This window comes from Rhodococcus sp. NPDC057529 (genome assembly GCF_042802055.1).
Classification (GTDB): Bacteria; Actinomycetota; Actinomycetes; order Mycobacteriales; family Mycobacteriaceae; genus Rhodococcus_F.
Genome location: NZ_JBHVEY010000004.1, coordinates 138,692 through 195,659 on the forward strand (window position 1 = coordinate 138,692; position 56,968 = coordinate 195,659).

Genomic DNA, 56,968 nt, shown 5'->3' on the forward strand with positions numbered 1-56,968 from the left:
GGGTTTTTGTTTTTTTTTCTTTTTTTGTTGTTTTTTGCGTGGTACGGGGGAGGCCTGGTTTTTTTTTCCTCCCCCCCCCCCCCACGTCCGCGCCGAGGATCAGCGCGGACGGGGTGGCGGGTTCGCTTCCGTTGCCGCCGAGTTCGAGCCGGAGGGGGCTGCCCCTGTGGAACAGCCAGATCTCGGCGCTGCGCACGCTGTGCCATGCCGACTGTTGTCCGGGCATGAGCAGGAACAGGATTGCGGTGCCCGCCGACCGCGGACCCGGATAGTCGTCCGGCAGGCTCCCTTCCGGGATGGTGACGTCACTGCGCCACGTCTCGCGGTACCAGCCGCCTTCGGGGTGCGGGGCGAGGTCGAGGGTGCGGGCCCACTCCGGTAATTCCGTCATGGCCGCCATTGTGCCGCCCGGCGCGGCGTCCGGGGGTGGGGTTGCACCACCCCTGAGGTGTCTTATCTCGACGGCCCGGAGCCGCGATAGTCGTAGGTGTTCAGGAAGCGGGGGCACGACATCCCGTACACCATCGACGACAGGAGACAACATGCTCGGAATCATGCTCGGATTGGGCGGAGCCGCAATCGGACTCGGAATCGGCGTCATGGCCCTCGGGGTCGGCCTGCTCCTCAGTGACGCGACGATCAAACACGATGTCGGCGAACTCCCGGACTGACTCCGTGTGGGTCGACACCCGGCGGGGGCGGGTGCGGGCGCGAACAGCGGCCCGTACCCGCCACCCGTTGGCGTGGTTTCACTCCGTTCTGACCCGCAAGCGCGGGGTTGCCGTCCAGGCGCCGCCTGCCAGTGCGAGCGAGGTGCTCGACCGCCTCGCCGAGATGCCGGTCAGCGTCTGGACCTACGGTTTCGATCACGAGTCGGTGCGGCACCTGGGCCCGATGGCGCAGGATTTCGCCACCGCATTCGGGCTCGGTTCCAACGACCGTCGCATCGCGATGGTGGACGCGAACGGGGTGTGCATGGCGAGCATCCAGGCCCTGTACCGGCGGGTCATCGCGCTCGAAGCGGAAGTGGAGCGCCTGCGGGCGTAGCCGCCCCGCCCCCGTCCCCGCCGGCCGCCGCCGCGCGGCGTCCGCCCGGCCGCCACCAGTTGGCGTCGCCCAGCAGGTACATCGTGGCGGGCACCAGCACCATCCGCACGATCGTCGCGTCGATGAGGACTGCGGTCGCGAGGCCGACGCCCATCATCTTCACGGTGACGTCGCCGTCGAGCGCGAACCCGGCGAACACCGCGACCATGATCGCCGCCGCGCTCGTGATGACCCGGCCCGTCGACGCCAGTCCCTCGACGACGCTGCGGTGCGAGTCGCCCGTGGCGAGCCAGCGTTCACGGACCCGGGAGAGCAGGAACACCTCGTAGTCCATCGACAGTCCGAACAGGATGGTGAACATGAGGATCGGCACCCAACTCGACACCGGAAGAGCATGGGGGAGGCCGAGCAGCTGTGCACCCCAACCCCATTGGAACACCATCACCATGACGCCGTAGGCCGCGGCCACCGACAGCAGGTTCATGGCGGCCGCCTTCACCGCGACAACCGGCGCGCGGAACACGAACGTGAGCAGCACCACCGACAGCGCGACGACGAACGCGATCACCAGCCACAGCCGTTCTGCGAGGCGGGCCGAGATGTCGGCGAACACCGCGGTGAGTCCGGTGACGTGGACGCCGTCGGCGGCGTCGGACCGGATCCTATCGAGCAGTTCGGTGCTGCGGGGATCGCTGGGACCGGTGGTCGGCTGCACCGAGACGAGTGCAGCCGTCGAATCGGCGTTCGTCAGGACGGGTGTCACGGACGCCACCCCGGGTTCGGCCGCGAGGTCACGCACGATCGACGGAAGCTCGGCTGCCGGAACCTTGTTCAGGTCGACCGCCACCATCAGAGGGCCGTTGGCGCCGGGCCCGAACTCGGAGTCGATCAGGTCGTAGGCCTGACGGATCGTGTTGGCGGCCGGTGCGCTGCCCGCGTCCTGCGGCCACGTCCGCATGCCCAGCACCGGCGCGGCCAGGAGCAGCAGCACGCCGAGCGCGGTCAGCGCCCACAGCCACGGGCGGCGGCTCACCCGGATCGCCCACCGTTCGGTCAGCGGCGACGTCGTGCGACGTTCGGCCCGGGCACGGGACCGCGTGCCGAGGACCCGCGTGCCCGCCAGCCCGCACAGTGCGGGCACCAGCGTGACCGAGGTGAGCATCACGACGCCGACCATCGCGAACGTGGCGTAGCCGAACGACGCGTACATCGGCAGCCCGGACAGCCGCAACCCGAACAGGGAGACGAGGACGGTGGTCCCGGCGAAGATCACCGACGTCCCGGCCGTGGAGTTGGCGGCCGCGACGGCGTCCCGGACCGGCATCCCGGACCGCAGGCCCTCGGTGTACCGGGTGACGAGCAGCAGCGCGTAGTCGATTCCGACGCCGATGCCGACCATCGTCGCGATGGTCGGTGCGATGGTGCTGATGCCGGTGAATCCGGCCATGATCGTGATGAGGCCGGACCCGATGCCCACGCCGACGAGCGCGACGGCCAGGGGCAGTCCCGCGGCCACCACGGAGCCGAACGCGAACACCAGGATGATCAGTGCCAGGATCATGCCCACCGCCTCGGCGGTGCCCGACGGCTTGGAGATGTTCTCGGGCACCTGCCCGCCCAGTTCCACCTCCAGTCCCTGCGCCCGGGTGCCTGCGACCGCGGCGTCGAGGGCGTCGACGCCCTCGCTGCCCTGGAAGTCGGTGACCGGGATGCGGTAGTTGAGGCTGATCACCGCCGTGTCGGAATCCGGGGACAGGCGGGGCGGCGACACGGCACTCACGCCGTTCACGTCCGCCAGCCTGCTGCCGAGATCGGTGAGGACGCCGGGGGCGAGCGGGCCGGTGTCGGAGTGCACGACCACCCGGGCGTCCGCCCCCGACATCTCCGGGAACCGTTCGCTCAGCAGATTCGTCCCCTGCTGCGACGGCAGACCGGGCACGTTGTAGTCGTCGTGGTTGGTACCGCCGAACGCGGACGCGGCGGCGAACACCAGGACGAGCAGCGTCAGCCACGCGGCGATCACCCGCCAGGGACGGGTCGCGGCGGCCGCGCCGAGACGGGCGAGCAGGGCACTCATGGGGGCCTCCAGGAAAGCCGGATGGTTCGGTCACCTCCGACTGTGCGCCCGGCCGCTAGTGACCCACTTGGAACTCGCTTGGGTGGGTGGTCACCCGGGTGCGGGCGGCGTCGATCCAGGCCGGGCAGCCGCAGCGTTCGGCCAGTGCGAGAGCGGCGGCGTAGTGCGTGCGCGCCGACTCGGGCCTGCCGAGCAGCATCTCGAGGTCGCCGAGGACGGTGTCGACGGGCCCGACCGCGAACGCCGCGGTGTCGCCGCCCCCGATCTGCCCGCTGTACGGGCTCAGTTCCGCGTGAACGGACGCCGCCTCGTCCCGCTCACCCAGCCCGGCGACGACGATGCCGCGCAGCGACATCATGAGGGAATGGAAGAAGTCGTGGCGGACGGGCCGGAGGTGTCGCCGCACCTGACGCGCCTGCTCCGGTTTGCCGTTGCCGAGAAGGGCGAGGGCGTGCAGATCGGCGAGCACGTCCGTCGCGGCACTGTCGACCGTCGCGATCACGGCCTCGAATTCGCCGGCCCGGCCCTCGGTGAGCCGCAGCGTGAACACCGCGAGGGCGAAGACGCTGTCCGCGTCGAGGCCGGCCCGGACCATCAACTCGTGGCCGCGCTCGTAGTGGCGTTCCGCCGCGGCCAGGTCGCCGGTGAGGTGCGCGACCATGCCGCGATTCATCTGCCGGGTCGCCTGCGCCTGCTGGAACCGGTACCGGTCGGCCAGTTCCGACTGCAGGCCCATGTGATGTTCGATCGCCGGAATGTCGCCGTTGCCGGACGCGATCTCGGCCAGCAGGTGATGGCCGAGCATGGTGAACACCGGTAGCTGCGTCCGGTCGCCGATCCGGAGCAGTTCGTCGCCGATGACCTGGTCGCCGAGTGTGCTGGTCGGCGAGCCGGTGCCGGCGTGGACGGCGCAGAGCACCAGCCCGAGAAGCACCGGATCGTCCAGGTCGCGGGCGAGGACCTCGGCCTCCCGGACCGCGGACCCGGTGCGCTCGTGATCCTCCGCCCCGATCTCGTGGACCAGCGTGACCAGCAGCCTGCAGCGCACCGCCGGCTCCGGGTCCTCGTCCCGCAGCAGCGTCTCGATCAGGTCCACGACGGCCGTGTCCACTTCGCCGTAGCGCCGGTTGATCCACGGCGTCGGGGTGTCGACGAACGCGAGCACCCGGATCGCCAGATCGGTGCGGCCCGCGTTCCGGGCCAGTTCGAGGGCCCGCGTCCGCGAGCGGGCACCGTCCAGTCCGATGCCGGCGGCGAGTTGGGTGCGGCTGAGCTCGGTGAGGATGTCGACGCGCTCGTCCACGGACGCGGCGGCGTCGGGCGGCAACCGGTCGGCCGCGCGGAGGGCGTCGTTCAGGAAGCCGATCTCCGCGTCGTGGGCGTAGCGGTCGGCCGCCTGCGCCGCGGCCGCGACGTTGTGGTCGAGGGCCTGCCGTGCGGTCGCGGCGGACAGCGCCTCGGTGAAATGGTGCGCGAGCGCCGCGACGTCGTGCGGTCGCAACTCCTCGAGCGCCGACCCGACCCGGGCGTGCCAGCGGCTCCTGCGCAGGCGGGTGAGGTCGGAGTAGAGCGTGTCGCGGACGAGGGCGTGCGTGAAGCGGACGGTCCCCGCGCGCGGCTCGCCGAGCAGTCCGGCGATCACGCCCGATTCGAGTGCGTCGAACACGGCGTCCTCGCCGACTTCGGCGGCCCGGGTGAGGACGTCGACGTCGGATTCGCGGCCCACCACCGCGGCCAGTCGCAGGACGGACACGGTCAGTTCGGGGAGGCGGGCGATCCGCCTGCGGAGTACGTCCCGGACCCCCTCGGGCACCTCGGACGTGGCCACCAGTTCGCCTTCACTGTCCAGGAGCCGGGCGCTCTCCTGCAGGTAGAACGGGTTTCCGCCGGTCCGGTCGGCGAGCGCGCGGAGGATGTCGGGGTCGGGGTCGCGGCCCGAGACGTGCCGGATCAGCTCCGCCGACTCCTCGGGTCCGAGTCCGCCGAGGCGGATGCGCGTGGGTTGCAACGATGCGAGGTCGGCGAAGCAGTTCTCCAGGTTCGCGTCGACCTCGTCCGGGCGGAACGCGAGGATCAGCAGGATCGGCGACCGCTGCTGGGCGAGCCGCACGAGGATCGACAGGGTGTCCTCGTCGGCGCGGTGGACGTCGTCGAGGACGACGGCGAGCGGGCCGCGATCGCGGACGGTCGCGAGGTAGTCGGCGACGGCACGGTGCAGCAGGAACCGTCCGCTCGGGTCGTCCGGCCGCGCCGCGTGCGAACGATCGTCGGCGAGCAGGGGCGCCAGCGCGTCCGCCTCGGCACCGGGGTCGACCGACTCGCGCAGCGCCCGCAGGATTTCCACCCACGCCCAGGCGGGCGGGGCGCCGTCCACCTCGGGGCAGCGGCCCACGGCCACCTGCCACCCCGCGGCGTGCAGGGTGCGACGGAACCGGCGCAGCAGGGACGACTTTCCCGATCCGGCGTCGCCGCCGAGGAGGACCACGGGAGTGCCGGGATCGCTCATCAGGTCGGTCAGGGTCGCCAATTCCGCGGCGCGGCCGAGGAACCAGGGGTCCGGGGCGGTGTCGACGGGCACGGGGGTGCGAGCGGGTGCAGGTGCGGACGGGACGGTGCCCGTGAGGATCCGGCGTTCGAGTTCGGTCAGACCGGGACCGGGGTCGAGGCCGAGTTCGCTCGCCAGCCTGCCTCGGGCCTCCCGCAACGCGGCCAGAGCGTCGGCCTGTCGTCCGCTGCGGTGCAACGCCAGGGCGAGCAACCGCCACCCCTCTTCCCGGAGCGGATGGTCCCGGGTGAGGGACTGCGCGTCGAGTACCGCGCCCGCGGCATCTCCGGACTCGACTGCGGCGGCCACCACCCGTTCGCGCGCCACCACCCGCAGTTCCTCGAGCCGGGCGGTCTCGGCGAGCGCCCAGTGCTCACCGGCCACCTCGGCGAACGCCGGCCCCCGCCACAGGCTCAGCGCCCGCTCCAGGTCGGCCCGGCCGGTGCCCGCGGCGGAGCGGACCAGGTTCTCGAACTCCCACGCGTCAACCGCGGACGAGGGCAGGGTGAGCGCGTAACCGGGGGCGCGGCTCACCAGGACAGTGGAGTCCGCGCGCGGCGCGCGGTGCGGCTCCAGCGCCCGCCGCAGATTCGAGATGTATGCCTGAAGTGCACCGACGGCCCGCGCCGGGGGAGCCCCGTGCCAGAGGTCGTCGATCAGCCGATCCACCGGAACCACCTCGCCGCGCGCGACGAGCAGCAGGGCGAGCACGGCACGCTGGCGGGGGCCGCCGAGGTCCACCGCCCCCGATTCGTCCTCCGCCTCGAGCGTCCCGAGTACTCGAATCCGCACCATCGTGCCCAGCGTAAGCACTAGTGGCCTCCAAGTGCTCTCCAAGACGCCGAACCGACCCTTGATCGCATGACGACTCCGACTGCTCACACGACCCGCCCCGACACCCGCGAGATGGTGGTGGTCCACAACTGCTTCCGCCGCCAGTTCGCCGCGCTGCCCGCGCTCGTCCGCCGGGTTCCCGCCGGCGACACCGCCCGGGCCGCGGAGGTGGTGGCGTTCTTCGAGGAACTCGCCACCGCCCTCCACCACCATCATTCGAGTGAGGACGACCTGCTGTGGCCGAAGCTGCTCGACCGCGCGCCCACCGACGCGGCGCTGGTGCTGCGGATGGAGGAGCAGCACGAACGCATCTCCGAACTGCTGTCGCGGGCGCAGTCGCAGGGCGCCGCGTTCACGGCGGATGCGACGGACGGCGAACCGCTGGCGAAGACGCTGACCGCGCTGTCCGCGGCGCTGGGCGAGCACCTCGGTGAGGAGGAGCGGCACATCCTCCCGATGGCGGAGCAGTTCATGACGCTCGCCGAGTGGCAGGAGATGGGTGACCGCGGCCGCGCGTCGATCCCCAAGGACCGGCTGCTGGTGTTCCTCGGTTTCATCCTTCAGGGGGCGACACCCGAGGAGCGTCGAATGTTCCTGTCGGAAATGCCTTTCGCCGCCAGGATGGCATGGTCGATCCTGGGGCGGCGGGCGTTCCGCAAGGACTACCGGCGCATCTACCGCACCGAACCGGCCGCCTTCTGACGCCGGATCACCCTGCGCCGCAACCGGCCCCGGCTGGTCCGTTCCCACAAGCTCGGCGGGGTGCGCTCGGGATCCATCAGTTCGTTCTCGGCCAGCGGGCTGTCCTCGTCCTCGACCGTGTCCGGCTCGAACTTCTCCAGGGTCCGGCCGCCGCCGCGCAGCGCCTCGACTGTGCCCAGGAGCGACGACGTCTCGGTCAGCGTGTCCTCGAACAGCCCGGCCGGGACACCCAGGTGCTCGCAGACGAGCTGACGGCGGATGCCGAGGATGGTCTCCCGCAGTTCGTCCCCGTTCGCCGTGTCCGCGGTGACCTCGACCGCCAGATCGCATTCGGAGTCGAAACCCATCGACCGGTTGTTGAGGTTCGACGAACCCACCCGCAGGAGACGGTCGTCCATCACCAGCACCTTGGCGTGGACGTAGATCGGTTCACCGCCCGCCGTGACGGGGTAGTAGACGCCCAGCCGGTTCCCGGTGTCGGCCCGCCAGAGCAGGTGCAGCAACCGGCGGCGGGCGCCGTCCATCGCCTTCTGCTCGAGCCAGCCGTCGGCGTTGCGCGGCAGCACCAGCACGATCTCCGGCCCGTCCGGTTCGCGTAGTCGCGCGGCGATCGCCTCGGCGAGGGTGCGCGACGCCAGATACTGACTCTCGATGTACAGCGACCGCTCGGCGCCGGCGATCGCGGCCAGATACAGGGCCTCGATCTCCCGGACCTCGTCCCGGTCGTCGAGCTCCGGCAGGGTGCGTGCGACGCCCACGTCGACGGAACGCATCGTCGGCTCCAGCCCCTCCGGCCACGGCGTCCGTCCCGCGACCTCGTCGACCGCCGCCAGATCCTGCCCCGTGGCCGCCTTCCACCGGGTGCGGGCCAGTTCGCCGATGGCCTTCGCCGCGTCCCCGTCGACGGCGGTCGTCGCGTCGTGCCACGGCCCGTACCGCTTGCCGTTCGGCTGCGTCCGGTAATGGTTGCGGTCCCGATGTTCGGGGGTGTCCCACCGGTCGACGGTCATGTCGATGCCACCGCAGAACGCGAGCGCGTCGTCGATGACGACGATCTTCTGGTGGTGCGCCGAACCGATCGGGTGTGCGGCGTCGAGTTCGAAGTGCAGGCGGCGGTCCGTCACCCAGTTGACCACGAAGATCGGGGTCATCCCGCGTCCGATCGCGGTGAAGGCGCCGATATTCCACTTGAGCAGGTAGATGTCGAGATCCGGACGTTCGCGCGTCAGCCAGGCCAGGAACCGGCCGAGCTGGTTGGGCCCGTCGAGCGTCTTCTCGTCCGGTTCGAATTCGATCCTCGTGTCGAAGTCCCAGCCGATGAGGATGATGCGCCTGCGCGCCTGCAGCATCGCGGACTTGGCGTGACGGAAGTAGTCCGCCGCGTCGACGATGCACGCGAGACGATCGGCGCGGGCAACCTGCCAGCAAGTGTCGCCGGGAGTCAGGATCGTGCTGTCGTCGCTCATGTCGCTTCTGCTCTCCCGCCCTCGTGCGTCCCACTTTCCCGCGAGTGGACGATTCAGAGTACTGCGCCACCCCCGCGCAGCTACCGTTGAGTGGTGCGGAGATGGTGGCGCATCGTGGCGTTGCTCGCACTGGTCAGCGTGCTGTGGGCACCCACTGTCGGTGCGGATCCCCTGCGGGCCCGATCGAGTCCCGGCACCGTCGTCGCCTCGTCCGAGCTGCCTGCCGAACTCTGGCTCCGCGGAACCGGAAGTGCATACCGGATGACGTACCTGACCACCGACCGTCACGGCATCACCCCCTGCACCGGGATGGTGTTCGTGCCGCCCGGGACGCCGCCCGCCGGGGGATGGCCCGTCATCGCGTGGGCACACGGAACCGTGGGGGACTCCGACGCCGACGCACCCTCGGTGACGGGCGTCGACCCGCAATCCTCGGACTACGTGAGCAGCTGGCTGCAACTCGGCTACGCCGTGGCCGCCACCGACTACGTGGGCCTGGGCACCCCCGGGGTGCCGCCCTACCTCGACGGGAAGGTCGCAGGACGCAGCGTCGTCGACTCCGTGCGCGCCGCCAGGGAGATCGACACAGACCTCTCCTCCACGTGGATGGCCGTCGGACTGTCCCAGGGCGGTCAGGCCGCGGTGTTCGCCGCGCACGTGGCCACGTCGTACGGGCCGGAACTCGACTACCGCGGTGCCGTCGCCAACGGGGTGCCGTCGAACATCGAGACGGTGGCGAACTGGAGCGGTCCCGCGTTTCCGCCGCAGGGCCTCGCCGGTCTCACCGTGTACATGTCGTACCTGATCGCCGGGGTCCGGGACGCGTACCCGGAACTGGACGTCGACAGCTATCTGACCCCGGTCGGGAAGCAATTCGTGGACGCGGCCCCCGAAGTGCCGTTCCGGCAGTTCGCGGCCATGACCGGGAACGTGTCCGTGGCGCAGATGCTGTCGCGGGCGCTCGACGTGCCCGCGCTGCAGGACGCGTTGCGCGAATACCTCGAGGTCCCGGTCGCGGGGTACGACCGTCCGCTGCTGCTCGTGCAGGGGGTCACCGACGCGTCGGTGCCGCTCCCGCTGACGGAGAAACTGGTGTCCGAGATGCGCACGGCCGGTACGGTTCTCGACTACCGGGTGTACTCGGGTGGTCACTTCGGCAGCATGTACCAGGCGGGACCCGACCAGGCCTCGTTCGTCGCCTCGCTGATCAGGTAGGGGCGGGCAACCCGAGGTGGCGGGTGAGTTCGCGGGCCGCGGCCTGCCCGGCCCGGTTCGCGCCGATCGTGGACGACGACGGACCGTAGCCCACGAGATGGATCCGCGGATCCGACGCCACCTGGGTGGCCAGGCGTCCCGTCATCGTGATGCCGCCGCCCGGACCGCGCAGCCGCAGGGGTGCGAGGTGATCGAGCGAACTGCGGAAACCGGTGCACCACAGGATCACATCGACCTTCGCCTCGTGGCCGTCGGCCCAGCGGACACCGTCCTCGGTGATCTCGCTGAACATCGGCTGCCGCGTCAGCACCCCGCGTTCGCGGGCGGCACGGATCGCGGGCGTCACGGGCAGCCCCGTCACCGACACGACCGAGCCCGGCGGCAGCCCGCGGCGAACCCGGTCCTCGACCAGAGCGACTGCGGCGCGGCCGATCTCTTGTGTGAACGGCTCGTCCCGGAACTCCGGCGGACGGCGCGTCACCCACGTCGTGGTGGTGACCCGGGAGATCTCGTCCAGCAACTGCACCGCAGAGATGCCGCCGCCGACGACGAGAACGTGCTGTCCCGCGAAGTCCTGCGCCGAGGAGTAGTCCCTGGTGTGCACCTGGATGCCGGTGAACGACTCCGCGCCGGGGTAGCGGGGAATGAAGGGGCGTTCCCACGTTCCCGTCGCGTTGATCAGACCGCGGGCCGACACCACGCCGCTGTCGGTCTCGATCCGCAGACGCTCGCCGCGGGCGCACACCACCCGGGTGTGCACGGGACGGTGCACCGGTAACTCGAACTGCTTCTCGTACGTCGCGAAGTACTGGGGAACCGCGCTCGACGCGTGCACCAGCGCGGCCTCGGGGTCGTTCGGGTCCACGCCGACCGTCTCGGCGAAGCCGAGCCCGGGCAGGTCATGGACACCGTTGACGGTGCTCAGCGTCAGGGACGGCCACCGGAACTGCCACGCGCCACCGGGCCCCGGCGCGTGATCGAGCACGACGAATCCGGACTCCGGTTCCACCCCGAACCTGCGCAGATAGTAGGCGGCAGACAGTCCCGCCTGTCCCGCGCCGATCACGGCGACGTCCACTTCACTGTCCATATCGGTTCACCTCCACCCTCACAACTACCGGAGAGGCTCGTGTGTTCCGGCCGATTCGACTGTGGTTGGGTGACGGATGTCCAGTCGGGTGGGCAGGGGAGAATTCGGAAGTGGACAGCAATCACGAAGAAAGCGAGTGGACATGATCGGGACGAGTCGTGACGGCGACGTCTTCACCCTCGAACTGCAACGACCCGACCGTCGCAATGCGTTGAACACCGAGATCTGCGAACTGCTGCGCGAGGAGACGGAGAAGTCCGTCACCGACGGCGCGCGGGTGATCGTCCTCACTGGGCAGGGCAGCGCGTTCTGCGCGGGCGCCGACCTGTCGGGCGACGTGTACGCCGACGGGTTCACCGACACCCTGCTCGAGATGCTGCACACCATCGACTCGGTCCCCGTCCCCGTCATCGCCGCGATCAACGGCCCCGCGATCGGCGCGGGCAGTCAGCTGGCGCTCGCCGCGGACCTGCGCGTGGTCGCCCCCGAGGCGCGCTTCGCCATCCCCGCCGCCAAGCTCGGGATCTCCGTGGACCGGTGGACCGTGCACCGGCTGGCCGCCCTGATCGGCGGCGGACCGGCACGAACGATCCTGCTCGGCGCGGAAGAGGTCGGGGCGGACGAGGCACTGGCGCACGGCCTCGCCAACAAGCGCGGCGACCTCGCCGTCGCGCAGCAGTGGGCGCACTCGATCGCGCGCCTGGCGCCGCTATCGCTCCAACACCTCAAGATGGTGCTCAACGACGACGGCACCCAGAGTCCGCCGCCGCCCGAGCAGCTCGCGGCGTTGCATGCGGCGTGGAAGAGCTACGACGCGCAGGAGGCGAGGGCCGCCCGGGCTGAGAAGCGTCCCCCGGTGTTCCGCGGTCAGTAGCCGTCGGCCGCACCTTTCCCGCACGCGTGGTTACAGTTGTCGGGGTGAAAGCGAAGAACGCCGTGACGACTGTTCTGGCCACCGCCGCCCTCGGGTGGCTGACACGCGCCGCGTGGGGCCTTCCGTCCCAGATCGGCGCGTCGCGCGCGAAGGTGCGCCCGTACGCCGCGACGTCGCCGCGGTACCGCGACCGTCAGTTCCACAACACCGATCCGAGCAGCATGATGCTGCCCGGTTCCGAGACCGGGATCCTCAAGGCGCTGATCACGCGGGGCAAGGCGGGACGCCCGCGCAGGCCGATCCCGCTCGCGACGCCCCTCGCGCCCGTCGAGGCCGCCGACGTCGCCGTCACCTGGTACGGCCATTCGAGTGTGCTCGTCGAGGTCGACGGCTACCGGGTGCTGGCCGATCCGGTGTGGAGCCGGCGGGTGTCGCCGTCCGCGCTTCTCGGTCCGTCCCGCATGCACCCGACCCCGGTGCCGCTGGCCGACCTGCCCGTCCTCGACGCCATCGTCGTCTCGCACGACCACTACGACCACCTCGACATGGCCACCGTGCAGCAACTCGCCGCCACCCAGAAGGCGCCGTTCGTCGTACCGGTCGGGCTCGGTGCGCACCTGCGTCAGTGGCGGGTGCCGGAGGAGCGGATCGTGGAACTCGACTGGGACGAGTCGACGACACTCGGCGAACTCACCCTCACGTGCACCGAGGCCCGGCACTTCTCCGGCCGGGGCCTCGTGCGCAACACCACCCAGTGGGCGTCGTGGGTGCTCGCAGGCCCGAGCCGGAAGGTGTTCTTCGGCGGCGACAGCGGATACACGACGCGGTTCGCCGACCTGGGCCGCCGCTACGGACCGTTCGACCTCACACTGCTGCCCGTCGGCGCCTACGACACCAGGTGGGCGGACATCCACATGAACCCCGAGGAGGCGGTGCAGACCCACGCCGACCTCAACGCCGGCGACGCGACCCGTGGACTGCTGGTGCCCGTGCACTGGGCCACGTTCAACCTCGCGTTCCACACATGGTCCGAGCCGATCGTCCGACTGCTCGCGGCCGCGCAGGAGGCGGGCACCCCGGTGGCCGTCCCGATGCCCGGGCAGCGGGTCGACGCACTGAAGCCGACCGCCCAGACCCCGTGGTGGACGGCACTCGGCTGAACCCGGCGCGCATCCCCTCGGAGCCGAGCCTCGTTGCGTAGCCTTTGACCATGGCATACGACGAAACGGGCACCGACAGCGTTGCAGTCGTCGCAGTGGAGGGGCTGACGGCCGCCCAGGTGGCGGAGCGGGTGGCGGCGGGCAAGACCAACGACGTCCCGGATCGGGCCGGCCGGTCGGTACGCGACATCGTGCGCGCCAACGTGTTCACCCGGATCAACGCGATCCTCGGGGTGCTGCTGATCATCGTGCTGGCCACCGGTTCGATCGTCGACGGCATGTTCGGCCTGCTGATCATCGCCAACAGCGGGATCGGCATCATCCAGGAAGTGCGGGCCAAGCGGACCCTCGACAAACTGGCGATCGTCAGCCAGAGCAAACCGGTGGTTCGCCGCGACGGCGTGGCTGTCGCGATGGCACCGCGGGAGGTCGTGCTCGACGACATCATCGAACTCGGCGCGGGCGACCAGATCGTCGTCGACGGGGTCGTGGTGGAGGCGGCGAGCCTCGACATCGACGAGTCCCTCCTCACCGGTGAGGCCGACCCCGTGCACAAGGACGTCGGCCGGCAGGTGCTGTCGGGGAGTTTCGTCGCGTCGGGCAGCGGCTGTTACCGGGCCACGAAGGTCGGAAGCGACGCGTACGCCGCGAAACTCGCGGACGAGGCCAGCAAGTTCACGCTCGTGCACTCGGAGTTGCGCAGCGGCATCGACAAGATCCTGAAATTCATCACGTACCTGATGATTCCGGCGGGTCTGCTGATCATCTACAACCAGTTGTTCTCGAGCGGCGAGTCGATCCGGCCGGCGCTGAGCGGGATGGTGGCCGCGCTGGTGCCGATGGTGCCCGAGGGCCTGGTGCTGATGACGTCGATCGCGTTCGCGGTCGGGGTGGTCCGGCTCGGTCAGCGGCAGTGCCTCGTGCAGGAGTTGCCCGCCATCGAAGGCCTGGCCCGCGTCGACGTGGTGTGCGCCGACAAGACCGGCACCCTCACCGAGAACGGCATGCGGCTGTCCGAACTGCACTGCGCCGACCCGTCCGACGCCGAACCGTCCCGCGCGGCACTGGCTGCGATGGCGGCGTCCGACCCACGGCCGAACGCCAGTGTTCTCGCCATCGCGGAAGCATTTCCCGACGCCCCCGGCTGGGGCGACGCCACCGCGGAGGCCCCGTTCTCCTCGGCCAGGAAGTGGAGCGGCCAGTCGTACGGGTCCCACGGCAACTGGGTCCTCGGCGCACCCGACGTGCTGCTCGACCCCGGCAGCGACATGGCCCGGCAGGCCGAGGAAATCGGCTCCGCGGGACTGCGGGTGCTCCTGCTCGGCAGCTGTGACGTCCCGGTCGACCATCCCGCGGCGCCGGGTGCGATCACGCCGCGCGCGCTGGTGATCCTGGAACAGCGGGTGCGTCCCGACGCCCGCGCCACGCTCGAGTACTTCGCGAGCCAGAACGTCACCGTGAAGGTCATCTCCGGTGACAACGCCGTGTCGGTCGGCGCGGTGGCCGGGGCGCTCGGACTGCCCGGCGGCGACCGTCCCGTCGACGCCCGCGAACTGCCCGCCGACCGGGACGCCCTCGCCGACACTCTGGAATCGGCGACGACGTTCGGCCGGGTCCGCCCAGACCAGAAGCGGGAGATGGTGGGGGCGTTGCAGTCTCGCGGTCACACCGTCGCGATGACCGGTGACGGTGTCAACGACGTGCTGGCCCTCAAAGATGCCGACATCGGCGTGTCGATGGGCTCGGGCAGCCCCGCCACCCGCGCGGTCGCGCAGATCGTGTTGCTGGACAACAAGTTCGCCACCCTGCCGTACGTGGTGGGCGAGGGCCGCCGGGTGATCGGCAACATCGAGCGCGTCTCGAACCTGTTCCTCACCAAGACCGTGTACTCGGTGCTGCTGGCGTTCCTCATCGGACTGACCGGTGTGCTGTCGCAGATCTTCCACTTCGAGCCGGTGCCGTATCCGTTCCTGCCGCGGCACGTCACGATCGCCGCCTGGTTCACCATCGGCATTCCCGCGTTCATCCTGTCGCTGGCCCCGAACAACGAACGGGCGCGCTCCGGGTTCGTGCCGCGTGTGATGCGTCTCGCCGTGCCGTCGGGTGTGATCATCGGTGTCACGACATTCATTTCGTATCTTCTCGTGTACGCGGGCCCGGATCAGACGGAGACGCAGAAGATTCAGGCAGGCACGTCGGCGCTCATCACCCTCATCATGATCGCCCTGTGGGTGCTGGCCGTGGTCGCCCGGCCGTACGTGTGGTGGAAACTGGTGCTGATCTTCGGATCCGTGGCGGGATACCTCATCCTGTTCGCGTTGCCGTTCACGCGGGAGTTCTTCAAACTCGATCCGACCAACGTCGGCGCCACCACCTCCGCTCTCGCGTGCGGGCTCGTGGGAGTGGTTCTCGTCGAGATCGGATGGTGGGTCACCGGCCGGCTGCACGGTGAGCACCGCCGCCTGTTCGCGGCGCCGGAAGACCTTCCGGGCGTGCACTGACCGGACTACCGCTCGCGGCGATCCGAACGGTTGGCGTCGCCGAGTCAATGCTGTGAGACTGGGTGCACGGCGGGTGATCGAACTCGCGCGGACACTGCGTGCGCATGCACCGGAGGAGGAAGAACGATGAGTTTCGTCGACACACTGAAGGGCCTGCTGGGCAAGGGGAGGGAAGCCGCTTCGCAGAACGCGGACAAGGTTCACGGCGCCATCGACAAGGCCGCCGGCGTCGCGGACAGCAAGACCGGGGGCAAGTACAGCGACAAGATCGACAAGGCCGCCGACGCGGCGAAGAAGGCTGTTCCTCCGAAGGAGTGAACTCTTCGTGCACAGGCGCGCGTGGGCCCCGTTTCCGGACCGGGGCCCACGCGCGTCTTCGGAGATGACCCGCGCATCGCGGGCGGGCGCGGCAGAATCGGTGTCGTGAACGGCGTCCTCGTGCTCCTCGTCATCATCGTGGCCATCGCCGTGACGAGTTTCGCGAAGCGCCGCGATCTGCAGGCGCCGCTCGTCCTCGTCACGATCGGGTCGGTGGCGTCGTTCATCCCCGGGATGCCGCGCCTCGAACTGGACCCCGATGCCATCCTCGGGGTGGTGCTGCCGCCGCTGCTGTACTCCGCGGCCCTCAAGTTCTCGGTGGCCACGTTCCGGCGCCACCTCGCACCGATACTGCGGCTGGGGATCTTCACCGTCCTGGCGACCGCGGTGGGGGTGGCGTTCTTCGCCAACTGGCTGGTTCCCGAATTCACGCTCGGCGCGGCCCTCGTCCTCGGCGCCGTCGTCGCGCCGACGGACGCGGTCAGCGCCGTCGCGGTCGGCCGCAGGCTGGGTTTGCCGAACCGGGTGATCGCGATCCTCACCGGTGAGGGACTCGTCAACGACGCGACCGCGCTGACCCTGTTCGCCGTCGCCGTGTCCGCCGTCGTCGGGGCGGAGATCCCCGTCCCGCCCGTGGTGTTCTTCGCCTACGAGGTGGTCGCCGGGGTGCTGATCGGCCTGGTGCTCGCGAAGATCGTCGAGTGGGTGCGGCACCGCATGTACGACTCGCCGCTGGAAACGGTGCTGGGGCTGATGCTCCCGTTCGCCGCGTACCTCGCGGCCGAGGAGATCCACGCGTCGGGTGTGCTGTCCGTCGTCGCCGCGGGGTTCCTGATGGGGCACAAGGCCACCGACGCCTCCGTGGCCACCCGAATCCAGGAGCGGTCGCTGTGGGAGAGCCTCGACCTCCTGCTCGAGATGTTCGTGTTCGCCTACATGGGGCTGCAACTGAGGTTCGTCATCGACGACGTCCGCGACCAGGGCCTGCCGGTGCACCACATCTTCTTCTACGGTTTCGCGGTCCTCGCCGTGGTCATGGCGATCCGCCCGGCGTGGATCCTGCTGCACTGGCTCCGCCGCCGCCTCGGGCTGGCGATCAGGGCGCCCGGCGGATCGGTGGAACTGGGGTGGCGGGAGAGCGTCGTCGTGTCCTGGGCGGGAATGCGCGGGGTCGTCACGCTCGCCGCCGCGTCCGGTGTGCCCGTGGTGATCGCGAGCGGGCAGCCGTTCCCGGGGCGCGAGGTGATCCAGGCGATCGCGTTCGTCGTGGCCGTCGGCACGCTGCTGATCCAGGGCGCCACCATGCCGCTGCTGATCCGGGCCCTCGACCTGGCGGATCCCGACGAACGCAGGCGCGAGGAGGAACAGGTGACGCTGGCCCGCGCGATCTCACGTGACGCGGGCGAACGGGCGCTCGTCGAATTCGCGGCGAACCCGCCCGCGGGAGTCGACCGCGGGGCGGTCACCGACATCCTCGACCGGGTGCGGCGGTCGATGCGGGCCCGCCTGCAGGCAGAGGAGGCGGAGGACGCCGCCGAGAAGCAACGGGCAGGCGCGCTGTTCGACCACTACCGCCGCGCCGCCCTGCGCGCGCAGCGGGAGGCGCTCATCGCCGCGCGCGATGCGGGCACGCTCGACGACGAAGTGATGCGTAGCGTATTGGAAGGTCTCGATGTGGAGGAGGCCGCAGCCGAGGAGCGGGTGCGGAGACGTCGCGAATGAGGTGCGAGGTGGGTGTGCGTCCGGTGCGAACCGCCGTGGTCGCGCTGGCCGGTGCCCTGGCGCTGACCGTTCCCCTGGCGCTGACCGCCTGCACCACGGACGCGACCTCCCCGGCACCGCCTCCCACGACGTCGGTGGCCGCACCTGCTTCTCCGTCGGGTTCCCAGGCGCCGGTGGGTGATCAGCGGGGTGCGCTGATCAGCCGGGAGCCGGTGCCCGGAATCGATGCGGCGATCACCGCCCTCGGTGCCACGGCCACCCGCGTCGTGTACCGGTCGACGTCCGGCGTCGACGCAGGTGGCGCCGAAGTGGTGGGCACGGTCTTCACTCCCGGCGGTCCCGCACCGGACGGCGGCAGGCCCGTCGTGACGGTCGGGCACGGCACCACGGGCGTCACCGACGAGTGCGCCCCCTCGTCCTCGCCGACCCTGCTGGGCACGACGAACCTCGTCCGCCCGCTGCTGCAGCGCGGCTACGTCGTGACCGTCACCGACTACCAGGGGCTCGGCACCGACGGCCCGCACCCCTACCTCGAACCGGACACCGCGGCCTACGACCTGATCGACGCGGTCCGGGCGGCGCGCCACGTGGTGCCGGACGCGTCGACGCGCTGGGCGGCGATCGGGGTCTCGCAGGGCGGTCAGGCGTCGTGGTCCGCGGCCGAGCACGCCGGCGACTACGGGGACGGCCTCGACTTCGTCGGCGCGGCGAACCTGTCACCGGCGGCCGACCTGTCGGGGATCGTCGCCGACGGGACCGTCGAACCACTGTCGTTGCCGCAGAAAATGTTCCTGCCGTACCTCCTCGAGGGACTGAAGGTGATCCACCCCGAGCTGAACCCGGACGACTATATGCGCGGCGCCCTCGCCGCCGCCCCCGACGTCACGCTGTCCTGCGTCACCGCGAAACTCCAGGAGAAGTGGACGGTGGCAACCCAGCTCACCCCGGCCGACACGGGACCGCGGACGGCGGCCGACGCCGAGCGCATGCGCGGGTGGCTGCAGGACATCGCGCTGCCGAAGACCGGTGCGGGCGGACCGATGCTCGTCGTGGTGGGGGATCGGGACAACCTCATTCTGCCGCAATGGACTTCGCGGGCCGTCGACAACGCGTGCGCGCTCGGCGACGTCGTCGAGTTCGACACCCGGCCCGGGGAGGGCCACGCGGACGGGCGGTCCGTCCCCGGGGCGGTGCAATGGATCGCCGACCGCTTCGCCGGCGTGCCCGCGCCGGACACGTGCGCCGAGGGAGGATCGCCGTGAAGAACGCGGACCTCGAACGGCTGCGGGCGCTGTGCCTCGCACTGCCCGACGCGACGGAGCGGGTCAGTCACGGCGAACCGGCGTGGTTCGTCCGCAAGGCGCCGCAGTTCGCGACCCTCGCCGACCGGCACCACGACGACCGGGTGTCGTTCTGGGCGGCGGCCCCGCCAGGCGCGCAACAGGATTGGGTGCACCGCGACCCCGGCCGGTTCTTCGTCCCGCCGTACGTCGGGGGCCGCGGGTGGATCGGGGTGTACCTCGACGTGCCGCAGGACTGGGACGACGTCGCCGACATCGTCGAGGACGCGTACCGCGCCGTCGCCCCGAAAACCCTGATCGCCCGCCTGGACACCGGCGAATGACGGGATCCGTCGTCGCCGTGGTGGCGTTGCTCGTCCTCGTTCCTCTCGTCACGTTCACCGCCGTGTGGCTGCGTGCCCGGCGCGAGTTGACGACCCCCACCGAGCGGGCCGTCCACACGACCCTCCACACCGCGTCGCTGGCGGCGCGGCCACTGCGGCGGGGGCTCGACGGGACGTCGGCGGAGGAGGCCGCCCCGCATCTGCGTCAGCTGACCGGGGCGCAGGCCCTGGGCGTCTTCGACGCCGCCGGCGACCTGCTCGCGTGGAGCGGACCGCACGAGGCGATGACCGAACAACTACGCGACGCGGCGGCCCGCGCGGTCGACGGGGAACGCCGGGTGCTCGTCGCCTACGGCGGCCTCGTCCGGGGCACCGGCGACGGCGCGGTCCGGGCGCTGATCGCCCAGCCGCTGCTCATCGAGGCCACCGGGGTGGTCGGCGTGCTCGGCATCGTCACCACCGAAGACCCCGGACCGGGCATGCTCGGCGCCGTCACCGAGGTCGCCCGGTATGCGTGCAGCCAGATCGAACTCGCCGACCTCGACGCGTCCCGCGCCCGCCTCGACCGCGCCGAGGTGCGGGCGCTGCGCGCGCAGATCAGCCCCCATTTCATCTACAACGCGCTGAACACGGTGGCGTCGTTCGTCCGCACCGACCCCGACCGCGCCCGGGAACTGATCCTCGAATTCGCCGACTTCACCCGGTACTCGTTCCGGTCGGCGGGGGAGTACACGCTGCTGGCCGACGAACTGCGCAACATCGACCGGTACCTCACGCTCGAGCGCGCCCGGTTCGGTGACGCCCTCGCCGTGAAACTGCAGGTGGCGCCCGAGGTGCTGCACGTGGTGCTGCCGTTCCTCGCCCTGCAGCCGCTGGTCGAGAACGCGGTGCGGCACGGCATCGCCGCCAAACCGGACGGCGGCACCGTCAGCATCGTCGCCGCCGACGAGGGCACCGACTGCGTGATCAGCGTCGAGGACGACGGCGTCGGCATGGACCCGGAACTGCTGCGGTCGGGGTCGCTGGACGCGGTGGCCGAGTCGTCCGGGGTCAAGGAGGCGGCGCACGTCGGGCTCGCCAACGTCGACGACCGCCTGCGCGCCGCGTTCGGCAACGACTACGGACTGGTGGTGGAGACCGCGCCCGGCGCGGGGACGAAGGTGAGCATGCGCGTCCCGAAGTTCCGGCGGGGGATCTCGACGTGAACGGGAACCGTCCGTGCGACGATTGCTGTCGTTGTGAACCACACTGACGACAGGTCTCCGGACGCACCCCTCACCGTGCTGGCCGTCGACGACGAGAAACCCGCCCTCGACGAGCTGGCGTTCCTGCTGCGCGCCCAGGACGCCGTCGGCGACATCCGGACCGCCGGCGACGCCACCACGGCGCTGCGCATCCTCCGGGACGGCGACATCGACGCCGTCTTCCTCGACATCAACATGCCCGGACTCGACGGTCTCGAGCTGGCCGGGATCCTCGCGAACTTCGCGTCCCCGCCGCAGGTGGTGTTCGTGACCGCGCACGACGACCGCGCCGTCGCCGCGTTCGACCTCGGCGCCGTGGACTACCTCCTCAAACCGCTGCGCGAGGAGCGGCTGGCGGAGTCCGTGCGCCGCATCGTCGAGGGGCGTCGCCGGCGCGTCGACGCCGGGCCCGCCTCCTCCACCGACGAGGTGATCCCGGTCGAACTCGGCGGCATCACCACCCTCGTGCACCGGTCCTCCGTCGAGTGGGTCGAAGCGGACGGCGACTACGCGCGCCTGCATACCGCGGACGGCTCCCACCTCGTCCGCATCCCCATCTCGGCGCTCGAGACGCGGTGGGCGGACGCCGGGTTCCTGCGGGTGCACCGCTCGTACCTCGTCGCGCTGCCGCGGGTCACCGGGATCCGGACCGTCGGGACCGGACTGGTCGTGTGCCTCCGTGCGCACGGCGACCACCCGCCGGTCGAACTGCCGGTCAGCCGCAGACACACCCGGATGCTCAAGGACCGGCTGGTGCGGGCGCCGAAACAGACGTGGACGGCGCGATGAGTTCACCCGAACGGGTCCGCGTCGTCCTCGCCCAGCGCCGCGGCGCGCGCATCGTCCGCACCCGCGTCGAAGTGCAGGAACAGACCGCGGTCGGGGACGCGATGATCCGCGGGCTCGTCCGCACCCAGCTCGTGCTCGCGATCCGGCTGGCGCTGCTCGCGGCGTGCCTGCTGTGCGCCGTGCCGCTCGTGATGTTCCTGTTCCCGGCGCTGTCGAACGTGGCGGTGCTCGGAATCCGGCTGCCGTGGGTGGTGCTCGGCGCGCTGGTGTACCCGGTGTTGCTCACCACCGGCTGGATCTACGTGCGCCAGGCCGAGCGCAACGAGCAGGAATTCACCGACCTGGTCGACGACTGAGCGTCCCGTGCCCACCGACCAATCCATTCCCTGGCTGACCCTGGCAGGTCTCGCGGCCGCCGCGGTCGCGACGGTGGCCATCGGCATCTACGGAGTGCGGTTGGCGCGCACCACCTCCGACTTCCTCGTCGCGTCCCGCAGCGTCGGACCGCGGTGGAACGCCGCCGCCATCTCCGGCGAGTACCTCTCCGCCGCATCCTTTCTCGGTGTCGCGGGCCTGATCGCGAAATACGGCGCCGACGCCCTCTGGTATCCGATCGGGTTCACCGCCGGCTACCTCGGGCTGCTGCTGTTCGTCGCCGCACCGCTGCGACGGTCCGGCGCCTACACGGTGCCCGACTTCGCCGAATTCCGGCTCGGGTCCCGCCGGCTCCGCACCCTCTCGATGCTCGTCGTCGCCGCCGTCTGCGCCCTGTACCTCGTCCCGCAACTCCAGGGTGCCGGACTGACGCTGAACATCCTGCTCGGCGTGCCCAGCTGGGTCGGCGCCGTCGTCGTCGGGCTCATCGTCATCGCCAACGTCGTCGGCGGCGGCATGCGGTCCATCACGTTCGTCCAGGCGTTCCAGTACTGGCTGAAACTCACCGCGGTCGCGATCCCGGCGCTGACGCTGTCGGTGTACTTCTTCGCCGACCACCACGAACTGGGCGCCGCCGCACCGCCCACCGTCAGCGAACAGACCACCGTCGACATCACCACCGACGTCGTCGTGCAGGTGTCGGAACCGGTGACCGTCGGCGGGTCGGGAACGATCGACGGCGTCGCGGCGACCGGCGACATCCGGCTCGAACCGGGCGAACACCACCTCGGTGAGGGCACCACGATGACCCTCGAAGCCGGGGCACCCGTTCCCGTCGTCGCGGGCGCACCCGCCGACAACTCCGACTGGATCGCCCCCGGCTGGGGATTCGGCGGCGACCACCCCATGTACCAGGTGTACTCGCTGATCCTCGCCACCTTCCTCGGCACCCTCGGGCTGCCGCACGTGCTGGTCCGGTTCTACACCAACCCCGACGGCCGGGCCGCCCGGCTGACGTCGCTGGCCGTGGTCGGGCTGTTGGGGGTGTTCTACCTGTTCCCGACCCTGCTCGGGGTGTTCGCGCGGCTGTACGTGCCGCAACTGCTCATCACCGGCACGTCCGACGCCGCGGTCCTGCTGCTCCCCGGCTCCGTCTTCTCCGGCTGGGCCGGGCAACTCCTCGCAGCGCTGGTTGCGTCCGGAGCGATCGCCGCGTTCCTGTCCACGTCGTCCGGCCTGCTCGTCAGCATCGCCGGGGTGCTCAGCACCGACGTCCTGCGCGGCCGGATCCGGGACTTCCGGATCGCCGCCGTCCTCGCCGGGGCGGTGCCGCTGGCGCTGTCGCTGGCAGTGACGTCGCTGGACCTGTCGCGCACGGTGGGGCTGGTGTTCGCGGTCGCGGCGTCGACCCTGTGCCCGCTGCTCGTCCTCGGCATCTGGTGGCGTGGCCTCACCGCAGCCGGGGCGGGGGCCGGGATGGTGACCGGCGGGCTCGTCGCCGGATGCGCGGCCGGGGTGTCCGTGTTCGGCGGCCTCACCGTCGACGTCTGGAACGGCTGGCCCGCCGCGATGGTCGCCTACCCGGCGGCGGTCAGCGTCCCGCTGGCCTTCGTCACGATGGTGCTGGTCAGCAAGGCGACGAAGCGTCAGATCCCCGCCGACCTCAGCCGGATCTTCACCCGCATGCACGCCCCCGAGCGGCTCGATGTGGGCTCCGACCGCGAGAGGGAGCTCCGCTCCCCGTGAGTGCTTGACGAGTCCCTGCACTCCTCGAGCACGCACGGGTGGCGGAGCCGCTTGTCGCGGTCGGGTGACCGTTCGCCGCACAGTCCGGCAGCTCGCCGTGTGACAGCCGCCACAGCCTGTTTCTGTGACTCACCTCTCACTAACGTCGGCACTCAGTTCACTTCACACGACCAAGGAGTCTGCAGTGACCACAGCCGACCTCAGTGAGGGCGCACCGCAACGGCGCACCCCTGATGCGCAAGCCTTCGTAGACATGCAGGCGAGCCCGGAGTTCCAGGAGCTGCGACACCGCCTGCGCAGTTTCGTCTTCCCGATGACGGCGTTCTTCCTCGCCTGGTACGCGGCGTACGTCCTGCTGGCCACGTACGCCCCCGAGTTCATGGCCACCAAGGTGATCGGCAACGTCAACCTGGGCATCGTCCTCGGTCTCGGCCAGTTCGTGACCACGTTCGTGATCACCGCGCTGTACGTCAAGTTCGCCAACCGGGAACTCGATCCCCGCTCCGCCGCGATCCGCGAAGAGCTGGAAGGACCCCTCCAGTGACCACCACACTCGCCGCAGCCACCGACGTCGGCAACCCGCTCCTCAACATCGCCATCTTCGTGGCGTTCGTCGTGATCACGATGACCATCGTGATCCGCGCGAGCCGCACCACCAAGAAGGCCTCGGACTTCTACACCGGCGGCGGCCAGTTCTCCGGCCCGCAGAACGGTTTCGCCATCGCAGGCGACTACCTGTCGGCGGCGTCGTTCCTCGGCATCGCCGGCGCCATCGCGGTGTACGGCTACGACGGCTTCCTGTACTCGGTCGGCTTCCTCGTCGCATGGCTGGTGGCCCTGCTGCTGGTCGCGGAACTCCTCCGCAACACCGGACGGTTCACGATGGCCGACGTGCTGAGTTTCCGGCTCAAGCAGCGTCCCGTGCGGATGGCGGCGGCGCTGTCCACGCTGGTGGTCTCGCTGTTCTACCTGCTCGCGCAGATGGCGGGCGCGGGCGGGCTCGTCGCTCTGCTGCTGAACATCGACGGCAAGGTCGGTCAGGCAATCGTCGTCGCGGTCGTCGGTGTGCTGATGATCGTCTACGTGCTGGTCGGTGGCATGAAGGGCACCACGTACGTGCAGATGGTCAAGGCGGTGCTGCTGGTCGCCGGCGCAGGCGTCATGTTCTTCCTCGTCCTGTTCGCGGTGCGCGGCAACTTCTCCCAACTGCTCGCCGACGCCCAGGCGACGGTCGCCGGCTCCACGAACGAGGCGATCGCGGGTCGCGACATCCTCGCTCCCGGCGCCAAGTACGGCATCAGCGCAATGAGCAAGCTCGACTTCATCTCGCTCGGCATCGCCCTCGTCCTCGGCACTGCAGGCCTGCCGCACGTGCTGATGCGGTTCTACACCGTCCCCACGGCGAAGGAGGCCCGCCGCTCGGTCACCTGGGCGATCGGACTGATCGGCGCGTTCTACCTGTTCACGCTCGTCCTCGGCTACGGTGCCGCCAAGATGGTCGGCCCCGACGTCATCCTCGCCGCGCCCGGCAAGGAGAACGCGGCGGCGCCGCTGCTCGCGTTCGAACTGGGCGGCACCATCTTCCTCGCGATCATCTCCGCGGTGGCGTTCGCGACCATCCTCGCGGTGGTGGCTGGGCTGGCGATCACGGCGTCCGCGTCGTTCGCCCACGACATCTACGCCAGCGTCATCAAGCGCGGACATGCGTCGGAGGAGTCCCAGGTGCGGGTCTCCCGGATCACGGTCGTCGTGATCGGCCTCGTGTCGATCGTCCTCGGCATCCTCGCCATGGGCCAGAACATCGCGTTCCTCGTGGCGCTCGCCTTCGCGGTGGCCGCGTCGGCCAACCTGCCGACGCTGCTGTACTCGCTGTTCTGGAAGAAGTTCAACACCACCGGCGCCCTGTTCAGCATCTACGGCGGCCTGATCAGCTGCCTCCTGCTGATCGTGTTCTCCCCGGCCGTGTCCGGTAAGCCGTCGTCGATGTTCCCGAACGCCGACTTCGACTTCTTCCCGCTCGCCAACCCGGGCCTCGTGTCGATCCCGCTGGCGTTCGTGCTCGGCGTCGTCGGCACCTATCTCGGTCGCGGCAAGGCGGAGGATCCCGTCAAGCAGGCCGAGATGGAGGTCCGTTCGCTCACCGGTGTCGGTGTGGAGAAGGCCGTCTCCCACTAGGGCCTTCGGCCCCGTGAGTACTTGTTAACCGCCCGCGGTTAAGAAGTACTCACGGGCCGTTAGGCTGCCCCAATGGCGAAACTCACGGTCAAGACCGATGTTCCCCTCAGCCCCCAGGACACCTGGGACAAGGCCTCGAATCTGCAGGACTTCGACAAGTGGTTCGTGGTCCACGACGGATGGCGCGGCGATCTGCCCGAGACTCTCACTGCCGGAACCGAGATCAGTTCCGTCGTCACGGTGAAGGGGCTCCGCAACCGCGTGAAGTGGACGATCAAGGAGTACGACGCCCCGAACCGCATCGTCCTCAAAGGCGACGGCAAGGGTGGAGTGAAGCTCGGACTGGTGCTCGACGTCAAGGCGAAGGGCGACGCCTCCGAGGTGGCGTTCACCATCGAACTGGGTGGCGCACCGCTGTTCGGACCCATCGGCTCGGGTGTCGCGAAGGCGCTGAAGGGCGACATCGAGAAGTCCCTGCAGACGTTCGTCGACCTGTACGCCTGATCAATCGAGGACGTGCGCGCCGCCGGTGTCGGTGATCCACTCGGCGGCAAGGGCGTCCAATGTTCCGTCGGCGTAGAGGGAATCGACGGCGGCGGAAACGCACGCGGTGAGCGGGCTGTTCTTCTCCAACACGAGGCCGAAGAATTCGGTGACGGCGTTCGGGCGCGGGAACTGCCCGACGAGGACGCTGTCCTTCACCTCGTTGGCGGTGATCTGAAATCCGGTCGGGATGTCCACCACCAGCGCGTCGATGTCGCCCGCGGCCAGGGCGGCCTTGGCGTCGTCGGTGGTGGCGAAACTGACCGGTGCCTGGCGGGGTTGCACCGTCTGCGCGATGGCGTCGAAACTGGTGGACCCCACCTGCGCCCCGAGGCGGAACGGTGCGAGGTCGGCGAGCGACTTGGCCCGCGCCGCCGGTGAATTCTTCAGCGCCAGCACCGACTGCGTGACAGCGTAGTAGGGCGAACTGAAATCGACCGTCTCGCGCCGGGTGTCGACGATCGTGAACTGGTCGATGGCGAAGTCGAAGTTCTTCTCACCGGCCGCCAGTGCGTCGTTGAAGTCGACGGTCTCGAATTGCACCTGGTCCGGACCGTATCCGAGCTTTTCGACGACTTCCCGCGCCACGGCGCCCTCGTAGCCCTTGCCGTTGGACGGGTCGCCGTCGACGAACCACGGCCGGTACGACGGGCTGTCGGTGGCGATGGTGACGACGCCGTCGTGCGTGGTGGCCCCGCTGCCCGGGGCGCAGTCGCCGACCGCCCGGGTGGACGGAAGTTTGGTGAACGCTTCGGGAATCGTCGACGCCTCGGCCCGTGTGTCGACCTGCGACGGGGTGTCGGTGGAGCAGGATCCGGCGAGCAGTGCCAGTGCAGCGGACATGGCGGCGACGGCTGTCTTGGGACCTCGGTGCACCCCGTCATCTTGCCTGGCGGGTGGCGATCCGGCCAGCGAAGCGGCCGCGCGGCGCACAATATGTATGTATTGGCGGAGGGAGGTGCGCGTGGCCACGGCGGGAACTCGGCAACTGACCATCAACGGGCATCGCCTGTCTCTGACCAACCTCGGCAAGGTCCTCTACCCGGAGTCGGGCACCGCGAAGGGCGAGGTGATCGACTACTACTCGCGGATCGCGCCGGCCATGCTCCCGCACGTCGTGGACCGTCCCGCCACCCGCAAACGCTGGCCCAACGGGGTGGACAGCGAGCCGTTCTTCGAGAAAAATCTCGCGGCCTCCGCGCCGGGGTGGCTCGAGCGCCGTGCTCTCGCGCACTCGGACCGTTCCGTGCACTACCCGCTGCTGAACTCGGTCGCCGCCCTCGTGTGGGCGGGACAGCAGGCCGCACTCGAACTGCACGTGCCGCAGTGGCGGTTCGACGGCTCACGCCGGGGTCCGGCGACCCGCATCGTCTTCGATCTCGACCCCGGTCCCGGGGTGGGACTCGCCGAATGTGCGGAGGTGGCACGGGCCGTGCGCGACCTGGTCGCGAACCTCGGCTGGACGGCGTACCCGGTCACCAGCGGCAGCAAGGGCATTCACCTGTACGTGCCGCTCGACCGGAAGCTGGAGGGTTCGGGCGCGTCGACCGTCGCGAAACAGGTGGCGACGGGGCTGGAGAAGCTGCGCCCCGAACTCGTCACCGCCACCATGGCGAAGGCGGTGCGCGCGGGCAAGGTCTTCGTCGACTGGAGCCAGAACAATCCGTCCAAGACCACCATCGCCCCCTACTCACTGCGCGGGCGCTCCCAGCCGTACGTCGCCGCGCCACGCAGCTGGGACGAACTCGACGACCCCGACCTCCGACAGCTGAGGTTCGAGGAGGTGCTCGAACGGTGGGAGTCGGACGGCGACCTGCTCGCCGGACTCGATCCGCCGCTCGAGGACGACGCCGCCCTCGCCGAGTACCGCCGCAAGCGTGATCCCGGGCGGACACCCGAGCCGATGCCGCACACGGTGCAGCCGGGGGAGGGCAACAGCTTCGTCATCCAGGAACATCACGCCCGGCGTCTCCACTACGACCTGCGGCTCGAACGGGACGGGGTTCTCGTGTCGTGGGCGGTGCCGAAGAACGTGCCGACGACGACGGGGGAGAACCGCCTGGCCGTGCACACGGAGGATCACCCGCTCGAGTACCTCACGTTCTCCGGGAGCATTCCGAAGGGCGAGTACGGGGGCGGCCGGATGACCATCTGGGACACGGGAACGTACGACACCGAGAAGTGGCGGGACGACGAGGTGATCGTCCAGTTGCACGGTGAGCAGGTGGACGGCCGGTTCGCGTTGATCCGCACGAAGGGCGACCAGTGGCTGATGCATCTGATGAAGGATCAGACCCCGGGCGGGTCGCGGTCGTCGGAGCTGCCGCGCGGGTTGTCGCCGATGCTCGCGACCCCCGGCACCCTCGACGGCCTCGACGCCGACGAGTGGGCGTTCGAAGGGAAGTGGGACGGCATCAGGGTCATCGCCGAGATCAGTGGCGGCGAGCTGAAGTTGACGAGCCGCGCGGGCAACGACAAGACCCGTGACTACGCACAATTGGGTTGGCTGGCAGATTCTCTCGAAGACCACGAGGTGGTCCTCGACGGCGAAGTGGTCGCGTTCGACGAGCGGGGTGTCGCGAACTTCGGCCTGCTGCAGCAGGGCAACGAGCCGCACTTCCTCGCGTTCGACGTGCTGTACCTCGACGGAGTGTCGTTGCTGCGCAAGAAGTACACCGATCGGCGCCGCGTCCTCGAGGCGCTGGCGGCCAAGGTCGACGATCTGGACGTGCCCCCGCAACTGCACGGGTCCGCGCAGGAAGCACTGGACGAGAGCCGCGGCAAGGGGTGGGAAGGTGTGGTGGCCAAACGCCGCGAATCCGTGTACCTGCCGGGCAAGCGGGGGTCGAGCTGGATCAAGGTGAAGAACTGGCGCACGCAGGAAGCCGTGATCGGCGGGTGGCGCCGCGGCCAGGGCGGGCGGTCCAGCGGAATCGGTTCGGTGCTGCTCGGCGTCCCCGACGGCGACGGCCTGCGCTACATCGGGCGCGTCGGAACCGGGTTCACCGAACGGGATCTGCAGGACCTCGCTTCCACCCTGGGCCCGCTCGAAACGGACACCAGCCCGTTCGTCGAAGACCTGCCCACCGCCGACCGCAAGGGTGCCGTGTGGGTGACCCCCACCCTCGTCGCGGAGGTGCGGTTCATGGATTGGACCGGCTCGCGACGACTGCGGCACCCCAGCTGGCGTGGGCTCAGAGACGACAAGGCACCCGCGGACGTCGAGGTGGAGTCCTAATACCGCCAGGGGGCCGGCTCGAACGGGTCCACCGCCGCGGTGTCGAATGATCCGGGCGACTCCTGCGTCGGGGTGTTCAGCGCCGGGGGAGTGAAGACCGGCAGCGGTGCGGACTCCGTGTCCACGTCACCGTGCTGTTCGGTGACACTCACGTCGGCGGCCGGAGACGCAGTTCCGCCGGCCGCGGCGATCCCGGCCGCGCCGACGACGGAGAGGACGAACGCCGCGCCTGCGCCGATCGCGATGCGGGTCTGGGTGTGGGACATGGTGTGAAATTCCTCCGGTGATCTAGGGGCCGACGACGGTTCCGCCGTCGACGGGGCCGACTCCGCCGGGCGACTGCGGGGCAGCGGGTGGGGCAGGCTTCGGTCCGCCGCCGACGGGGAACGGATCGGTTTCGGGTTCGAGCACGCCCGGCTCGACCTGGCCCGGTCCGTCGAACGGACCCTTCGGCGGGCGAACGGGGTCGACCACGACGGGCGGATCGGCGACCACGGGCGGGTCTGCGACGACGGGCGGATCTGCGACGACGGGCGGCTGGGCGATGGGCGGCTGGGCAACCGGCGGCTGGGCGACCGGTGCTCGGACGACGGGCGGTGCCGCCGCGACGGGCGGCACGACACCCGGTCCCGGTGCGAGCGTTTCGGTGTCGGCCGAAGCGCCGGGCTCTGCCGAGTACCCGGGGACCACCGAGTACCGGGGGTCCACTGGTTCTACGGAGTAGCCGGGGTCTGCGACGACGATCCGGCTCGGGGCCGGTGCGATCGCCGGAGCCGGCTGCTGCTGCGAGACGGCGCCCTCCGAGCTCGGGGTTGGAGCTCCCTCGGTATGTCCACCGGCGAGAACGATCACTGCGGCTCCTGCGACGGAGAACGTGAGGGCGGCGGTTGCGCCGATCGCGATGCGGGCTGCGGTGTGGACGATGGGGTGCCTCCGATGGATTGGGGTGTCTAGCTGGGCTGATAGAACAACCTTGCGCCGCGGCCGGGGCGTTCGACAGGCACCCCAGGGTGCGGATCCACCACCCCGCGGTGTTGTCGGGGGCAAACCTGCACAGAATCTTCACAGGCTCTGCCCGGGATCCGCACGTGCGCGCAATACAGTCGGGGAATGAGCCAGCGAAGAGTGCTCGTCGTCGACGACGAGGCGACGATCCGCGAGGCGGTCGCGGCGCGGTTGCGTGCGGAAGGCTTCGACGTCGTGACGGCGTCGGACGGTCCCGCCGCGGTCGCGGTGTGCGAGGCCTCGTCGCCCGACGTGCTGGTGCTGGACGTGATGCTGCCGGGTTTCGACGGTCTCGAGGTCTGCCGGCGCGTCCAGGCGTCGCGGCCCGTTCCGGTGCTGATGCTCACCGCGCGCGCCGACGAGACGGACATGCTGATCGGTCTCGGCGTGGGCGCCGACGACTACCTGAGCAAACCGTTCAGCATGCGGGTGCTGGTGGCGCGGGTGCACGCACTGCTGCGACGGGCCGATCGCGCCCACGAGACCGCGCCTGCCGAACCGGGCGGACTAGCGGTCGGCGACCTCGAGGTGGACCTCGTCGAGCGTCGCGTCCGGCGCGGAGCCGACGAAATTCACCTGACACGAACCGAATTCGATCTGCTCGCCTATTTCGCTTCTCGTCCGCGGGCAGCGATTGCCCGGGAATCGCTCCTCGCCGAGGTGTGGGGGTGGGGCGACGGGGCGGGTAGCCGGACCGTCGACAGTCATGTGAAGGCGCTGCGCCGGAAACTCGGCGGCGACCTGATCCGCACCGTGCACGGCGTCGGCTACGCACTGGACGTGCAGCGGTGACCGCGGGCCGGATCCTGGACAGGATGCCCCGACCTCTCGATCCGCTGCGATCGTTCAAGGTGAAGACGGGTCTTCTCGTCGTGGCGGCGCTGTTCTTCGCGTCGCTGATGTTCTGGGTGACTGCTCGCTGGCCGTTCCGGTACGCGCTCGTCCTGGCGTTGCTGGTGTCGCTGGCCGTGACGCAGATCCTCGCGCACGGCATGACGTCTCCGCTGCGGTCGATGACGGCCGCCGCCCGGGCGATGGCGACCGGCGACTATTCGCGCCGGGTGCGGTCGACGTCGCGCGACGAGATCGGGGAACTGGCCCGCGCGTTCAACCAGATGGCCGAGGATCTCGAGGCCGCCGACCGGTATCGACGCGAACTGATCGGCAACGTCTCGCACGAACTGCGCACCCCGATCTCCGCTCTGCAGGCACTGCTCGAGAACGTCGTCGACGGAGTGGAGGCGCCCGACCCCGCCCGGATGCGGGTCGCGCTCGATCAGACCGAGCGGCTCGGCCGCCTCGTCGCCGAGTTGCTGGACCTGTCGAGGGTGGAAGGCGGTGCGGTGCAACTCGAGCGGGAGATCTTCCCGGTCCGCGAATTCCTCGACGACGTGGTGCGGCAGTCGGAGGATCCCCGGCGGGTGACCGTCGACGTTCAGCCGCCGCACCTGCGCGCCGACGCCGACACCGCGCGACTGCACCAGGTGGTGGCGAACTTGGTGGACAACGCGTTCCGGCACGGCCCCGCCCGTACCGAGGTGGTGGTCCGTGCCCGGCCGGACGCCGGCGGCGTGGTGCTCGAGGTGGAGGACGACGGCCCCGGTATCGCACCCGGCGAGCGGTCCCGGGTGTTCGAGCGGTTCACCCGCGGTGGCTCCACCGACGGCGGGACGGGCCTCGGCCTCGCCATCGCCCGGTGGGCGGTGGATCTCCACGACGGCCACATCGAGGTTCTCGACACGGCCGAGGGCTGCTGCATCCGGGTGCGTCTGCCCGCCGCCTGACCACAGCTTCACAACTGGGACGACGACGTCCCGCGATGACCCCTGCCGTCATCCGGCAGCGACAACCAGGGAGGGATCCATGACCATCGCACCCCCGCAACCCGTAGCGCCCACCCGGCGCGACTTCTGGCCGAGACAAGCCTGGCGCCGCGATCGGACGTCGATGGCGCCGCGCCCGATCGTGCTCGCGGCTGTGGCGGCGGGTGTCGTCCCAGCCCTGACCCTGCAGGTCACGGTGGTCGGTCTGGGGTACGTCCTGACCGGTGCCGCGGTCGCGGCCGCCGTGTTCGCGACACGCAGAACGCTGCCGACACCCGCGCAGGCCGCCGCGATCCTCGGCGCCCTCGCCCTGCTGGCGGTGCTCAGCGTGCGCGGTGCCGGCTGGCTCGCCGCGGTCTGTGTGGCGTTGAGCTGGGTGGTCGGGTCGTTCGCCCTCGTCGGCGGACGCACGTGGACGGGCCTGGCCGCAGGGTCGTTCGCGTTGTGGTTCACCCCGCTGCGGGTGGTGCGGTGGACGCGCCGGGGTGCGCGACGCTGGCACGCGACCGGGACGGTGCCGGTGGGCCGGGTGTTCGGGGTCGCCGCCGTGACCGTCGTGCTGCTGCTGGTGTTCGGTGCGCTGTTCGCCGGCGCGGACGCGGGTTTCGCCGCCCTGCTCGGCCGGGCCGCACCGACCGTCCACGTGTCGAATCCGTTCGGGCGGTTCGTGCTCGGTGTTCTGGTGTGCGGCGGGACCCTGGGCGCCGCGTACCTGCTGCGGAGAACACCCCGCCTCGACGCGCTCGCCCCGCGGCCGGGGCGCCCGGTTGCCCGGTGGGAGTGGGCGATTCCGCTGGCCCTGCTGGATCTGCTGTTCCTCGGATTCGTCGCAGTGCAGCTGACGGTGCTGTTCGGCGGGAACACGCACGTGCTGACCACCGCGGACCTGACATACGCCGAATACGCGCGACAGGGTTTCTGGCAGTTGCTGGCGGTGACCGCACTGACACTGCTGGTGATCGCGGTCGCGGTGCGGAAGGCGTCGCGGCTGGAGGTCGCGGACCGGGTGCTCGTGCGGGTGCTGCTCGGACTGCTCTGCGGTTTGTCGCTCGTCGTCGTCGCGTCGGCGATCCACCGGATGTCGTTGTACGAGAGCCAGTACGGGTACACGCGACTGCGGGTGACGGTGCTGGTGACGGAACTGTGGCTGGGCTTGGTGTTCGTGCTGCTGATCGCGGCGGGTGTGCGGTTGTCGGGGCGGTGGCTGCCGCGCGCCGTCCTGGCCTCCGCGGTGGGCGGGGTGCTGCTGGTCGCCGCGATCGACCCGGACGCGTACGTGGCCAGGAAGAACGTGGAGCGGTTCGGCGACACCGGGCGAATCGACGTGAGCTACCTCGGTTCGCTGTCCGTCGACGCCGTCCCCGCCCTCGATCGGCTGCCCGAACCGGAACGGTCCTGCGCCCTGTACCGACTCGACCGGCAGGTGAGCGGCGAATCGGCGTGGTACGAGTACAACGCGGCCCGCAGTCGCGCGAAGGAACTGCTGGCCGCGCACCCCGTCGGCTCGTGCGAGTAGCCGGGTCCCCGTGCGCTGTTTGCGGACCGATTTGCTGGAATCACACGCAATTGCGCGGGAATCTGACCAAAACCTGCGCGGCTGTGGGAGGGCGGGATGCGCGTCCGCTCACGACAGGTCCCGGAACGTCATGACGAAGCCGGCCATCGCGGCGAGTACGGCGAGGACGTAAACCGGTATCTGCACCCAGGTGGGGGCGATGCGGTTCACGATCATCGCCGCCGCCAGTGCGACGACGATGAGCACGACACCGTAGAACGGGGTGCGCTGAGGGTGGTCGCCTCGGGCCATACCCCCAGTGTGCACCGCGCCGGCGGCTAACCGACCGGCTCGGGCACCCGCGTCTGCGCGATCCACCGGCCGCGTTGCCGGTGGATCTCGATGGGGTGGTCGAAGCATTCGCTGATGGTGGCGGTGGTGAGAACGTCCGCGACGGCGCCCTGCGCGATCACCCGTCCGTCGCGGATGAGAACGGCGTGGGTCGTGGTGGTGGGGATTTCCTCGAGGTGGTGGGTGACGAGGATGCTGGCGAGGCTCGGGTACTGTTCGCGCAGTTCGTCGAGTGCGGTGAGGAGTTGTTCGCGCGCCGCGAGATCGAGTCCGGTGGCGGGCTCGTCGAGCAGGAGAAGTTGCGGTTCCGCCATCAGGGCCCGTGCGATGAGGGCGCGGCCGCGCTCACCCTGGGACAGGTTGGGCCACAGGGCGTCCGAGTGCTTCTGCATGCCGAGGGAGGCGACGAGCTCGTCGGCGCGGGCGATCTGCTCCGCGGACGGCGACCACCGCGGCACGAAATCGGGTGTGTTGGTGAGGCCGGTGAGCACGACGTCGCGCACCGTCAGCGGCGCGTCGATCCGGTATCGCGGGTTCACGTGCCCGATGTGGGCGCGCAACTCGCGCATGTCGACCCGGCCCAGCTGGTGGCCGAGGACGCGGACGGTGCCGTGCGTCGGGTGCGCGACCGCGCCGAGCATGCTCAGCATCGTGCTCTTTCCCGCGCCGTTCGCGCCGAGCAGCACCCAGTGCTGCCCGCGTTCGATGCGGAGGCTGATGTCGCTGAGCAGATACCGTCCGCTCCGCACGAGGTCGACGTTCTCGATGCTGACGACCGAATCCGGGGTGGTCACTGATTTCCGCCTTTCCGCAGAATCGACATGGTCGGGTCGAGGTTGGCGGCGGTGGCGGCGACGGCCGCCTCGGCGTCGCCGGCTTCCAGTGCGCGCACCAGATCGTCGTGGGCGCAGCTGGTGTCGGGCCGTCCCGGTTCGTGGTCGACGAGTTCGGCCAGCGCGTCGACGAGGAGCGGCCGGATCGACTCGAACAGGGCGGACAGGATGGTGTTGCCGGCGATCTCCAGGATCGCGGCGTGGAAGTCGAGGTCGGCAGCGACGAAGACGGCGGTCGGTGCGGTGGTGCTGTCGTGCCGGGTGGACAGCTGTTCTCGCAGCCGCTGGAGGTCCTCGGGGCGCGCGCGTTCCGCGGCGAGCCGGGCGGCCTCGATCTCGAGGGCGCGCCGCACCTCGTACACCTCGAGCAGCCGGGCGCGGCGCAGCAGCGTCCCGAGTCCCGCACCGCTGGTGGGGGGCTGCGCGACGAACGTGCCGACGCCGTGCCGCACGTCGAGCAGGCCGTCGCGGGCGAGCAGCCGAACGGCCTCACGGACGGAGGACCGGCCGACACCCAGTTCGGTGGCCAGTTCGGCCTCGCTGGGGATGCGGCTGCCGAGCGTCCACTCGCCGTCCCGGATCCGGGCGGTGAGGAGTTCCTCGAGCTGGGGGACCAGCGGTCCGCTGCGGAGGGTGGGACGTCCGGCCATGCGCCGACGCTAGCATAGTCCTCAGACGTCTGAGGACTGCCCGGGGCCTAAGGTGAGTCCGGGAAGAACCGCCACCGCAGCAGAGGAGAGGTGCACCATGGCCGTCGCCACCGCAGACCGTGTCACGAGGGAAGAGTTGCTCGACTTCGTCCGCCCGCGCCACCGCAGCGTGCTGATCACCCGGAAACGCTCGGGCGGCCTGCAGATCTCCCCGGTGACGTCGGGACTCGACTCGGAGGGCCGGATCGTCGTCTCCACCTACCCGCAGCGCGCGAAGGCCGCGAACGTGCGGCACGACCCCGCCGTGAGCGTGTGCGTGCTGTCCGACGAGTTCAACGGCGCCTACGTGCAGATCGACGGCACGGCCGAGGTACTGGATTTGCCCGACGCACTCGAACCGCTGGTGGAGTACTTCCGCGGCATCTCCGGCGAGCACCCCGACTGGGACGAGTACCGGGACGCCATGCGGAAGCAGAACAAAAGCCTCATCCGGATCACCATCGACGAGTGGGGACCCATCGCGACCGGTGGCTTCCCGCCGGGCACCGATCGCGGATAGGTCCCCGTCGCCTATTCGACGGCGCCCGCCGAGCGCAGTTTCCCGATGGCGGCAGCGTCGTAGCCGGCTCGCGCGAGGATCGCGTCCGTGTCCTGCCCCGGCCGCGGGGCGGGACGGGGAACCGGCGCCGGGGTGCGGCTGAAGCGCGGCGCCGGCGCGGGCTGGCGGATGCCGCCCACCTCGACGAACGTCTCTCGCTCCGTGTTGTGGGGATGCTCGTGCGCCTCCCACGGCGAGAGGACCGGCGACACGCACGCGTCGGAATCGGCGAACAGCGCCGCCCATTCGTCCCGCGGGCGGGTCGCGAACATCTCCGCGAGCCGCGCCTTCAGTTCCGGCGCCGCATCGAGGTCGTACTGCAACGGCAGCTCCTCGCCCGACAACCCGAGCACGTCGAGGAGTTCGCCGTAGAAGTGCGGTTCGACGCAACCGACCGCCACGTGCAGGCCGTCGGCGCATTCGTAGGTGTCGTAGAACGCGGCGGCCCCGTCGAGGACGTTCTGCCCGCGACCGTCCTGCCACAGCCCGGCGGCGTTCATCCCGTGAACGAACGCCGTCAGCAGCGCGGCGCCGTCGACCATGGACACGTCCACCACCTGACCGCGGCCCGACCGCGTGCGCTCGTGCAGCGCGGCCAGGATTCCCATCGTCAACATCAGACCCCCACCGCCGAAGTCGCCCAACAGGTTCAGCGGCGGCACCGGCCGCTCGCCGGCGCGCCCGATCGGGTCGAGCGCGCCCGCGAGCGCGATGTAGTTGATGTCGTGCCCGGCCCGCGGTGCCAGCGGACCGTCCTGGCCCCAGCCCGTCATCCGCCCGTAGATCAGGGCGGGGTTGCGGGCCAGGCAGTCGTCGGGACCGATGCCGAGGCGTTCCGCGACGCCGGGACGGAATCCCTCGACGAGGATGTCGGCGTCGTCGACGAGTCGCAGCACCGCCTCGAGTCCCTCCGGGGTGCGCAGGTTCACCGCGATCGACCGTCGCCCGCGGTCGAGCACCCCCGACGGCGCCATCAACCCGGTGCCACCGTCGCCGGCCCGTTCCACCCGGATCACGTCCGCACCGAGATCGGCGAGGATCATGCACCCGAACGGCGCGGGCGCGAGACTCGCGATCTCGACGACGGTCAGCCCGCTCAGCGGCCCGCCGGTCACGACACGCCCTGCGCGTCGCGGGGCAGTCCGAGCATCCGTTCGCCGATCACGTTGAGCTGCACCTCGGTGGTGCCGCCGTAGATGGTGGTGGCGCGGCCGGCGATCAACTGCTCCATCGCCTTGTCGCTCGGCTCACCCGGAATGCTCACGGCGCCGGCGATACCGAGTTCGGCGACGACGAACTCCGCGATCGACTGTCCGAGCCCCATGCCCAGCAGCTTGCCGACGCTCGACGTGGTGCTCACGTCGGTCCCCGACAGTTGCTTCAGCACGATGCGGGAGCCGATCAGGTCGACGGCCTGGCTCTCCGCGACCAGTTCGCCGACGCGGAACCGGCCCAGCGGGCCGAGGTCCCGGCCGCGGGCGAACTGCAGCAGATCCTTGTCGGTGGCGTAGGCCTCCATCTTCTGGCTCAGCGCCACCCGCTCGCCTGCGAGGGTCGTGCGCGCCACGTTCCAGCCGTCGTTCACGTTCCCGACCACGTTCTCGTCGGGGATGAACACGTCGTCGAGGAAGACCTCGTTGAACAGGGCCGACCCGGTCATCTCGCGCAGCGGCCGGACGGTCACGCCCGGCGTCGACATATCCAGCACGAAGTACGTGATGCCCTCGTGTTTCGGCTTGGACGGGTCGGTGCGGGCGATCAGCATGGCCCAGTCGGAGAACTGCGCGACCGTGGTCCAGATCTTCTGCCCGGTCACCGTCCAGCCGCCGTCGACCTTCTCGGCCTTCGTCGTCAGCGACGCGAGGTCGGAACCGGCCCCCGGCTCGCTGAACAGCTGGCACCACACCAGGTCCCCCCGGAGTGTGGGGACGGCGAGATCCCGCTTCTGCGCGTCGGTGCCGTGGGCGACGACGGCCTGCACCGCCCAGCCGCCCATCAGCAACTGCGGCATCGGGATGCCCGCCGTCCTGATCTCCTGCGCGATGACGATCTGCTCGAGCGGGGACGCGCTGCGCCCGTACGGCTTCGGCAGGTGCGGCTGCACCCAGCCGCCGTCGCCGAGCGCGATCAACTGGTCGTCCTCGTCGAGGCCGGCCAGCGGGACGAGTGCCGCCCGCACCTCGGCGCGGATCGTCTCGGCCTCGGCCGGCAGTTCCAGTTCGGACGTGCGGGCCGTGCCGGCGAGCGACTGGTCGGCCACACGGGTGGCCCGCTCCTCGCGGGTGCCGAGGAGCCCCCGGATCGCCAGTGCGCGGCGGTAGTACAGGTGCGCGTCGTGCTCCCAGGTGAATCCGATGCCGCCGTGGACCTGGATGCAGTCCTGCGCGCACTGCACCGCGGCATCCGGGACGATGACGGCGGCGATGTCCGCGGCGAAATCGGCGGTGTCGTCACCGCTGTCGAGGGCGGACGCGGCGTCCCACAGCACCGCGCGCGCCTTCTCCAGCGCGATGCCCATGTGCGCGCACTTGTGCTTGACGCCCTGGAACTGGCCGATCGGACGCCCGAACTGCACGCGGGTCTGCGCGTACTCCGATGCGGTGGACACGCACCAGGACATCACACCGAGCGCCTCCGCGCCGAGGACGACGGTGGCCAGGGAGCGGACGCGCTGCTCGGTGAGTCCGTCGAGGATCCGGTCGGTGCCCACCCGGACGTCGTCGGCGGTGATCCGTGCCGAGCCGCGGAGCACGTCGATGCCGTCCTGCACCGTGACGGTGACGTCCGCGGAATCGACGACGGCCCAGCGGACGTCGTCGCCGACGGCGATCGGGAGCAGCAGGGTGTCGGCGTGTTCGCCGCCGAGGACGGCGTCCGCGACACCGGTGACGCGGTATCCGCCGTCGTGCGCCGCCGCGTCGAGCGGGCGGCCCAGCGCGACTGCGGCGGTGCGTGATCCGTCGAGGAGACCGGGGAGCAGTTCGATGCCGACCTTGGAATCCGCGGCCGCCACGAGGGCGGCGGACAACGCGGTCGGGACGAACGGGCCCGGAGCGACCGTGCGCCCCAGTGCCTCGAGCGCCACCGCCAGCGTGAGGAGCCCGGCGCCGTGACCGCCCTTGTCCTCCGCGACGTGCAGACCCAGCAGATCCTGGCCGGCCAGCGCATCCCAGAACGGCGGGAACTTGTCCTCGCTCGTGGACTCGACCGCGGACCGGACGTGATCGGAGGTGATGGTGCGTTCGGCGAAGGAGCGGACCGAGTCGGCGAGGGCCCGATGCTCCTCGGTCAGTCCGAGCCCGAGCTCGTACGTGTTCTTGGCCATGTCGGAGCCCTTCAGCCGAGTCGGTCGGCGAGGTCGGCGACGGTCCACGGGCCGTCGCTCTCGATGGTCGTGACGTCGTGCCAGCCGGCGAGTTCGGAGATGGCCCCGCCCTGCACGGCGAACACCTTGCCGGTGATCTTGCAGTTCGCATCGGCGAGCCGGGCGACGAGCGGGGAAATGTTGGCGGGGCTGAACGCGTCGAACTCGCCCTCCGGCACCTCCTCGGCGAACAGCGCGCCCATACCGGGGGTGGCCAGTGTGAGCCGGGTGCGGGCGATCGGGGCGATCGCGTTGACCCGTACGCCGTAGCGCTCGAGTTCGTCCGCGGCGACCAGGGTGAGTGCGGCGATACCGGCCTTCGCGGCGCCGTAGTTGCCCTGACCGGCGTTGGGCATGAACGTGCCGGACGCCGACGCGGTGTTGATCACGGACGCGTTCACGGTGTCGCCCGCCTTGGTCCGTGCCTTCCAGTACGCGGCCGCGTGGTGCAGCGTCGCGGCGTGGCCCTTGAGGTGCACGGCGATGACGGCGTCCCACTGACTTTCGGTCATGCCCGCGATGAACGCGTCCCGCAGGATGCCCGCGTTGTTGACGAGGACGTCGAGCCGGCCGAACTCGCTCACCGCCTGGCTCACGAGCGCTTCGGCGCCGTCCCAGGACGCGACGTCGTCGGTGTTCGCGACCGCCCTGCCGCCCGCGGCGACGATCTCGTCGACCACCTGCTGCGCCGGGCCGGCGTCCGCACCGGTGCCGTCGTTGGCGCCGCCGAGGTCGTTGACGACCACGGCAGCGCCCTCACGTGCGAAGAGCAGTGCGTGCTCCCGGCCGATTCCGCGTCCGGCGCCGGTGACGACGGCAACCCGTCCGTCGAGTGTTCCCATGTGCGTACTCCTAGGTTTCTGTGTCCGCGATGACGGCGAGGCCGTCCTTGATGACGAGTTCGTCGCCGACGGCGGTCTCGTAGGCGTACGACACCGCCCCGCCGGTGGATTCGGCGACCTGCCGGAACTGCGTGGCGATGTCCTGTCCGGGCAGTACGGGTTTCGCGAACCGCACCGCGAGACGGCGGAGGCGTTCGACCCTGCCGTCGGCGAGTTCGGTGAGCGCCGCCCACGACGTGAACGCCATGGTGCACAGGCCGTGGTTGATGATTCCGGGAAGACCGGACATCCGGGCGATCTCGTCGTCGAGGTGGATCGGCATCGGGTCGCCGGAGGCGGGCGAGTACCGGAATGTCTGGTCCTCGTCGATGTGCTGGGTGATCGACGCGGCGGGGGCCTGCCCGCGCAGGGTCTCGTCGAATCGGTGTGCGGGCGCCTGTTCGCCGAGGCCTGCTCCCGCGTCGACCTTCCGGAAGAACGCGGTCATCCACTGCTCGTTGACCAGTTCGCCGTCGTCCGTGACGGTTTCGACGTAGACGACGACGGTGGATCCGTTTGCGCGACCCTCGAAACCGATCGGCTTCGCACGAACCACGAGGTTGTCGCCGGGCCGGATCGGGCGGTGGAAATGGAAATCCTGCTCGCCGTGCACGAGTTTCATGAGCAGTTCGACCGGGGCGACGGACAGTGCGGCCGGCGCCATCGACGTGAACGCGGGGACCACGGCGAACACCGGGGGAGCGACCTCGCCCGCGAGGTGGCGGTCGATGGGATCGTTGGTGGCCGCGGCGTAGTCGGCGATGCGCTCGGCGGTGACCTCGAACCGTTGCGGATCGGTCCACTCTCCGAGGCCGCTCGTGTCGAATTCGACTGTGGGGGTGGTCATGCGCGGATCAGCCCACCATGTCGGCGAACCCCGCGAGGGACGCCTCCAGATCTGCCTTGGCGTTCTTGGCGACGGCCTTGCCGATGGGGCCGACGATCATGGTGCCGGTGAAACTCGCGTCGATGATCGCCGTGGATCCGGCGCCGTCCGCTTCGACCTTCAGGGTGAATTCGACGGTCACGCCGGCCATCCCGGTGCCGGAGATCTTCACCATCTCGGGCACCTGCACCTCGGTGACGGTCCACTCGATCTTGTTGGCCATGCCCATCACGGAGACGACCTCGGTGAACTTCGATCCGAGTGCCACCTCGGTGGGGATCTCGCTCTTCCAGGACTGGTGGATGGTGAGCCACTCCTCCCAGCGGGACAGGTCGGACAATGCGTCCCATGCCTTGTCGGGGGAGGCGGGAAGGGACGCTGCGACGGAAACGGAAGCCATGATGTACTCCTGGTGCTCGAGGTGAAAGAGACTGTGGAAGAGGAAGTGTCAGAGTGCGCGGTAGGCGGTGACCACGACGGCGCCGCCGAGGCCGATGTTGTGTTGCAGTGCGACCGCGGCGCCGTCGACCTGCCGCTTGTCGGCCGTGCCCCGGAGTTGCCAGGTGAGTTCGCTGCACTGGGCGAGTCCGGTGGCGCCGAGCGGGTGTCCCTTGGAGATGAGGCCGCCGGACGGGTTGACCACCCAGCGGCCGCCGTACGTGGTGTCGTCGTTGTCGACGAGTTTGCCGCCCTCGCCCTCGCCGCACAGGCCGAGCGCCTCGTACGTCAGCAGTTCGTTGGTGGAGAAGCAGTCGTGGAGTTCGATGACGTCGATGTCGTCCGGGCCGATGCCTGCCTGTTCGTACACCCGGGCCGCGGCCGTGCGGGTCATGTCGGCGCCGACCAGGCTGATCGCGCTGCGGTCCTCGAACGTGCTCGGGAGGTCGGTGACCATGGACTGGCCGACGATCTCCACGGCCTGCGCGGCGAGGTCGTGCTCGTCGACGAACTTCTCGCTCACCACGACGACGGCGACGGAGCCGTCCGAGGTGGGGGAGCACTGCAGTTTGGTGAGCGGCCCGTAGATCTGCTTCGAGCCGAGGATCTCGTCGAGCGTGTATTCGTCCTGGAACTGGGCGTACGGGTTGTTCTGTGAGTGGCGGTGGTTCTTCACGCCGATCCTGGCGAACTGTTCCGCCGTGGTCCCGAACCGTTCCATGTGCTCCTTGCCTGCGGCCCCGAACATGTACGGGGCGGGCGGCATCGCGAACTCCTGCAGTTCGGCGAGCGCGAGGAGGTGACGCATCATCGGCTGTTCCCGGTCGTCGTACGTGGATCCGAGCGAACCGGACTGCATCTTCTCGAAGCCCAGCGCGAGGGCGCAGTCGACGTGACCGCTGCGGACCGCCTGGGTGGCGAGGAAGAGCGCGGTCGATCCCGTCGAACAGTTGTTGTTGACGTTGACGATGGGGATGCCGGTGAGGCCGAGTTCGTAGACGGCCCGCTGCCCGGACGTCGATTCGCCGTACACGTAGCCGACGTACGCCTGCTCCACGAGGCCGTATTCGACGCCCGCGTCCTCGAGCGCGCGGCCGCCCGCCTCCCGCGCCATGTCGGGGTAGTCCCACTCGCGTGCACCCGGTTTTTCGAATTTCGTCATCCCGACGCCGACGACGAACACCCTGTTACCCATTGCGGCTCCCTGAGTCCGGAAAAATGTGTGTGTGACACCCTGTCTCACCAAAGTATGTGAGACGTCCTGTCCAGTCAACAGTCGGATGGGTAACGTATGAGCGATGCCGGACAAAGTGGAAACCGCCGCGTCGCCCCAGGGTGACGGCCGCGCCACGCGCTGGGAGGACCACAAGGCGGAACGCCGCAGCCGGATTCTCGACGCCGCGATGGAGGCCATCAACGAGGACGGCCCCGACGTGGGCGTCCAGCAGATCGCGAACCGCGCCGACGTGCCGCGGTCGGTGGTCTACCGGATCTTCACCGATCGCGGCGACCTCGACGAGCAGTTGCGCGGCCGCATCATCGAACGACTGATGGCGGACCTCGCACCCACGTTGACCCCCGAGGGGACCGTCGGCGAGGCGATCGCCCGCGCGGTCGAGACGTACCTGCGGTGGATCGTGGAATACCCGCGACTCCACCAGTTCCTCGGCACCGGATCGCCGAGCAGGCGCACCACCGGCTCGCGCGTGGTGACGGGCACGAAGACCGCGATCGCGCTCCAGCTGTCGGGCCTGCTCGCGACGGTCCTCGACGCGGTCGCCGGCAACTCGGACCTGGCCGAGTCGCTGGCGTTCGGGTTGGTGGGACTGGTCGACGCCAGCGTCAACCGGTGGCTGAGCAACCCCCAGTCGGCGCTCGGCAGCGACGACCTCGCCGAGTTCCTCGAGGTGTCGATCTGGCAAGTGCTGCACGGCAATCTGACGCGGATCGGCGTCACCATCGACCCGTCGACCCCGGTGTCGGAACTGCAGTAGTCGAACGGGTGTGGCCAGCTACCATGGCTTCCATGCCCTCCCGGCGAGGTTCACCGGCCGCTTCCGAGCAGGCCTGGGTGTCGGACACGGCGGTCGGCGACGCCGTCGCGCGCTTCGCCAGTGCCTGGGAGTCCTCGTCGTCCGCGCCCGATCTGGTCGCCTACCTGCCCGCGTCCCCGGCCCTTCGCCGGGTCACGCTCATCGAACTGATCAAGGTCGACCTGGAGAAGCGCTGGCTGCGCGGCGACCACCCGAAACGGCTGGCGCAATACTGCGAGGAACTGCCCGAACTACGACGGTGGCCGCTGCCACCGGACCTGCTGTACGAGGAATTCCACATCCGGCGGCGCAGCGGCGAGTCGGTCGAGGCGAACGAGTACACGCTGAGCTTTCCGGCGCAGGCGGGCGAACTCGAAGAACTGCTCGGCACCGGCGAATACCAGAGCACCCTGCTCCACCGCGGGGAGCAGGCGTCGACGGTGTCCGCGGGGAACGCCGGCGCGCTCGACGATCTCGAGGTCGGCAGGCGAATCGACGACTTCGACCTCGTGACCCTCCTCGGCCGGGGCGCGTTCGCGCGGGTGTTCCTCGCCCGGCAGCGGTCGCTGCAGAGGATGGTCGCGGTGAAGATCTCCGAGGATCACGGCACTGAACCGCAGACCCTGGCCCAGTTCGACCACGACTACATCGTCCGGGTCTTCGATCAGCGACTTCTCGCGGGCCGCGACCTGCGCCTGCTGTACATGCAGTACGTGCCGGGGGGAACGCTGCTCGACGTGGTCGGGCGGGTGCAGGAGACGCCGCCGGAGGCGCGCAGCGGCGCCGTGCTGCTGGACGCGATCGACCGCGCCCTGGTCGGCAGGGGCGAGATCCGGCCCAGCGAATCTCCTGTGCGCCAGGAGATCGCGACGCTGACGTGGCCCGAGACGGTGGCCTGGCTCGGCCGGAGGCTGGCGCAGGCGCTCGACTACGCGGGCGCGCACGGCGTGCTGCACCGCGACGTCAAGCCGGCCAACGTGCTGCTGACGGCGGAGGGCGCCCCGAAGCTCGCCGACTTCAACATCAGTTTCAGCGGCAACCTCGCCGGTGCCAGCCCGGTCGCCTACTTCGGCGGCTCGCTGGCCTACATGTCCCCGGAGCAGCTCGAGGCGATCCACCCGGACCGGCCGGGCACCCCCGCCGACCTCGACACCCGCAGCGACCTGTACTCGCTCGCCGTCGTCCTGTGGGAGTTGCTGACCGGCGCAAGACCTTTCGACGACAGTGACGCCGAGTTGCACTCCCGCCCGCCCGGCGACCGCACCACCCTCGACGCGATGCTCGCCCGGCGCCGGGGGAACGACGAACCGGCCGCAGGCGAACTGCCCGCCGACTGCCCGAACGCGTTGCGGCGCGTGCTGCTGAAATCGCTGGCGCCGGACCCGAAGGACCGGTACTCCTCCGGCGCCGAACTCGCCCAGCAACTCGACGTCTGCCTCGACGCGCACGCCCGCGATCTGGTCGACCCGCCGCCGGGGAGCTGGCGCCTGCGGATGCGCCGGTGGACGCACCCGATCATGTTCCTGGCCATCGCCGTTCCCAACTTTCTGGCCATCCTCTACAGCTACCACCACAACAGCGCCCTGATCATCAGCAAGCTGCCGCCCGGCGCGCAGGAGAACTTCGTGCGGATCACCCGGATCGACTACACGATCGCATTCCTCATCGGGACCGCGGGCACCGTGTCGATGGTGATCTACCTGACGGTGGTGGCGGCTGGTCTGCGCCGGGGGCGGGTGTACTCCGGCGTTCAACTCGCCCGCGCCCGCAAGGACACCCTGCTGCTCGGTCAGCGGTGCGCCCTGCTGTGCCTCGGGCTGTGGGTGGTCACCGGCATCATCGTGCCGATCACACTGGAGGTGAGCGGCAGTGAGGTTCCGTGGAACACCGTCGTCCACTTCACCGCGTCCCAGCTGGTCTGCGGGGCGATCGCCGTGGTCTACCCGTTCTTCTTCGTGAACTTCTACGCCGTGCGCTGCCTCTACCCGGTCTTCCTGCGACACGGCGAGATCAGCGCCTCGGACGCCCGAATGCTGGGACGGCTGGGGCGGCGCAGCACGTTCTTCCTCGCCGCGGCCGCCGCCGTGCCGCTGCTCGGGGTCGCGGGTGCCACGTTCATTCCCCCGGAGGACATGCCCCGCGTCATCGTCGCGCTCCGCGTCCTGTGCGTCGGCAGCGTCGTCGCGTTTCTCGGGGCCTACTGGATGTTCCGGATGCTGTCGGAGGACCTGCAGGCCCTGCAGCGCGTCGTGTCCGGAGCGCCGCGGCACGAGTGATCAGTTCGACCCCGTGAACGTCAGCCACAGCAGCGACACGTTGAGCACGACGATCAGCGACGCCGCCACCCACGCGGCGACCGTGGTGGCCGTCGCGTTGCGGTGGACGCCCATCAGGTCGCGGTCCGACGTCATCCGCACGAGCGGGATCACCGCGAACGGGATGCACAGGCTGAGGACCACCTGACTGAGGACGAGCGCGAACGTGGGGTCGACGCCGGCCGCCAGCACGACCAGCGCGGGGATGAGGGTGACCACCCGGCGCAGTAGCAACGGGATGCGCATCGACAGCAGTCCGTACATGATCTCGGAGCCGGCCGCGCAGCCGATCGACGTCGAGGCCAGGCCGGACGCCAGCAGGCCGACGGCGAAGATGACCGCGACCGTGGGGCCGAGCGAGTTCTGGATGGCGGCGTGCGCGCCGTCGATCGAATCGGTGCCGGGAATGCCGCGCAGGGCCGACGCGGCGAGCAGCAGCATGCCGATGTTCACCGCGCCCGCCACGATCAGCGCCCCGACCACGTCCCACTTCGTCACCCTCAGCAGTCGCGCGAGGCGGGGGCCTTCGAGGTCGTTCCCGTGCCGGTCGCGGGCGAGAGCGCTGTGGAGGTAGATCGCGTGCGGCATCACGGTGGCGCCGAGCATGCTTGCGGCGAGCAGTACCGTCTCGGTCCCCTCGAACCGAGGAACGAGACCGGCGAGTGCGTCCGGGCCCGACACGTCGGTGAACGCGAGGCCGGTGAGGAACCCGACGGTGATGATCGTGAGGAGCCCGATCACGACGAACTCGAACGTTCGCTGACCGCGGCGGCTCTGGATCGACAGGATGCCCATCGACACGACGCCCGTGATGAGACCGCCGACGAACAGGGGGACGCCGAACAGGAGGTTGAGCGCGATCGCGCCGCCGATGACCTCGGCCACATCGGTGGCGATCGCCATCGCTTCCGCCTGCAACCAGAACGCACGGCGGTTGCCGGTCCGAAGACGCGTGCCCAGCATCTCGGGCAGCGATTTGCCGGTGACGAGGCCGAGCTTGGCGGACAGGTACTGCACCAGCACGGCCATGGCATTGGCGAGCACGAGGACCCAGACGAGCAGGTACCCGTACTTCGCGCCCGCGGTGAGGTTGGCGGCGACGTTGCCGGGGTCGACGTACGCGATGGCCGCCACGAAGGCAGGTCCGAGGAGCGCGACCGTCCGGAGACTGCCCTTGCGGGGCCTGCGGCGCGGGAGGAGAGGGCTGGGGGCCTCGATGCTCACGGAGCTCCTGATCGTGGTCGCGGGGATCTACCTGCTGATTCGTATCTCCGCACTATAGATTTAGGTGCATCGAACTTTCAAGCGCGGAACGTGGATCGACGCGGAATCGGCACGCCGGGGCTATATTGACTAGAACGTGTTCTAGCCACGGCGGAAGGGGAGTCCCGATGGGTCAGGTTCTCGACAGAATCGAAGCCGTCGCCGAGGAGATTCGCGGGCAGGCCGTCCGGTCGGAGGCGGACTGCCGGCTCACCGACACCGCCGCCGGCCTCCTGCGCGACTCCGGGGCGATCCGGTTGCTGCAGCCCAAGCTGTACGGCGGCCTCGAGGTGCACCCTCGCGAATTCGCCGAGACCGTGATGGGAATCGCCGCACTCGACGGTGCGAGCGGGTGGGTCGCCGGGATCGTCGGCGTGCACCCGTGGGAGCTGGCGTTCGCCGACCCGCGGGTGCAGGAAGAGATCTGGGGCGAGGACAACGACACGTGGATGGCGTCGCCGTACGCGCCCATGGGCGTCGCGACACCGGTCGACGGCGGATACGTCCTGAAGGGGCGATGGTCGTTCTCGTCGGGAACCGACCACTGCCAATGGGCGTTCCTCGGGGCGATGGTCGGCGACGGCGAGGGCGGCATCGCGCTGCCGCCGTCGTCGCTGCACGTGATCCTGCCGCGCACCGACTATCGGATCGTCGAGGACACGTGGGACGTCATCGGCCTGCGCGGAACCGGAAGCAAGGACCTGATCGTCGACGGTGCGTTCGTCCCGGGCTACCGGACGTTGAGCGCGTCGAAGGTGATGGACGGGCGGGCGCAGAAGGAGGCGGGCAGGCCCGAACCACTGTTCAACATGCCCTACTCCTGCATGTTCCCGCTCGGCATCACCGCCGCCGTCATCGGCATCACCGAGGGCGCGCTGGCCTGCCACATCGCGGTGCAGAAGAACCGCGTCGCCATCACGGGCCAGAAGATCAAGGAGGACCCGTACGTCCTCAGTGCGATAGGAGAGTCCGCCGCCGAGATCAACGCGTCCCGGGTCTCCCTCATCGAGACCGCCGACCGGTTCTACGACAAGGTCGACGCAGGCAAGGAGGTCACGTTCGAGGAGCGTGCGATCGGACGCCGCACCCAGATCGCCGCGGCCTGGCGTGCGGTGCGTGCCGTCGACGAGATCTTCGCGCGCGCCGGCGGCGGCGCGCTGCACTACAAGACGCCGATGCAACGGTTCTGGCGGGACGCGCACGCCGGTCTCGCTCACGCCGTCCACGTGCCCGGACCCACCAACCATGCGAGCGCGCTCACCCAGCTCGGCGGCGAACCGCAGGGCATGATGCGCGCGATGATCTAGACGCCGGGAGGCCGGATCTCGGCCTCCCGGCATCGGATCAGACTGCGGCCGCGGCGAATCCGGTCTCGAGGTCGGCGAGGATGTCGTCGATCCCCTCGATGCCGACGGCGAGGCGAACCAGTCCGGGCGTCACACCGGCCGCGAGCTGCTCCTCCGGGGTGAGCTGCGAGTGCGTCGTCGACGCCGGGTGGATCACCAGCGAGCGCACGTCGCCGATGTTCGCGACGTGGCTGTGCAGGGTGAGCGCGTTGACGAACTTCTTGCCGGCATCGACCCCGCCTGCCAGTTCGAACGTCACGATCGCACCCGGACCCTTCGGGGTGAGCTGCCGTGCACGCTCGTGCCACGGCGAGGACGGCAGACCCGCGTACGCCACGGATGTGACCTCCGTGCGCGCCTCGAGGAACTCGGCGACCTTCTGCGCGTTGGCGACGTGCCGCTCCACCCGCAGGCTGAGGGTCTCGATGCCCTGGGCGATGAGGAATGCGTTGAACGGGGCGACCGCGGAACCGAGGTCGCGCAGCAACTGCACGCGCGCCTTCAGCGCGTAGGCCGGGGCGCCGAGGTCCGCGAACACGACGCCGTGGTAGCTCGGGTCCGGGGTGGTGAAGCCGCCGTGCCTGCCCTGGGTCCAGTCGAACGTGCCGCCGTCGACGACGACACCTGCGATCGCCGTGCCGTGACCGCCGAGGTACTTGGTGGCCGAGTGCACCACGATGTCCGCCCCATGCTTCAGCGGCTGCAGCAGATACGGTGTGGCCACCGTGTTGTCGACGATCAGCGGGATCCCGTTGTCGTGGCCCACCTTCGAGATTCCCGGGATGTCCAGGACGTGGTTCTTCGGGTTGGCGATCGTCTCACCGTAGAACGCCTTCGTGTTCGGGCGGACGGCGCTGCGCCACTGCTCGAGGTCGTCCGGGTCTTCGACGAACGAGACCTCGATGCCGAGCTTGGGCAGCGTGTAGTGGAACAGGTTGTACGTGCCCCCGTACAGGTACGGGCTGGAGACGATGTGGTCGCCTGCCTCGGCGAGGTTCAGCACCGCAAAGGTTTCCGCGGCCTGCCCGGACGACAGCAGCAGGGCGGCGACGCCGCCTTCGAGGGCGGCGATGCGCTGCTCGACCGCGTCCTGGGTGGGGTTCATGATGCGGGTGTAGATGTTGCCGGGCTCGGCCAGACCGAACAGCGCGGCAGCATGGTCGGTGCTGTCGAACGTGTACGAGGTGGTCTGGTAGATCGGCAGCGCCCGCGCCTTGGTGGTCGCGTCGGACGTCTGCCCGGCGTGGATCTGCTTGGTCTCGAACGACCAGTCGGCGGTGGGATCGATGCTCTCGGTCACGAGTGGAGTCCTCCGGATTCGGTGCAGTGGATGTGATGAATCAGATGTCGCCGGTGAGTGTTTCGACCACGGTGTGGACCGGGGTCGGATTGCGGGTCAGGTCGAGGACGGGGCAGTGCGCGTCGACCGCTTCCTGCAGCTCGAGGTAGCGTTCCCGCGATTCCGGACCGGTGAGCGTCACGACGACGCGCACCTCTCCGAACCCGGGGCGGACGGCGTCGTCGAAGCCGAAGAACCCGTGCACGTCGAGGTCTCCCTCCGCACGTGCCGAGATGTCGTCGACGCGGACACCGAGCTTCTCGGCCCAGAAGCGGTACGTCACCACCTGGCAGGAGAGCAGCGAAGCGAGGTAGTACTCCACGGGATTGGCGGCGGAGTGCTCGCCGCCGAGCGCGGGCGGCTCGTCCACCTCGACGCTGTACTTGCCGAGCGAGACGGTGCTCGCGACGGCGTCGTGGGCCTGCGCGGAGGCGGTGAAGACGACGTGCGCGTTCGCGGAATCCTGCGACACGGCGTCACGGGTGGCGTTGATGACGGACGTGAGATGTGAAACGGATGCAGTGGTCACGAGTGGCGAATCCTTCGAAAAGGTGGGTGTGCAGGAGGAACCCGGCGTGGAGAACATCACGCCGGGACGGGTCCGATCAGGAGATCGGACACCTCGAGGTACACACCAGTGCGAAATCGACATGGCGGCGCCGCGTCAGCAGCTCGCCTGAGTCGACCACGCCGGATTCGGTCACGGATCAGACTGTAACCGCACGACACGCATTCCGACCAGTCCCATAGGAAATTCTGCTCACGGAGTGGGCAGCGCGCGGCACAGGGCGTCGAGCGTGTCGGCGAAGCGGGCGGACGACGGCGTGCTGTAGCCGACGACGAGCCCGTCCGGCCGGTCCGCGGGACCGTCCGGATGACGGAACGTGCGCAGGCCCTCCACCGCGAGACCGAGGGCCGCGGCCCGGCCGACGGTGGCCGCCTCGGTCCCGGCCGGAAGTTCGAGGACGGCGTGCAGGCCGGCCGCGATGCCGGTGACGTGCACGTGCGGTACCCGCGCGGCGAGCGTCTCGACGAGGGTGTCGCGCCGGCGGCGGTACAGGGTGCGCATCCTGCGGACGTGCCGGTCGAATGCGCCTCGCTCGATGAAGTCCGCCAGGGTCAGCTGGTCCGTCGCGCTGACCCACCTCTCGTACACGCCCTTGACCGCCAGGACGTCGTCGATCAGGTGTTCCGGCAACACCATCCACCCCACACGGATCGCGGGAGACAGGGTCTTGCTCACGGTGCCCAGATACGCCACCTGTTCCGGGGCCAGACCCTGCAGGGCGCCGACGGGTTGGCGGTCGTACCGGAACTCCCCGTCGTAATCGTCCTCGATCACGATCCCACCGGTCGTGCGTGCCCATTCCACGAAAGCCGTTCTCCTGCTGGGGTGGAGCGGACCTCCGGTGGGGAATTGGTGGGCCGGGGTGAGCAGTGCCGCGGACAGCCGGGTGCCGGTCGTGTCCGGGGGCCGCGCGCCGTGGGCGTCGAGGTGCAGGGGCACGGTGACGGCCCCGGCATCGCGGAGCAGTTCGCGATGGAAGTGCAGGCCGTACCCTTCGACGGCGACCGGTCCCTGCACGGCGCGGGCGAGGAGCCACAGGCCGTGCCCCGAACTCGCGCTGACCACGATCCGATCGGGATCGGCGCGGACCCCTCGTGCACGGGCCAGGTATTCGGCGACGGCGCGGCGCAGTTCGGGGCGGCCCCGCGGATCGCCCGGACCGAACGCGTCGTGGGGTGCCGCGGTGAGCGCCCGGCGCGCCGACGCCGTCCAGGCGGCACGGGGAAACTCCGCGACGTCGGGCGAACCGGGCAGCAGGCTCCACGCGGGCCGGGGTGCGGCGGCGGGGCGGGTCTGCGGACGGTGGGCGGGTTCGCGTTCCCGATCGGCGACCCGGGTCCCCGATCCCTGCCGTGCCGTGAGCCACCCCTCCGCGACGAGTTCGGAGTACGCCTCGGCGACGGTGTTGCGGGCGACGCCGAGATCGAGGGCGAGCGCGCGGGACGGCGGGAGGGTGGTGCCTGCGACGAGCCGTCCCGAGCGGATCGACTCGCGCAGCGCGGACACCAGAGCGGCGCGCACCCCGGACGTCCGTCCACCGGCGGGTGCGGCGAGGTCGAGATGGAGATCGCGGCCCAGACCAGAATTGGCCCAAGATTTCATGATCGAATTGAACCATGGAGATGGGCTATTTCGCGCTTACTGTTCTCCTATGACCACAACAGAGCGCAAGACCCGAGTCGACCTCGCACGCAAGTCCCCCGCCGTCTACAAGGCGATGATCGCCCTCGACGCCGCCGCCCGGCAGGGCCTCGACCCGGAACTCGTCGAGTTGGTGCTCACCCGTTGCTCCCAGATCAACCACTGCGCGTGGTGCATCGACATGCACACCGCGGATGCCCGCAAGATCGGCATCAGCGAACAGAAGCTGTTCCTCCTCGGCGCGTGGGAGGAAATGCACGGCCTGTACACCGACAAGGAGCGCGCCGCGCTCGCCCTCGCCGAGTCGATCACCGTGCTGACCGACGGCTTCGTCCCGGACTCGGTGTACGAGGAGGCGGAGGAACATTTCGACGAGACGGAACTGGCCCAGCTCATCTCGCTGGTGCTCACGATCAACGCGTGGAATCGCATCGCCGTCAGCACCCGCAAGATCCCGCGAGTGCGCTGACCCTCAGAAGTTTCCGCGGGCGGCTTGTTCGCGTTCGATGGCTTCGAAGAGGGCTTTGAAGTTGCCGATGCCGAAGCCGAGGGAGCCGTGGCGTTCGATGAGTTCGAAGAACACGGTGGGCCGGTCGACGAGGGGTTTGGTGAAGATCTGCAGCAGGTAGCCGTCCTCGTCGCGGTCGACGAGGATGCCGCGTTTCTGCAACTCCTCGATCGGGGCGCGGACGTTGCCGATCCGGGCCCGCAGTTCGGGATCCTCGTAGTAGGAGTCCGGGGTGGCCAGGAACTCCACACCCTCGGCGGTCAACCGGTCCACCGCGGTGAGGATGTCGTTGGTGGCCAGCGCCAGGTGCTGGGCGCCGGGGCCGCGGTAGAAGTCGAGGTACTCGTCGATCTGGGAGCGTTTCTTGGCGATGGCGGGTTCGTTGAGGGGGAACTTGACGCGGTGGTTGCCGTTGGAGACGACCTTGCTCATCAGGGCGGAGTAGTCGGTGGCGATGTCCTCGCCGACGAATTCGGCCATGTTCGTAAAGCCCATGACCCGGTTGTAGAAGTCGACCCAGTGGTCCATCCTGCCGAGTTCGACGTTGCCGACGACGTGGTCGAGGGCCTGGAACAGGCGCTTGGGGGCACCGTCGCGTTTGGTGTGGGTGGAGGTGCGCGGCTGGTAGCCGGGCAGGTAGGGGCCGGTGTAGTTGCTGCGGTCGACGAGGGTGTGGCGGGTGTCGCCGTAGGTGGCGATCGCGGCGATCCGGACGGTGCCGTGCTCGTCGGTGACATCGTGGGGCTCGTCCAGGACGGTGGCGCCCTGGGTGCGGGCGTGGGCGATGCATTTGTCGACGTCGGGGACGGCGAGGGCGATGTCGACGACGCCGTCGCCGTGGGTGCGGTGGTGTTCGATCAGCGGGCTCTGTGGGTCGACGGCGCCGTTGATCACGAAGCGGACGGCGCCGGATTCGAGGACGAAGCTGTGGTGGTCGCGGTTGCCGGTGGTCGGTCCGGAGTAGGCGACGAGGGTCATCCCGAACGCGGATTGGAAGTAGTGGGCGGTCTGGGTGGCGTTGCCGACCACCCAGACGACGGCGTCCCAGCCGCTGACCGGGAACGGGTCGCGGGTGCCGTCGTACTCGACGAGCCCGACCAGCTGTTCGAGCTGGCCGAGGTCGAGACCTGCCAGGCGTTCCTTGTCGGTGAGAGTCTGCTCTATCGTCATGATGGTGCCTTTCCTTGCAACGGTTTTCGGATACGGAGAAGGTGAGTGCGACTGCGCACCGGGGGAGTGGCGAATGCCTGGCACAGAGGTAACCGGCCGCCGGCCCGGTCGTCAACCGGGACCCGGACAGCTAGCCGCATCGACGGATGAGAGCGGCCCCGCCCCCGCTTTCCTATACAATCTGAATACTTCAATGGGGCAATAGAAATGGACTGAGATGGTTGCGCGGAGTGAGATCGGCGTCGGAGTGCTCGCACGCGCGGTGGCGATCCTCGACGTCGTGGAGGCGAGCCCGATGGGTGCGAGCGACCTCGCCCGCGAGCTGGACCTGTCCCTGTCGACCACGTACCGGCTGGCCACGGACATGGTCAGGCACGGCCTCCTCCGGAAGGATCAGGAAGGCCGTTTCTACCTCGGGCAGCGGTTCGTCACGACGGCGCTGAGCGACCTCGCCATTCCGGCGCTGCGCGAATTGGCGGAGAAGACAGGCGAATCCGCTCAGTTGTGGGTGCGGCGGGGCGAGTCGCGGCTGTGCACGGCCAGCGTCGACTCCCAGCACGAACTGCGGGTCGCGCTGCCCGTCGGGACACTCGTGCCGCTTCCGCAGGGGTCGAGTGGGCACGTGCTGTCCGGAGACTGGGAGGCCGACCCCGACGCGGTGAAATCGGGGTGGTGGGTGTCGATTTCGGAACGGACACCGGGCTCCGCCTCCATCAGCGCACCGGTTCGCAGGCACGGCGAGATCGTGGCCGCCGTGTGCGTGTCGGGCCCCGAGGGGCGCATGGGGGAGAACCTGGGTTCCCGGATGGGCCGCGCAGTCGTCGCTGCCGCGCGGCAGATCGAGACGTCCGTTCCCGGCGACTGACTCGGTCAGGCGATGTCGAACGTGGTGACGTCGGCCGACCGATGTTGCTGCGCCAGTTGGCGGTAGACCGCCGCGTTGCCGGCGTTGTGGGCCACCTCGTCGTCGGTCAGTTCCCGGCGGACCTTCGCGGGCACACCGGCGACGAGTGAGCGCGGCGGAATCCGGGTTCCTTCGAGGACCAGCGCGCCGGCCGCGATCAGCGACTTCTCGCCGATCACCGCGCCGTTGAGGACGGTGGCGCCCATGCCCACGAGGGCGCCGTCCTCCACGGTGCAGCCGTGCAGCACGGCGTTGTGCCCCACGCTGACGTCCCGGCCGACGACGACGGGGAAACCCGGGTCGACGTGAACGGCCACTCCGTCCTGGATGTTGCTGCCCTCGCCGAGGGTGATGGAATCGCAATCGGCCCGCAGTACGGCGCCGTACCAGACGCTGGCCTCCGCGCCGAGGGTCGCGGCGCCGATCACCGCCGCGGTGGGCGCGACCCACGCGGTCTTCTCCGCGCGTGGCGAACGTCCGTTGATCGCAACGACGTGTGGTTCTCTCACCGTGTTCTCCTCCTGTCGAGCAGCGGATTCGTGCTGCATCTCGCGGCGTTCCGTCGTCCATTGTCGTGTGGCGCGGACTCCGGGCATTGCCAATTGTGACTGCTACCACTACCGTAATTCTTATCAGACGGGAAGCAAACTGCCAAATAATGAGAATACGCAGGTAGGGCTCCCGTCGACATCCGGTACAGATCGACGAGGGAGAACTCTCACATGCAGGTCCCAGAGAACGGCCCACTGCACGGCATCCGTGTGCTGGAACTCGGCAACTTCATCGCGGCCCCCATCGCGAGCCGCATCTTCGCCGACTTCGGCGCCGAGGTCGTCAAGATCGAACGGCCGGGCGTCGGCGACGAACTGCGGGGCTGGCGCCGCCGTCGCGGCGCGACGTCGATGATGTTCCGCACCATCGCCCGCAACAAGCGGTCCGTCACGCTCGACCTCCGGACGGACGAGGGCCGCGCGATCATCCTCGACCTCGCCCGCAAGTCGGATGTCGTCATCGAGAACTTCCGGCCCGGAACGCTCGAGCGGTGGGGAATCGGCCCCGACCAGTTGACGGCCGCCAACCCCGACATCGTCCTCGTGCGGATCTCCGGCTACGGGCAGACCGGCCCGTACCGGGAGCGCACCGGATTCGGCGGTGTCGCCGAGGCCTTCGGCGGGCTGCGGCACGTCACCGGCTACCCGGACCGTCAATCCGTTCGGGCGGCCGCCCCCATCGCCGACACCCTCGCGGGGCTGCACGGCGCGATCGGTGCCCTGATGATGTTGCTGGCCAAGGCGAGACAGGGCGATCATTCGACCCCGCGGGTGGCGGACGTGGCCCTGTACGAGTCGGTGTTCATGGCGATGGAGTCCCTCGTACCCGACTACGACGCGTACGGCATGGTCCGCGAACGGACCGCGGGCAACCTGCCCGGTGTGGTGCCGAGCGGTGTCTATCCGTGCGACGGCGGCTCCGTCATGATCGCCGGCAACTCGAGCGGTGTGTTCGGCCGGTTGATGCAGGCGGTCGGGCGGGGCGATCTCGCCGACGATCCCGACCTGGCCGACGGTGATCAGCGATTCCGTCGCGAAGCCGAACTCGACGACGCGATCTCCTCGTGGACGTCGCAGCGGCGTCCGCGCGACGTGGTCGCCGAACTCGGCGCCGCCGGCGTGCCCGTCGGCGAGGTGTACGACGCCGTCCAGATCGCGGACGACGAGCACTACAACGCCCGCGGCATGCTGCAGAGCCTGAAGGTGTCCGTCGACGGGGAACCCGAAGAGGTGCGCTTCCCCGGAGTCGTCCCGCAGCTCGACGGCGAACCCACCCAGATCCGCTGGGCAGGACCCGAGCTGGGTGAGCACACCGACGAGATCCTCGGCGGATTGCTGAACCTGTCCGGCGATCAGCTCGCCGACTACCGCGCCCGCGACATCGTCTGAATCGGAGAAGTGAAATGACAGTCACCATAACGGATGTCGTACTGCGGGACGGACTGCAGGACGAGGACTCGGTCGTCTCCACCGACCACAAGATCGCCGTCGCGGACGCACTCGTCGCCGCAGGCGTGACGCACATCGAGGCGGCATCGTTCGTCTCGCCCACGCGGGTCCCGCAGATGGCGGACGCCGACGACGTCATCGCCCGGCTGCCCCGCACCGATCCGTCGGTCACCTACAGCGCCCTCGCGCTCAACCCGCGCGGAGTGCAGCGCGCCGCCGCGACCGGCATCGACGAGATCCAGGTCGTGACGTCCGCCAGCGCCGGGCACAGC

Annotated in this window: 53 protein-coding genes (1 of these 53 only partly in view); 30 read left to right on the forward strand and 23 right to left on the reverse strand. The window is 69.8% G+C overall.

The genetic code is table 11. The features are described from left to right. Positions 1-391, reverse strand: a 391-nt coding sequence (locus tag ACFU5V_RS09205) for a cupin domain-containing protein (RefSeq protein ID WP_378698599.1), incomplete at its 3' end; no start/stop codon positions are given. Between the two features lie 151 nt (positions 392-542). Between ACFU5V_RS09205 and ACFU5V_RS09210 the strand changes: the two genes are divergently transcribed. Then, complete coding sequence (locus ACFU5V_RS09210) at positions 543-671, forward strand: hypothetical protein (RefSeq protein ID WP_009478066.1); 129 nt, start codon at positions 543-545, stop codon at positions 669-671. Positions 672-675: 4 nt separating this feature from the next. After that, positions 676-1,047, forward strand: coding sequence for a tail fiber domain-containing protein (locus ACFU5V_RS09215; protein WP_378436472.1), 372 nt, complete (start codon positions 676-678; stop codon positions 1,045-1,047). Here the strand turns inward: ACFU5V_RS09215 and ACFU5V_RS09220 are convergent. Both ACFU5V_RS09220 and ACFU5V_RS09225 read right to left on the reverse strand, forming a co-directional pair. Further along, positions 1,007-3,124 carry an MMPL family transporter gene (locus tag ACFU5V_RS09220; RefSeq protein WP_378698601.1) on the reverse strand — a complete coding sequence of 706 codons (2,118 nt, stop codon included), beginning with the start codon at positions 3,122-3,124 and terminating at the stop codon, positions 1,007-1,009. The two genes, ACFU5V_RS09215 and ACFU5V_RS09220, sit on opposite strands and share 41 nt — an antisense overlap. 55 nt (positions 3,125-3,179) lie before the next feature. After that, positions 3,180-6,464 carry a BTAD domain-containing putative transcriptional regulator gene (locus ACFU5V_RS09225; RefSeq protein ID WP_378698603.1) on the reverse strand — a complete coding sequence of 1,095 codons (3,285 nt, stop codon included), beginning with the start codon at positions 6,462-6,464 and terminating at the stop codon, positions 3,180-3,182. Positions 6,465-6,530: 66 nt separating this feature from the next. Here ACFU5V_RS09225 and ACFU5V_RS09230 point away from each other — a divergent pair, with 66 nt between their 5' ends. Then, the gene (locus ACFU5V_RS09230; RefSeq protein ID WP_378698605.1) at positions 6,531-7,205 is read left to right on the forward strand and encodes a hemerythrin domain-containing protein; all 675 of its coding nucleotides are present in this window, start codon (positions 6,531-6,533) and stop codon (positions 7,203-7,205) included. Here the strand turns inward: ACFU5V_RS09230 and ACFU5V_RS09235 are convergent. Then, positions 7,178-8,671 carry a phospholipase D-like domain-containing protein gene (locus ACFU5V_RS09235; protein ID WP_378698607.1) on the reverse strand — a complete coding sequence of 498 codons (1,494 nt, stop codon included), beginning with the start codon at positions 8,669-8,671 and terminating at the stop codon, positions 7,178-7,180. The genes ACFU5V_RS09230 and ACFU5V_RS09235 overlap by 28 nt on opposite strands. Before the next feature lie 114 nt (positions 8,672-8,785). On the opposite strand from ACFU5V_RS09235, the gene ACFU5V_RS09240 reads away from it, so the two are divergent. After that, complete coding sequence (locus tag ACFU5V_RS09240; RefSeq protein WP_378698609.1) at positions 8,786-9,886, forward strand: lipase family protein; 1,101 nt, start codon at positions 8,786-8,788, stop codon at positions 9,884-9,886. On the opposite strand, the gene ACFU5V_RS09245 is transcribed toward ACFU5V_RS09240, so the two are convergent. Beyond that, complete coding sequence (locus tag ACFU5V_RS09245; RefSeq protein WP_378698611.1) at positions 9,879-10,976, reverse strand: NAD(P)-binding domain-containing protein; 1,098 nt, start codon at positions 10,974-10,976, stop codon at positions 9,879-9,881. The genes ACFU5V_RS09240 and ACFU5V_RS09245 overlap by 8 nt on opposite strands. 142 nt (positions 10,977-11,118) lie before the next feature. Between ACFU5V_RS09245 and ACFU5V_RS09250 the strand changes: the two genes are divergently transcribed. The 14 genes from ACFU5V_RS09250 to ACFU5V_RS09315 all read left to right on the forward strand — a co-directional run bounded on the left by ACFU5V_RS09250 (position 11,119) and on the right by ACFU5V_RS09315 (position 26,008). After that, entirely contained in the window at positions 11,119-11,850 is a 732-nt protein-coding gene (locus tag ACFU5V_RS09250; protein WP_005244016.1) for an enoyl-CoA hydratase, read from the forward strand. Between the two features lie 44 nt (positions 11,851-11,894). After that, a complete protein-coding gene (locus tag ACFU5V_RS09255; protein ID WP_378698612.1) occupies positions 11,895-13,010 on the forward strand; it encodes an MBL fold metallo-hydrolase in 1,116 nt (371 codons plus the stop codon). A 50-nt stretch (positions 13,011-13,060) separates the two neighbouring features. Beyond that, positions 13,061-15,511, forward strand: a complete 2,451-nt coding sequence (locus tag ACFU5V_RS09260; protein WP_378698614.1) for a cation-translocating P-type ATPase — start codon at positions 13,061-13,063, stop codon at positions 15,509-15,511. A gap of 126 nt (positions 15,512-15,637) precedes the next feature. Then, positions 15,638-15,829, forward strand: a complete 192-nt coding sequence (locus ACFU5V_RS09265) for an antitoxin (protein WP_378436448.1) — start codon at positions 15,638-15,640, stop codon at positions 15,827-15,829. Positions 15,830-15,934: 105 nt separating this feature from the next. Then, positions 15,935-17,551, forward strand: coding sequence for a Na+/H+ antiporter (locus tag ACFU5V_RS09270; protein ID WP_378698616.1), 1,617 nt, complete (start codon positions 15,935-15,937; stop codon positions 17,549-17,551). Continuing rightward, positions 17,548-18,813, forward strand: coding sequence for a lipase family protein (locus ACFU5V_RS09275; protein ID WP_378698618.1), 1,266 nt, complete (start codon positions 17,548-17,550; stop codon positions 18,811-18,813). The genes ACFU5V_RS09270 and ACFU5V_RS09275 overlap by 4 nt, the downstream gene beginning before the upstream one ends. After that, complete coding sequence (locus ACFU5V_RS09280) at positions 18,810-19,175, forward strand: MmcQ/YjbR family DNA-binding protein (protein ID WP_378432929.1); 366 nt, start codon at positions 18,810-18,812, stop codon at positions 19,173-19,175. The genes ACFU5V_RS09275 and ACFU5V_RS09280 overlap by 4 nt, the downstream gene beginning before the upstream one ends. Beyond that, positions 19,172-20,380 (forward strand): histidine kinase, encoded by a 1,209-nt coding sequence (locus ACFU5V_RS09285; protein WP_378698620.1) that lies wholly within the window; start codon positions 19,172-19,174, stop codon positions 20,378-20,380. Before ACFU5V_RS09280 ends, ACFU5V_RS09285 begins: the two co-directional genes overlap by 4 nt. Positions 20,381-20,413: 33 nt before the next feature. Further along, complete coding sequence (locus tag ACFU5V_RS09290; RefSeq protein WP_378432931.1) at positions 20,414-21,208, forward strand: LytR/AlgR family response regulator transcription factor; 795 nt, start codon at positions 20,414-20,416, stop codon at positions 21,206-21,208. Next, positions 21,205-21,564 (forward strand): cofactor assembly of complex C subunit B, encoded by a 360-nt coding sequence (locus tag ACFU5V_RS09295; protein ID WP_160101643.1) that lies wholly within the window; start codon positions 21,205-21,207, stop codon positions 21,562-21,564. The genes ACFU5V_RS09290 and ACFU5V_RS09295 overlap by 4 nt, the downstream gene beginning before the upstream one ends. A gap of 7 nt (positions 21,565-21,571) precedes the next feature. Then, a complete protein-coding gene (locus ACFU5V_RS09300; protein WP_378698622.1) occupies positions 21,572-23,329 on the forward strand; it encodes a cation acetate symporter in 1,758 nt (585 codons plus the stop codon). Positions 23,330-23,513: 184 nt separating this feature from the next. Further along, on the forward strand, positions 23,514-23,873 hold the full coding sequence (locus ACFU5V_RS09305; protein ID WP_378432934.1) for a DUF485 domain-containing protein: 360 nt from the start codon (positions 23,514-23,516) through the stop codon (positions 23,871-23,873). Then, on the forward strand, positions 23,870-25,504 hold the full coding sequence (locus ACFU5V_RS09310) for a cation acetate symporter (protein WP_378432935.1): 1,635 nt from the start codon (positions 23,870-23,872) through the stop codon (positions 25,502-25,504). Before ACFU5V_RS09305 ends, ACFU5V_RS09310 begins: the two co-directional genes overlap by 4 nt. 72 nt (positions 25,505-25,576) lie before the next feature. Continuing rightward, positions 25,577-26,008 (forward strand): SRPBCC family protein, encoded by a 432-nt coding sequence (locus ACFU5V_RS09315; RefSeq protein WP_378698624.1) that lies wholly within the window; start codon positions 25,577-25,579, stop codon positions 26,006-26,008. On the opposite strand, the gene ACFU5V_RS09320 is transcribed toward ACFU5V_RS09315, so the two are convergent. Continuing rightward, positions 26,009-26,890 carry a transporter substrate-binding domain-containing protein gene (locus ACFU5V_RS09320; RefSeq protein WP_378432938.1) on the reverse strand — a complete coding sequence of 294 codons (882 nt, stop codon included), beginning with the start codon at positions 26,888-26,890 and terminating at the stop codon, positions 26,009-26,011. It lies immediately after the preceding gene. A 97-nt stretch (positions 26,891-26,987) separates the two neighbouring features. Between ACFU5V_RS09320 and ACFU5V_RS09325 the strand changes: the two genes are divergently transcribed. Continuing rightward, positions 26,988-29,285 (forward strand): ATP-dependent DNA ligase, encoded by a 2,298-nt coding sequence (locus ACFU5V_RS09325; protein WP_378698627.1) that lies wholly within the window; start codon positions 26,988-26,990, stop codon positions 29,283-29,285. Here the strand turns inward: ACFU5V_RS09325 and ACFU5V_RS09330 are convergent. Further along, entirely contained in the window at positions 29,282-29,551 is a 270-nt protein-coding gene (locus tag ACFU5V_RS09330) for a hypothetical protein (protein WP_378698629.1), read from the reverse strand. The two genes, ACFU5V_RS09325 and ACFU5V_RS09330, sit on opposite strands and share 4 nt — an antisense overlap. Positions 29,552-29,573: 22 nt before the next feature. Continuing rightward, positions 29,574-30,137: a hypothetical protein gene (locus ACFU5V_RS09335; RefSeq protein ID WP_378698631.1), complete on the reverse strand. Its 564-nt coding sequence runs from the start codon at positions 30,135-30,137 to the stop codon at positions 29,574-29,576. A 258-nt stretch (positions 30,138-30,395) separates the two neighbouring features. Between ACFU5V_RS09335 and ACFU5V_RS09340 the strand changes: the two genes are divergently transcribed. The 3 genes from ACFU5V_RS09340 to ACFU5V_RS09350 all read left to right on the forward strand — a co-directional run bounded on the left by ACFU5V_RS09340 (position 30,396) and on the right by ACFU5V_RS09350 (position 33,629). Continuing rightward, positions 30,396-31,082 (forward strand): response regulator transcription factor, encoded by a 687-nt coding sequence (locus ACFU5V_RS09340; protein WP_378698633.1) that lies wholly within the window; start codon positions 30,396-30,398, stop codon positions 31,080-31,082. A 23-nt stretch (positions 31,083-31,105) separates the two neighbouring features. Then, entirely contained in the window at positions 31,106-32,074 is a 969-nt protein-coding gene (locus ACFU5V_RS09345; RefSeq protein WP_378698635.1) for an ATP-binding protein, read from the forward strand. A gap of 79 nt (positions 32,075-32,153) precedes the next feature. After that, the gene (locus ACFU5V_RS09350) at positions 32,154-33,629 is read left to right on the forward strand and encodes a DUF4153 domain-containing protein (RefSeq protein ID WP_378698637.1); all 1,476 of its coding nucleotides are present in this window, start codon (positions 32,154-32,156) and stop codon (positions 33,627-33,629) included. 108 nt (positions 33,630-33,737) lie between these two features. On the opposite strand, the gene ACFU5V_RS09355 is transcribed toward ACFU5V_RS09350, so the two are convergent. The 3 genes from ACFU5V_RS09355 to ACFU5V_RS09365 are packed head-to-tail and all read right to left on the reverse strand — an operon-like array spanning position 33,738 to position 35,442. After that, positions 33,738-33,920, reverse strand: a complete 183-nt coding sequence (locus tag ACFU5V_RS09355; protein WP_378698639.1) for a hypothetical protein — start codon at positions 33,918-33,920, stop codon at positions 33,738-33,740. Positions 33,921-33,946: 26 nt separating this feature from the next. After that, positions 33,947-34,753, reverse strand: a complete 807-nt coding sequence (locus ACFU5V_RS09360) for an ABC transporter ATP-binding protein (protein WP_378698641.1) — start codon at positions 34,751-34,753, stop codon at positions 33,947-33,949. Continuing rightward, complete coding sequence (locus tag ACFU5V_RS09365; protein ID WP_378698643.1) at positions 34,750-35,442, reverse strand: FadR/GntR family transcriptional regulator; 693 nt, start codon at positions 35,440-35,442, stop codon at positions 34,750-34,752. The genes ACFU5V_RS09360 and ACFU5V_RS09365 overlap by 4 nt, the downstream gene beginning before the upstream one ends. Before the next feature lie 97 nt (positions 35,443-35,539). On the opposite strand from ACFU5V_RS09365, the gene ACFU5V_RS09370 reads away from it, so the two are divergent. Then, positions 35,540-36,001, forward strand: a complete 462-nt coding sequence (locus ACFU5V_RS09370) for a PPOX class F420-dependent oxidoreductase (protein ID WP_072944705.1) — start codon at positions 35,540-35,542, stop codon at positions 35,999-36,001. 11 nt (positions 36,002-36,012) lie between these two features. Here the strand turns inward: ACFU5V_RS09370 and ACFU5V_RS09375 are convergent, their stop codons facing one another. From ACFU5V_RS09375 to ACFU5V_RS09400, 6 genes are read right to left on the reverse strand one after another with little or no spacing between them, the layout of a single operon-like run. Then, positions 36,013-37,155 carry a CaiB/BaiF CoA transferase family protein gene (locus tag ACFU5V_RS09375; RefSeq protein WP_378698645.1) on the reverse strand — a complete coding sequence of 381 codons (1,143 nt, stop codon included), beginning with the start codon at positions 37,153-37,155 and terminating at the stop codon, positions 36,013-36,015. Further along, positions 37,152-39,365, reverse strand: a complete 2,214-nt coding sequence (locus ACFU5V_RS09380; protein WP_378698647.1) for an acyl-CoA dehydrogenase — start codon at positions 39,363-39,365, stop codon at positions 37,152-37,154. The genes ACFU5V_RS09375 and ACFU5V_RS09380 overlap by 4 nt, the downstream gene beginning before the upstream one ends. An 11-nt stretch (positions 39,366-39,376) precedes the next feature. Further along, positions 39,377-40,246, reverse strand: a complete 870-nt coding sequence (locus ACFU5V_RS09385; protein WP_378432955.1) for an SDR family oxidoreductase — start codon at positions 40,244-40,246, stop codon at positions 39,377-39,379. A gap of 10 nt (positions 40,247-40,256) precedes the next feature. Continuing rightward, positions 40,257-41,132: a MaoC/PaaZ C-terminal domain-containing protein gene (locus ACFU5V_RS09390; protein WP_378432956.1), complete on the reverse strand. Its 876-nt coding sequence runs from the start codon at positions 41,130-41,132 to the stop codon at positions 40,257-40,259. 7 nt (positions 41,133-41,139) lie between these two features. Then, positions 41,140-41,571 (reverse strand): SRPBCC family protein, encoded by a 432-nt coding sequence (locus ACFU5V_RS09395; RefSeq protein ID WP_378698649.1) that lies wholly within the window; start codon positions 41,569-41,571, stop codon positions 41,140-41,142. A gap of 48 nt (positions 41,572-41,619) precedes the next feature. Further along, entirely contained in the window at positions 41,620-42,804 is a 1,185-nt protein-coding gene (locus tag ACFU5V_RS09400; protein ID WP_378698651.1) for a lipid-transfer protein, read from the reverse strand. Positions 42,805-42,907: 103 nt separating this feature from the next. On the opposite strand from ACFU5V_RS09400, the gene ACFU5V_RS09405 reads away from it, so the two are divergent. Both ACFU5V_RS09405 and ACFU5V_RS09410 read left to right on the forward strand, forming a co-directional pair. Beyond that, a complete protein-coding gene (locus ACFU5V_RS09405) occupies positions 42,908-43,603 on the forward strand; it encodes a TetR/AcrR family transcriptional regulator (RefSeq protein ID WP_378432960.1) in 696 nt (231 codons plus the stop codon). A gap of 23 nt (positions 43,604-43,626) precedes the next feature. Beyond that, positions 43,627-45,918, forward strand: a complete 2,292-nt coding sequence (locus tag ACFU5V_RS09410) for a serine/threonine-protein kinase (protein ID WP_378698653.1) — start codon at positions 43,627-43,629, stop codon at positions 45,916-45,918. Here the strand turns inward: ACFU5V_RS09410 and ACFU5V_RS09415 are convergent, their stop codons facing one another. Then, the gene (locus ACFU5V_RS09415) at positions 45,919-47,181 is read right to left on the reverse strand and encodes an Nramp family divalent metal transporter (RefSeq protein ID WP_378432962.1); all 1,263 of its coding nucleotides are present in this window, start codon (positions 47,179-47,181) and stop codon (positions 45,919-45,921) included. It abuts the gene before it with no gap. Positions 47,182-47,348: 167 nt separating this feature from the next. Here ACFU5V_RS09415 and ACFU5V_RS09420 point away from each other — a divergent pair, with 167 nt between their 5' ends. Further along, positions 47,349-48,527, forward strand: coding sequence for a hydroxylase (locus ACFU5V_RS09420; RefSeq protein WP_378432963.1), 1,179 nt, complete (start codon positions 47,349-47,351; stop codon positions 48,525-48,527). 37 nt (positions 48,528-48,564) lie between these two features. Here ACFU5V_RS09420 and ACFU5V_RS09425 read toward each other — a convergent pair whose 3' ends face one another. The 3 genes from ACFU5V_RS09425 to ACFU5V_RS09435 all read right to left on the reverse strand — a co-directional run bounded on the left by ACFU5V_RS09425 (position 48,565) and on the right by ACFU5V_RS09435 (position 52,075). Continuing rightward, positions 48,565-49,866: a bifunctional o-acetylhomoserine/o-acetylserine sulfhydrylase gene (locus ACFU5V_RS09425; protein WP_378698655.1), complete on the reverse strand. Its 1,302-nt coding sequence runs from the start codon at positions 49,864-49,866 to the stop codon at positions 48,565-48,567. Between the two features lie 40 nt (positions 49,867-49,906). Further along, positions 49,907-50,434 (reverse strand): OsmC family protein, encoded by a 528-nt coding sequence (locus tag ACFU5V_RS09430; protein WP_378698657.1) that lies wholly within the window; start codon positions 50,432-50,434, stop codon positions 49,907-49,909. Positions 50,435-50,665: 231 nt separating this feature from the next. Continuing rightward, positions 50,666-52,075 (reverse strand): PLP-dependent aminotransferase family protein, encoded by a 1,410-nt coding sequence (locus tag ACFU5V_RS09435; protein WP_378698659.1) that lies wholly within the window; start codon positions 52,073-52,075, stop codon positions 50,666-50,668. Positions 52,076-52,124: 49 nt separating this feature from the next. Here ACFU5V_RS09435 and ACFU5V_RS09440 point away from each other — a divergent pair, with 49 nt between their 5' ends. After that, complete coding sequence (locus ACFU5V_RS09440; protein ID WP_218270373.1) at positions 52,125-52,583, forward strand: carboxymuconolactone decarboxylase family protein; 459 nt, start codon at positions 52,125-52,127, stop codon at positions 52,581-52,583. A 3-nt stretch (positions 52,584-52,586) separates the two neighbouring features. Here the strand turns inward: ACFU5V_RS09440 and hppD are convergent, their stop codons facing one another. Beyond that, entirely contained in the window at positions 52,587-53,792 is a 1,206-nt protein-coding gene (gene hppD, locus ACFU5V_RS09445; RefSeq protein WP_378698661.1) for a 4-hydroxyphenylpyruvate dioxygenase, read from the reverse strand. Positions 53,793-54,009: 217 nt separating this feature from the next. Between hppD and ACFU5V_RS09450 the strand changes: the two genes are divergently transcribed. Further along, complete coding sequence (locus ACFU5V_RS09450; RefSeq protein WP_378698663.1) at positions 54,010-54,657, forward strand: IclR family transcriptional regulator; 648 nt, start codon at positions 54,010-54,012, stop codon at positions 54,655-54,657. A gap of 5 nt (positions 54,658-54,662) precedes the next feature. On the opposite strand, the gene ACFU5V_RS09455 is transcribed toward ACFU5V_RS09450, so the two are convergent. Then, on the reverse strand, positions 54,663-55,205 hold the full coding sequence (locus ACFU5V_RS09455; protein WP_378436810.1) for a gamma carbonic anhydrase family protein: 543 nt from the start codon (positions 55,203-55,205) through the stop codon (positions 54,663-54,665). Positions 55,206-55,418: 213 nt separating this feature from the next. On the opposite strand from ACFU5V_RS09455, the gene ACFU5V_RS09460 reads away from it, so the two are divergent. Then, the gene (locus tag ACFU5V_RS09460; RefSeq protein ID WP_378698665.1) at positions 55,419-56,636 is read left to right on the forward strand and encodes a CaiB/BaiF CoA transferase family protein; all 1,218 of its coding nucleotides are present in this window, start codon (positions 55,419-55,421) and stop codon (positions 56,634-56,636) included. A 14-nt stretch (positions 56,637-56,650) separates the two neighbouring features. Further along, positions 56,651-56,968, forward strand: the 5' end (the start) of a protein-coding gene (locus ACFU5V_RS09465; protein WP_378698667.1) for a hydroxymethylglutaryl-CoA lyase. 552 nt of this gene lie beyond the right edge of the window; 318 of the gene's 870 nt are visible here — the first part of the coding sequence; it begins with the start codon at positions 56,651-56,653; its stop codon lies beyond the right edge, outside the window.

Coding starts and splice junctions, on each gene's coding strand:
- ACFU5V_RS09390 (WP_378432956.1), bottom strand. CDS start 41,132: ATGACCACCCCCACAGTCGAATTCGACACGAGCGGCCTCGGAGAGTGG.
- ACFU5V_RS09325 (WP_378698627.1), top strand. CDS start 26,988: ATGTATTGGCGGAGGGAGGTGCGCGTGGCCACGGCGGGAACTCGGCAA.
- ACFU5V_RS09345 (WP_378698635.1), top strand. CDS start 31,106: ATGCCCCGACCTCTCGATCCGCTGCGATCGTTCAAGGTGAAGACGGGT.
- ACFU5V_RS09440 (WP_218270373.1), top strand. CDS start 52,125: ATGACCACAACAGAGCGCAAGACCCGAGTCGACCTCGCACGCAAGTCC.
- ACFU5V_RS09400 (WP_378698651.1), bottom strand. CDS start 42,804: ATGGGTAACAGGGTGTTCGTCGTCGGCGTCGGGATGACGAAATTCGAA.
- ACFU5V_RS09420 (WP_378432963.1), top strand. CDS start 47,349: ATGGGTCAGGTTCTCGACAGAATCGAAGCCGTCGCCGAGGAGATTCGC.
- ACFU5V_RS09460 (WP_378698665.1), top strand. CDS start 55,419: ATGCAGGTCCCAGAGAACGGCCCACTGCACGGCATCCGTGTGCTGGAA.
- ACFU5V_RS09295 (WP_160101643.1), top strand. CDS start 21,205: ATGAGTTCACCCGAACGGGTCCGCGTCGTCCTCGCCCAGCGCCGCGGC.
- ACFU5V_RS09320 (WP_378432938.1), bottom strand. CDS start 26,890: ATGTCCGCTGCACTGGCACTGCTCGCCGGATCCTGCTCCACCGACACC.
- ACFU5V_RS09245 (WP_378698611.1), bottom strand. CDS start 10,976: ATGGACAGTGAAGTGGACGTCGCCGTGATCGGCGCGGGACAGGCGGGA.
- ACFU5V_RS09355 (WP_378698639.1), bottom strand. CDS start 33,920: ATGGCCCGAGGCGACCACCCTCAGCGCACCCCGTTCTACGGTGTCGTG.
- ACFU5V_RS09365 (WP_378698643.1), bottom strand. CDS start 35,442: ATGGCCGGACGTCCCACCCTCCGCAGCGGACCGCTGGTCCCCCAGCTC.
- ACFU5V_RS09330 (WP_378698629.1), bottom strand. CDS start 29,551: ATGTCCCACACCCAGACCCGCATCGCGATCGGCGCAGGCGCGGCGTTC.
- ACFU5V_RS09235 (WP_378698607.1), bottom strand. CDS start 8,671: ATGAGCGACGACAGCACGATCCTGACTCCCGGCGACACTTGCTGGCAG.
- ACFU5V_RS09435 (WP_378698659.1), bottom strand. CDS start 52,075: ATGAAATCTTGGGCCAATTCTGGTCTGGGCCGCGATCTCCATCTCGAC.
- ACFU5V_RS09285 (WP_378698620.1), top strand. CDS start 19,172: ATGACGGGATCCGTCGTCGCCGTGGTGGCGTTGCTCGTCCTCGTTCCT.
- ACFU5V_RS09395 (WP_378698649.1), bottom strand. CDS start 41,571: ATGGCTTCCGTTTCCGTCGCAGCGTCCCTTCCCGCCTCCCCCGACAAG.
- ACFU5V_RS09250 (WP_005244016.1), top strand. CDS start 11,119: ATGATCGGGACGAGTCGTGACGGCGACGTCTTCACCCTCGAACTGCAA.
- ACFU5V_RS09225 (WP_378698603.1), bottom strand. CDS start 6,464: ATGGTGCGGATTCGAGTACTCGGGACGCTCGAGGCGGAGGACGAATCG.
- ACFU5V_RS09260 (WP_378698614.1), top strand. CDS start 13,061: ATGGCATACGACGAAACGGGCACCGACAGCGTTGCAGTCGTCGCAGTG.
- ACFU5V_RS09410 (WP_378698653.1), top strand. CDS start 43,627: ATGGCTTCCATGCCCTCCCGGCGAGGTTCACCGGCCGCTTCCGAGCAG.
- ACFU5V_RS09230 (WP_378698605.1), top strand. CDS start 6,531: ATGACGACTCCGACTGCTCACACGACCCGCCCCGACACCCGCGAGATG.
- ACFU5V_RS09380 (WP_378698647.1), bottom strand. CDS start 39,365: ATGGCCAAGAACACGTACGAGCTCGGGCTCGGACTGACCGAGGAGCAT.
- ACFU5V_RS09265 (WP_378436448.1), top strand. CDS start 15,638: ATGAGTTTCGTCGACACACTGAAGGGCCTGCTGGGCAAGGGGAGGGAA.
- ACFU5V_RS09275 (WP_378698618.1), top strand. CDS start 17,548: ATGAGGTGCGAGGTGGGTGTGCGTCCGGTGCGAACCGCCGTGGTCGCG.
- ACFU5V_RS09405 (WP_378432960.1), top strand. CDS start 42,908: ATGCCGGACAAAGTGGAAACCGCCGCGTCGCCCCAGGGTGACGGCCGC.
- ACFU5V_RS09385 (WP_378432955.1), bottom strand. CDS start 40,246: ATGGGAACACTCGACGGACGGGTTGCCGTCGTCACCGGCGCCGGACGC.
- ACFU5V_RS09340 (WP_378698633.1), top strand. CDS start 30,396: ATGAGCCAGCGAAGAGTGCTCGTCGTCGACGACGAGGCGACGATCCGC.
- ACFU5V_RS09350 (WP_378698637.1), top strand. CDS start 32,154: ATGACCATCGCACCCCCGCAACCCGTAGCGCCCACCCGGCGCGACTTC.
- hppD (WP_378698661.1), bottom strand. CDS start 53,792: ATGACGATAGAGCAGACTCTCACCGACAAGGAACGCCTGGCAGGTCTC.
- ACFU5V_RS09450 (WP_378698663.1), top strand. CDS start 54,010: ATGGTTGCGCGGAGTGAGATCGGCGTCGGAGTGCTCGCACGCGCGGTG.
- ACFU5V_RS09315 (WP_378698624.1), top strand. CDS start 25,577: ATGGCGAAACTCACGGTCAAGACCGATGTTCCCCTCAGCCCCCAGGAC.
- ACFU5V_RS09370 (WP_072944705.1), top strand. CDS start 35,540: ATGGCCGTCGCCACCGCAGACCGTGTCACGAGGGAAGAGTTGCTCGAC.
- ACFU5V_RS09220 (WP_378698601.1), bottom strand. CDS start 3,124: ATGAGTGCCCTGCTCGCCCGTCTCGGCGCGGCCGCCGCGACCCGTCCC.
- ACFU5V_RS09210 (WP_009478066.1), top strand. CDS start 543: ATGCTCGGAATCATGCTCGGATTGGGCGGAGCCGCAATCGGACTCGGA.